Origin of the sequence: Thermus thalpophilus, assembly GCF_022760915.1 — a bacterium.
GTDB classification, from domain to species: Bacteria; Deinococcota; Deinococci; order Deinococcales; family Thermaceae; genus Thermus; species Thermus thalpophilus.
In genome coordinates this window covers 1-55,128 of record NZ_JAKTNS010000004.1, presented here as the reverse complement: position 1 = coordinate 55,128, position 55,128 = coordinate 1, and the positions used below count along the sequence as shown (strand labels likewise).

Here is a 55,128-nt window from a genome sequence, read left to right as displayed (position 1 = left end):
GAACTTTCCCTGGACGACCTGGCGGACGCCCTCCAGGCGGTGGAGGAGGAGGACCCCGAGCTTTACCGCAAGCTCAAGGAGGCCCTGGACCCCAAGACCCGGGCCGAGGTGGAAGAGCTCACCCAGTACGAGGAGGACGAGGCGGGCGGCCTCATGACCCCCGAGTACGTGGCGGTGCGGGAAGGGATGACGGTGGAGGAGGTCCTCCGCTTCCTGCGCCGGGCGGCCCCGGACGCGGAAACCATCTACTACCTCTACGTGGTGGACGAGGCGGGCCGGCTCAAAGGGGTGCTCTCCCTACGGGACCTCATCGTGGCCGACCCCAAAACCCGGGTGCGGGAGATCATGAACCCCAAGGTGGTCCACGTGCGCACGGACACCGACCAGGAAGAGGTGGCCCGCCTCATGGCGGACTACGACTTCACCGTCTTGCCGGTGGTGGACGAGGAAGGCCGCCTCGTGGGCATCGTCACGGTGGACGACGTCCTGGACGTTTTGGAGGAGGAAGCCACCGAAGACATCCACCGGCTCGCCGCCGTGGACGTGCCCGACCTGGTCTACAGCCAAGCCTCCCCCATCATCCTGTGGCTCGCCCGGGTGCGTTGGCTCGTCATCCTCATCCTCACGGGGATGGTGACGAGCTCCATCCTCCAGGGCTTTGAAAGCCTCCTGGAGGCGGTGACCGCCTTGGCCTTTTACGTGCCCGTGCTCCTGGGCACCGGGGGGAACACGGGCAACCAGTCCGCCACCCTCATCATCCGCGCCCTGGCCACCCGGGACCTGGACCTGAAGGACTGGCGGAGGGTGTTGCTAAAGGAGAGCGCGGTGGGAAGCCTCCTCGGCCTGACCCTCGCCCTGTTGCTCCTGGGCAAGGTGGTGCTGGACGGGCACGCCGCCTTGGCCCCGGTGGTGGGGCTCGCCCTCTTCCTTTTGGTCCTCTTCGCCAACCTGGTGGGGGCCATGCTCCCCGTGGTCCTGAGGCGGTTTGGGGTGGACCCCGCCTTGGTCTCCAACCCCTTGGTGGCCACCCTCTCCGATATCTCCGGGCTCCTCATCTACCTCACCGTGGCCCGGCTCCTTTTGAACCTGGCATGAAGCGGCTCCGCACGCTGGTGGAGTGGAGCAAGGGGAGCCCCTTGCGCTACGCCTTCAAGGGAGGAAGGCTCGTCCTTGTGGGCGAGGACGCTCCGGCCCCGGTGAACTACGGCTTCGTCCCCGGCCTCCTCAACCCCGCGGACGGGGAGGAGGTGGACGCCTGCTACCTGGGCCCGCCCCTCCCTCCAGGCACCGAGGCGGAAGGGTTCCTCATAGGCATGGTGGCCCTTTCCGACGGGGACCACAAGCTGGTCCTCTCGCCCGAGCCAAGCCCCCTGGACCCGGAAGCCTTAGCCCCCCTCCTCGCCTGGTTTGCCCCCGAGCGCAAGCCCACCCTCATCGAGGCCGAGGCCGCCTGGGCTTGGCTCATGCACCTTCAGGGCGGGGAAGGATGAGCATGGCATCCCCCAGGGAGTAAAAGCGGTACCCCTCCGCCACCGCCAGGTGGTAGGCCTCGAGGGTCCGCTCCCGCCCCAAGAAGGCAGCCACCAGCATGAGGAGGGTGGAGCGGGGCAGGTGGAAGTTGGTGAAGAGGGCGTCTATGGCCCGGAAGGTGTAGGGCGGGCGGATGAAGAGCCTGGTCTCCCCCGCCCCTGGCACCACCCCTTCCCCTTCGTGCCAAGCGCTCTCCAGGGCCCGCACCACCGTGGTCCCCACCGCCACCACCCTGCGCCCCTCGGCCCGGGCGCGGTTCACCGCTACGGCGGTGGCCTCGGGGATCTCAAAGGGCTCAGCGTGCATCTCGTGCTTCTCCACCTCCCCCTTGATGGGGCGGAAGGTGCCGGGGCCCACGTGGAGGGTGAGGAAGCAAAGCTCCACCCCCATGGCCGCCAAGCGGTCCAGAAGCTCGGGGGTGAAGTGGAGGCCGGCGGTGGGGGCGGCCACGGACCCCGGGCGCTTGGCGTACACGGTCTGGTAGCGCTCCAAAGGGATCTGGGCCTTGATGTAAGGGGGGAGGGGCACCTCCCCCACCGCTTCCAGGTGGGCGGCCAAATCCCCTTGAAAGCGGAGAAGCCGCACCCCATCGGGCTCCACCCCCACCACCTCCGCCTCAAGGCCCTCCACGGGCCCTAAGTCCTTGGGGGAAAGGAGCGCCAGCCTTGTGCCCACGGGCGCCCTCCGGGCCGGGCCCAAAAGGGCCTCCCAAAGCCCCGGGGCCTTCTCCCGCACCAAAAGGATCTCCACCCGGCCCCCCGTGGGCTTTTGGGCCAGGAGGCGGGCGGGGATCACCTTGCTCTCGTTGAAGACCAACACGTCCCCCGGGCGTAAAAAGGCGGGGAGGTCCCGCACCCGCCGGTGGTCCACCCTGAAGGGGCCTTCCCGGTAGACCACCATCATCCGGGCGGCGTCCCGGGGCTCCACCCCCGCCTGGGCGATCTGCTCGGGGGGCAGGTGGTAGTCGTAGAGGTCAAGCTCGCTCATCCGGCATTCTTCGGCTCCATGAAGGGGTTGGGGATGTCGGGGAGGTGGACGAAGCGGTCCACGGCGTCAATGAGCTTCTGGGCGGTGGTTTCGCGGAAGGCGATCACCTCCACCCGGATGCCCCGCTCCATGAGGACCTCGAGGATCTCCACGAAGTCCCCGTCCCCGCTTCCCAAAACCACCACGTCCAAATAGGGCATGAGCCGCACCATGTCCGCGGCGATGCCCATGTCCCAGTTCCCCTCGTAGATGGGCTTGCCGCCCTCCCCCACCTCCTTCACCGTGAGGTACATGCGCCGCACCCGGTAGCCGATGGTGGAGAGCTTGTAAATAAACGGCCAGGCGGAGGTGTCCCCCTCCTTCTCCACCACGTAGGCGGTGGCCCGCACCAGGCGCCTTCCCCCCACGGCATAGCGGAGGAGGCTTTCAAAGTTGACGTTGCGCTCGTAGTAGTCCCGGGCGGAATGGTACAGGTTCTGGGTGTCCACGAAAACGCCCACCCGCTGGTCCTGGTGGTGGCCAAGGGGTTCCATCGCCCCCATCATACCGGTCTAGCCGGCGTTCCTGAGCCCCGCCGCCACCCCCAGGAGGGAAAGGAGAAGGGCCCGCCGCAAGCCCTCGTCCTCCCGGCCCCCGGGGGCCCGGTAGCGGCGGAGGAGCTCCGCCTGAACGAAGTTGATGGGGTCCACGTAAGGGTTCCTGAGGCCGATTTGCCGCTCCAGGGTCTTTTGGTTGTGAAGCAAGGGGGCCTCAAAAATGGCCTGCAGAAGGTCCACGGTCTTCTGGTACTCCTCCGCCAGGTGCTGGAAGAAACCCCGAAGCCCCTCGGGCACCAGGCGCAGGTACAAGGCGGCGATCCCCAGGTCCGCCTTGGCCAAGGCCATGGCAGCGCTTTCCAAGGTGGTGGCGAAGAAGGGCCACTCCCGATACATGGCCTGGAGGAGGGAAAGGGGAAGGCTTTCCAAGGCGGAAAGCCCGTACCATCCCGGCAGGAGCAGGCGCACCTGGGTCCAGGCCATGACCCAAGGGATGGCCCGCAGGTCCCGGATGTCCCGCACCCGGCCGTGGCGGTAGACGGGGCGGCTGGCGATGGGAAGCTCGCCGATCTCCCGGATGGGGGTAAAGGCCTCAAAAAAGGGGAAAAACCCTTCCTGCTGAAGGAGCGCCCGGTAGCGCTCCATGCTCCTTTCCCCCGCCTCCCAAAGGGCCTGACGGAACTCGGGCCTGGGCTCCACCCCCTCCCCCAAGGCCGCCTGGGCGAAGTGGAAGAGGAGCTGTTCCAGATGGCGCACCGCCAGGTCCGGGTGGGCGTAGCGGTCCGCCAGGGCCTCCCCCTGCTCCGTGAGGCGGAGGCGGCGCCCCACGCTCCTTACGGGGAGGCTGGCGATGGCCCGGCCCGCCGGCCCCCCACCCCGGGCGGTGGAGGTGCCCCGGCCGTGGAAAAAGAAAACGGGAACACCCTCCGCCTCCCCCACGGCGTGGAGGGCCTCTTGGGCCTCGTAAAGGGCCAGGTTGGCCATGAGGAAGCCAGCGTCCTTGTTGGAGTCGGAGTAGCCGATCATCACCTCCACCCCGCCCCGCCCTTCGGCGTGGGCGCGGAAGACGGGGTTTTGCAGGAGGCGCTTTAGGATCCCAGGGGCCCGGTTCAGGTCCTCCAGGGTTTCAAAGAGGGGGACCACGTCAAAGGGAAGGGGCTTTCCCGGGCGGTAAAGCCCCACCTCCCGGGCCAGGAGGAAGACGGCGAGGAGGTCGGCGGGGTGGTGGGTCATGGAAACCACGTGGGCCCCCTTGTCCCCCCAGGCCCTAAGCGCCCCCAAGGCCACCCGCAAGGCCTCCCCTTGGGGCGACTCCCCCACGGGCAGAAGGGGGCGGGGGGTCTTGAGCTCCTCGGTGAGGAGGGCTTCTTGCTCCTCCGGGGCCAGGGAAAGGAAGGCGCCGTGGACACCCCCCAGGCGCAAAAGCTCCGCCGCCGCCTCCAATAGCTTCCCCGACTCCTCCCTAAGGTCCAAGGGGGCGAGTTCCAAGCCGAAGGCGGAAAGTCTCGCCTCCAAGGGTTTCAGGAAGACCTCCGCCACCTGGGCGAGCCCCACCCCCTCTAGCCCCTTTTCCGCCACCCTTAGGGCCCGGGCAAGGTCCTCGGTGGAGAGGGCTTCCCCCTCCAGGGCCCGGTAAAGGGCGGCGAAGTAGCGGCGGTAGGGCTCCCCGGGGAAGCGCTCCACGCCCTCCCCGCCTTCCCGCACCTCCTTGGGCACGGGCAGGCGGGCCTCGGAAAGGGAAAGGTCCCGCACCAGGCCCCCAAGCGCCTCCAGGAACTTTTCCCGCGCCGCTGTCCTGGCGTAGCGGCTGGCGAAGGCGGTGACCTCTGGGGTGACGTAGGGGTTCCCGTCCCGGTCGCCGCCGATCCAACTGCGGAAGCGCACCGGGCTTTGGAGGCGGGGGCGCCGGCCGTAAACCCGCTCCAAGGCGGCCTCGAGGCCCGCCACCACCTTGGGGATGGCCTCCCACAAGGTGGTGGGCAGGTAGTAGAGCCCCCCCTTGATCTCGTCCTCCACGCTGGGCCTCGCCTTGCGCACCTCCTCCGTGGCGTAGAGGAGGGCGACCCGGGCCGCAAGGCGCGCCCGGTCCTCGCCTTCCAGCTCCTCCTGCAACCTTTCCAAGTGGTGCCGCAAGGTGCGGCGGCGGGTTTCCGTGGGGTGGGCGGTGAAGGTGAGGACAAGCTCCAGGCGGTTCAGGTGCGCCTCCGCCTCCTCCAGGGAAAGCCCCCGGGCCTTCAGGGCCTGGGCCAGGGCCAAGAAGCCCTCGGGCCTGGGGTTTTCCGGGGTTTCCGCCTGGGCCCTTAGGCGGTTCACCCGCACCCGGTGCCGCTCCTCCGCCAGGTTCACCAGGTGGAAGTAGTGGGTAAAGGCCCGCACCAACGCCTCCGCCTCCTCCACGGAAAGGCCCTCCACCCGCCGCAACAGGGCCTCCCCCGTCCCCGCCTCCCCTTGGCGCCGCCCCTTGGCCAAGAGGCGCACCTCCTCCACCAAGGCGAAGAAGCGCTCCCCCGAAACCTTTCTGATGGCCTCCCCCAGCAGGCGGCCTAAGAGGTCCACCTCGGCTTTGAGGAGCTCAAAGGGGTCGCTCACGGCTCCTCCCACACGTACGGGCTTATGGAAACCGGCTTACCCCCTTCCAAAACGAGCTCCGTGGCGTGCAGCCGCGCCTTGCCCTGGGCGGCGCGGAAGGGCTGGGGCCGGCCGGTGAGGAAGCGGGCCAGGAAGGTCTCTACCTCGCCGCCGATGATGGACTGGTAGGTGCCGGTCATGCCCACGTCGGTCTGGTAAAGCGTTCCCTTGGGAAGCCGCATGGCGTCCAGGGTGGGCACGTGGGTGTGGGTGCCCAAAACGGCGGCCACGCGCCCATCCAGGTAGTGGGCCAGGGCCATCTTCTCGCTGGTGGCCTCGGCGTGGACCTCCACCAATACATAGTCCGCCTTCTCTTGGGCCAAAAGGGCGTCCAGGGCGCGGAAGGGGTCGTCCAGGGGGTCCATGAAGACCCGGCCCATCACCTGGACGAAGAGGAGGCTTTCCCCGTCGGCGCTAAGCCGCCACCAGCCCCGTCCCGGGGTGCCTGGGGGGTAGTTGAGGGCCCGCACCACGGGCTCCTTCTCCAAAAGCTCGTACACCTCCCTGTGGTCCCAAGCGTGGTTGCCCAAGGTGACGAGGTCCACCCCCGCCTCCCGCAAAAGGCGGTAGGAGCGCTTGTCTAGGCCTTTGCCCTTGGCGGCGTTTTCCCCGTTGGCGATGACCAGGTCGTACCGGTCCCGGATGTCCGGCAGGTGCAGGCTCACCGCCCGAAGACCGGGCTCGGCCATCACGTCCCCGATGAATAAAAGCCGCATGGGGGCATTATATGGCCCCCACGAGGCCCTCGAGGTCTAACCCACCTTGATGTAGGCGTACCCCTTCGCTTGCAGCTCTCCCAAGGCCCCAACCCCGGAGGGCACCCACTTTAAGAACTCGTCGGGCCGAAGCTTGTCTTTAGGAATGTTGTTGCGGGCGAAGGTGATTTCGCAAAGGTAGTACTCCACCCCCAGCTGGGCCAGCTGCTTCACGCGGCTAAAGATGGCCTCGCGGTCATACTGGGCGTTGGCCCAGGGCGTGCCCTCCAAGTCCTTGAGAAAGAACTGCACCCCCGCCCCGTGGGCGACCACCACGATTTTCACCTTGAAGGGGTCGTTGTCGTACACGGACAGGTGGTTGCTGATGTTGGTAAGCATCTGGCCGAAGCGGTTGGGATCGCCAAAGTCCGCGTGGTAGACCACGGAGATGGGCGCTTCCTTCTTGAAGTCTTTATACTCAACCCGCTCGTTGGCCTGAGCCCGCAACAAGGCTCCCGCCCCCAACCAAGCCCCCAGGCGAAGCAAAATCCTTCTATCCACGAAACATCACCTCCCCCTGGCGTTCAGGGGGAGGCTAACCCATGGGTGGAGTGCTGTCAAGAGCTCAGGCGCTTCGCTTTTGCAGGAAGTAAACCACGCCGTACCCGATGCCCGCCAGGATGAGGAGGGGAATGGCGTACACCAACAGGGTCCAGATAAGACCGGAAAGGGCGAGGAGGACCTTGCCCAAAAAGCTGAACACCCACCCCCCCACCCAGAGGGCGAGGAGGACCCCCACCACCACCAAAAGGCCCAAAACCACCCACTCCAGGATGTCCCTTAGGCTCCGTTCCATGCCTTCAGCATACACTGGGAACGTGGAGCGCTACCGGTTGGAAGAGGGCGTGGTGGTGGGGCGGAAGGCCCTGCCCCAGGGGGATCTTCTCCTCCGCTTCGTCACGCCCCAGGGGAGCCTCGAGGCCGTGGCCAAGAAGGGCCTGCGGCCCACGGGCCGCTCGGGGCGGCTTTCCCTCTTCCACCACGTGCGCTTCCAGGTCTATGCCAGAAAGGAAGGCCTCCCCACCCTGACCCAGGCGGAGCTTTTAGGGAGGCTTTTTGGCCTGGAAGAACCCCGCCGCTACCTTTACGCCTCCTTCTTGGCGGAGCTCGCCTACCGCCTGGCCTCCCCCGAGGCGGCGCCCAAGGTTTACCCCCTCTTCGTTTCGGGCCTCCGGGGCATCGCCAAGCACGCAAACCCCCTCCTCCCCCTGGTTTGGGCCGGGTGGCGGGTGGTGAAGGCGGGGGGGCTCGCCCCCAATCTCCTGGGCCCGGGGCTCCACCTCAAGGAGGGGCGGCTCGCCGAGGAGGGGGTGTACCTGGGGGAAAAGGGGGTGGAGGCCCTTCGCGCCGTCCTCCACCTCCCAGGGGGGGAGGCTCTGCCCTACCTGGAAGAAGCCCCCTTGGACCGGTTATTCCTTGCCCTCAAGCGCCACGTGGAGGAGGCCCTAGGCCCCTTGCGGAGCGCAAGCCTCCTATAGGGGCTTGATCTCCAAGATGGTGTAGACCTGGGCGCCCTTCTTGCCCCGGATCTCCACCACGTCCCCCACCTTCTTGCCCAAAAGGGCCTGGCCTAGGGGGGACTCGTCGGAGATTTTGCCGCTAAAGATGTCCGCCTCGTGGCTCCCCACGATGGCCAAGGAAAGCCTTTCACCCGCCTCCGTTTCCAGCTCCACCTGGCAGCCCAGGGCCACCTCCTCGTAGGTGCCGTTCCCCTCCACCACCACCGCCCGGGAGAGGAGGTCTTCCAGCTGGGCGATGCGGGCCTCGTTCTGCCACATGGCCCGCCGCGCCTCGTCGTATCCGGCGTTTTCCCTGAGGTCGCCCTCCTCCAGGGCCTGCTCAAAGTCGGCGGAGATCTCCTGCCGCTTGGTGGTCTTCAGGTGGTGCAGTTCCTCCTGAAGGCGCCTATAACCTTCGGGAGTGAGGTAAACCGGCTTCTTCATGCGCATCCCTCCGGGTAAAAAGGGGCACCAGCCCAAGGCCTTGGGCTGGCGGTACCGCTATTCAGTATAGCAGGCGGGAAGGAAAGCCTCCACAAGGGGAAGAAGGGCCTCCTCCGGCTTCCCCACGGGCAAAAGCCCCACCCCGCTTCCCGCAAGGAAGAGGGTGCCGGAAAGCTCCTGAGGGCGCAAGAAGGCCCGCGCCACGGGAAGGCCAAGCTCCTTGGCCTTCTTGGCCACCTCCTCCCGGGTGATGCCCTCGAGGCCCCCCTCCAGCACGTATAGGGTGCCTTCCCGGAAGAGCAGGGGGCTCGTGCGGCTTCCGTCCACCACGTGCCCCCAGGCGTCCAGGAGGAGGCCCTCAAAGGCCCCCCGCGCCTCGGCCCACCTTTGGGCCAGGCGGTAGGGCAGGTGGTTGCCCGTCTTGTAGGGGGCGAGGTCCGGGTGGACGCGGTAGGGGGTGAGGACCGCCTTCACCCCCTCCCGGTAGGCGCTTTGGGGAGGCGGGGTGTAGGGCCTGGCCTCCGCCAGCCGCACCCCTTCCCCCACAGTAAGCCGCACCCGCAGGCAGGAAGCGCCTGGGAAGTGGGCGAGGAGGGCTTGAAGGTCCTTTAGGAAAGCCCCGTCCCCCGGGTAGGGGAGGCCCAGGGCCTGGGCGTGGCGGCGGAGGCGGAAGAGGTGGGCCTCGAGCCAGAGGGGCTCACCCCTTTCCACCCGCAGGGTGGTGAAGACGCTTGCCCCGTGGTAGCAGAAGGCCTCGGGCCAGGGGCCGGCAAGGGGTTCGCCGTTTAGAAGCCTCATGCCACCTCCAAGAAGCGGGCCAAAAGCTCCATGCCCCAAGGGGAGAGGATGCTTTCGGGGTGGAACTGGACGCCAAAGGCCTTTTTCCCGTCCCAAAGGGCCATGGGCACGCCGTCTTCCGTCCAGGCCAGGAGGCGGAGGGAAGAGGGAAGGCGCCTTAGGGCCAGGGAGTGGTAGCGGGCGAAGGGCAAGGGGTTGGGAAAGCCCCTAAAGAGGGCCTCGCCCCTGTGGAAGACCAGGTGGGCCTCCCCGTGGACCGGGGCCTCGCGGTAGAGCTCCCCCCCCAAGGCCACCCCCAGGGCCTGGTGGCCCAGGCAGACGCCCAAGAGGGGGATGCCCTCCCTCAACGCCCTTTCCGTCCACGCCAGGACCTGGCCCGCCGTGTAGGGGTCCTTGGGCCCCGGGCCCACCACCAGGTGGGTAAAGCCGGAAAGGTCCGGGGCCTCCTCCTGGTCCACCACGTGGACCTCCGCCCCCAGGGCCCGGAGGTAGTCCACCAGGTTGTAGCTGAAGGAGTCCCGGTTCTCCAGGAAGAGCACCCGGGCGCGAAGCCGCCTCGGGGGAAGCGGGGGGCCCCAGGAGGCGGTGGCCTTAGGGGGATGGGGCCTGGCCCCCGGCCTGCCCCGCTCCAGGGCCAGGAGGAGGCTTTGCGCCTTGTGCAAGGTTTCCTCGTACTCCCGCTCGGGCAAAGAGGCGATGACGATCCCCGCCCCGGCGGAGAAGAGCACCTCCTCCCCCACCTTCTGGAAGGAGCGGATGAGGATATTAAAGTCCGCCCCCCGGCCCGAGACGTAGCCCAGGCTTCCCGTGTAGGCCCCCCGGGGCACGGGCTCCAAGTCCCGGATGGCCTCCATCACCGTGCCCTTGGGAGCCCCGGTGATGGTGCCCCCGGGGAAGAGGCTGCGGAAGACCGCCCCCAAGGGGGCACGGGTGTACCCCTCCACCTCGGAGACCAGGTGCATCACGTGGGCGTAGCGCTCCACGGTGAAAAGCTCCCGCACCCGCACCGTGCCCGGGAGGGCCACCCGGGCCAGGTCGTTGCGCAGGAGGTCCACCAGCATGGCGTGCTCCGCCCGCTCCTTGGGCGAGGAAAGGAGCTCCGCCTCCAAGGCCCGGTCCTCCGCCTCCGCCCTCCCCCGGGGCCGGGTGCCGGCGATGGGCCGGGCGAGGAGGTGGCCGCCCACCTTCTGGAAAAGCCGCTCTGGGCTTCCCGAGACCACGGCCCACCCTTCCCCCTCCAAGAGGCCCATGAAGGGGGAAGGGTTTAGCTCCCGGAGGCGGGCGTAGAGGAGAAGGGGGTCCACGGCGCCCAGGAGGCGGAAGCGGTGGGAGAGGTTCACCTGGTAAACCACCCCGGCCCGGATCCTTTCCTGGACCTCCGCCACCCCCTGCAGGAAGGCCTCCCGGGGAAAGTCGGAGACCAAGGGGTACGGGGGCAAGGGGGGCGGGGTGTAGGGGAGGGGCCGCAGGGCAAAAGAGGGGCGCGCCACCAGCCTTCCCTCCAGGAGGGCGTAGCCCTCGGGGTAGTAGAGGAAGGCCGCCTCGGGGAGGCCGGGGGGGGGAGCGTGGGTGGGAAGGCCCAGGTGGCGGGCGAACTCGTAGGCGAAAAAGCCGATCCAGGCGGGGAAAAAGCCCTTCCCCAAGCCCTTATTCAGGTAGCGGAAAAGGTCCAGGGCCTCCCCCACCCGCCTCCCGTCCAGGTAAAGCCGGCCCTCCAGGACCTCGAGGCGGTGCCTTGGCCTCACCCCCAGGAGGGAAAGGCGGGAAAAGGGGGTGCGGGGCCCCAAGGACTCCAAAAGGGCGGGCCTTAGGCCCAGGGCCCGGGCGGCGTGGTAAAGCCCCAGCACGGCCCCGAGTATACTCAGGGGAGATGGTCAAGCACCGCTTCACCGTGGAGGCCTACCACAAGGCCTACGAGGCGGGGGCGCTCCCCGAGCGGGTGGAGCTCTTGGAGGGGGAGGTTTACGCCGTGTCGCCCATGGGGAAGAACCACATCCGCTACCTCATCCACCTAACCAAGGTCTTTAGCGAGGCCTTCGGCGGGGAGGCACTGGTGGTCTCCCAGATACCTCTCCGGCTTTCCGAAACCTCGGAGCCGGAGCCCGATCTCGTCCTCCTGGCACCCCCGGAAAGCCGGTACGACGAACGGCCACCCACGGCGCAGGACGCCCTCCTCGTGGTGGAGATCGCCGACACCACCCTGGTCCAGGACCGCACGCTGAAGCTCCCCCTCTACCAGAAGGCGGGGGTGCCGGAGATCTGGCTCGTGAACCTGGTGGAGGAGGTCCTGGAGGTCTACGCCTTCCCCCACTACCAAGGGGAGCGCCACCCCAAGGGGGAGAAGGTGGCCCCCAAGGCCTTCCCCCAAAAGCCCCTCGCCTGGTGGGTCTAGCCCCGCACCCGCCTCAGGGGAAGCCCCTCCGCCTTGGCCCAGGCCTCGAGGGCGTGGGCGGGCCGTTCGGCGAAGAAGGCGAGGAGCTTGGCGTAGGCGGGGTTGTCTGGGGAAGCGGGGCTGAAGGCGGCCCCCAATAGTTCAGGAAGCCCCGCCCGCTGGCAGAACCGGGCCCAAAGGTGGGGCTCCAGGGCGGCCAGGGCCACCTCCCCTTCCTGGGCGGGGTAGACCCCGTAGCAGAGGACGGAGCCGTCCAAAAAGGGGATGGGCGGGTAGGCCACCGCCTTCACCGCCTCGGAGAGGGCCACTTCATACACCCCGCCCCCAAGGAGGAGACCCTTCAGGGCGGCGAGGGCCAAGGCGTAGGCCCCGGCCAGGTCGGCGAACTGGAAGGCCCGCCAGGGAAAGCGGCCCAAAAGCCCCGCCTCCGCCAGGTAGGTGAGGTCGTGCCCGGGGTCGTCCCCCTCGGGGTAGCCCCGAAGCCGGGCGTAGACCAGGCGGGGGTTATGCGCCAGGAGGACCTCTGGCCCCAGGCCGAGCCGCTCCATGACCCCCGGGCGGTTGGCCTCGAGGAGGATGGCCGCCTCCCCCACCAGCGCCAAAAGGGCCTCCCGCCCCTCCTCCGTCTTCAGGTCCAGGACCCGCACCTCCTTCCCGGCGTTTAGAAAGCGGTAAGCTTCCGGGGCCAACGCCTGCAAGGGGTCCCCGGCGGGGGGCTCCACCTTGAGGACGGAAAAGCCCAACTCCAAAAGGAGCTTCCCCGCCAAGGGCCCGGGCAGGAGGCGGGTGAGGTCCAAGACCTTACCGGGGGGCCATGCGCAAGGCGCCATCCAGCCGGATTACCTCCCCGTTCAGCATGGGGTTTTCCAGGACGTGGAGGACCAGAAGGGCGTACTCCTCCGGGCGGCCCAGGCGCTTGGGGAAGGGCACCTGCTCCGCCAGGGAGGCCCGCGCCTTCTCGGGAAGCCCCGCAAGAAGGGGGGTGTCAAAGAGGCCTGGGGCGATGGCCACCACCCGGATGCCCCACTCGGCGAGCTCCCGGGCGGCGGGGAGGGTGAGGGCCACCACGCCCCCCTTGCTGGCGGCGTAGGCCGCCTGGCCGACCTGCCCCTCGTAGGCCGCCACGCTGGCGGTGTTCACGATGACGCCCCGCTGCCCTTCGGCGTCGGGCGGGTTTTCCCGCATGGCGGAGGCCGCCAGGCGGAGGACGTTGAAGGTGCCCACCAGGTTCACCTCCAATACCTTGCGGAAGCTCCCCAGGTCATGGGGCCCATCCCGGCCCACAATTCTCTGGGCCAGGCCGATGCCCGCGGCGTTCACCACGGCGAAGAGGGACCCGCCTTCCCGCGCCAGGGCTAAAGCCCGGGCCACATCCCCCTCCTCCCGCACGTCCCCCTCCACGTAAAGGAGGTCCTCTTCCCCTCGCTTTAGGTCCAGGACCACCACCCGGTAGCCCCTGGCCTTCAGGGCCAAGGCGGCGGCCCGCCCGAGCCCCGAGGCCCCACCCGTCACCAACGCGCTCCTTTCCATACCCCTCCTATAGCCTTTGGATCACCGTGGCCGTGGCCTGGCCGTGGCCGATGCACATCACCTGCAGGCCGAACTCCCCGTCCCGCCTTTCCAGCTCGTGGAGGAGCTTGGTCATGAGGATGGCCCCCGTGGCCCCCAAGGGGTGGCCCAGGGCGATGGCCCCCCCGTTTGGGTTCACCCTTTCGGGGTCCGGCTGAAACTCCTTGAGGAAGGCCAGGACCACGCTGGCGAAAGCCTCGTTCACCTCAATGACGTCCAGGTCGCTTAGGGCAAGCCCGGCCCGCTCCAAGGCCTTCCGCGTGGCGGGAAGGATCTCCAGAAGCTGGAGGGTGGGGTCCCCCGCCACCACCACCCGGGCCAGGAAGCGGGCCCGGGGCCTCAAGCCCAGGGCCAAAGCCTTTTCCCGTTCGCCCAGGAGCAAGGCCGCCGCCCCGTCCGAGATCTGGCTGCTATTCCCCGCGGTGATGAGGCCGTCCTCCCGGAAGGCGGGCTTGAGGGCGGCGAGCTTTTCCAGGCTGGTGTCGGGGCGAATGCCTTCGTCGCGGGCTAGGAGAAAAGGCCTTTCCTCGGGGTCCAGGCCGGTGAGGGGGAGCATCTCCCGGGCGAAGCGGCCTTCCTCCGTGGCCCTTTGCGCCCGGCGGTGGGAAAGGAGGCTCCACTCGTCCAGGTCCCGCCGGGAAAACCCGTAAAGCCGGGCGATGCGCTCGGCGCTTTCCCCCTGGTGCACCAGCTCGTACTTGGCGAAGCGCTCGGGGTTCAGCGTGTGGAACCCGCCCCCGATGTCCGAGAACATGGGAACCCGGGTCATGCTCTCCACCCCCCCGGCGATGGCGAAGTCCAGGTCCCCGGCGGCGATGGCCTGGGCGGCGAAGTGCACCGCCTGCTGGCTCGAGCCGCACATGCGGTTCAGCGTCACCGCCGGCACCTCCTGGGGCAGGCGGGAAAGGAGGACGCCAAGCCGCCCCACGTTGGCCCCCTGCTCCCCCGCCTGGGTCACGCACCCGGTGACCACGTCCCCCACCCAGGTGGGGTCCAGGCCGCTTCGCGCCAAGAGGGCGTTCAAGACCTCGGCGTAAAGGGCGTCGGGCCGCCACGCCCTAAGGGCCCCGTTCCTTTTGCCGATGGGGGTGCGCACCGCCTCGAGGATCACCGCTTCCCTCATGCCCGCCTCCTTAGGAGCTCCCTGAGGACGATGAGCCTTTGGATCTCCGAAGTCCCCTCGTAGATCTGCAAAACCTTGGCGTCCCGGTAGAGCTTGGCCACGGGGTACTCCTCGCTGTAGCCGTTGCCGCCATAGACCTGGACCGCCTCCACCACCCCCCGCTGGGCGGCGTCGGCGGCGAAGGCCTTGGCCACCGCCGCTTCCAGGGCGTTCTCCTCTCCCCTTTCCGCCAGGTCCGCCGCCTTTTTCGCCAGGAGGCGGGCGGCCTCGAGGTCCATGTGCATCTCCGCCAGCTTGAACCCCACCCCCTCGTGCTCCACCAAGGGCTTGCCAAAGGCCTGCCGCAAGGCGGCGTAGGCCAAGGCCTCGTCCAAGGCCCGCCAAAGAAGCCCCGCCGCCAAACCCGCCACCATGGGCCGTGAGCGGTTGAAGACCCGCATGGCCAGCCGAAAGCCTTCCCGGGCGATCATGGCCTCCTCCGGCACATGGACCCCCTCCAGGTGGACCTCCCCCGCCACCGAGGCCTTCTGCCCCAGCTTGGGAAGGGGCGGCCCCACCTCCACCCCCCTTTCCCGCTCCACCACGAAGGCGGCGATTCCCTCCCGGCCCTCCTCCAGCTTGGCGAAAACCACAAAGAAGGCCGCTTCCGGGGCGTGGCTGATCCAGGTCTTGCGCCCAAAAAGGCGAAACCCCCCCGCCACCCGCTCGGCCCGGGTGCGGATGGCGGCCACGTCCGAACCGGCGTGGGGCTCGGTGAGGGCGTAAGCGCCCACCTCTTCCCTTAGCCTTGGCACGAAGGCCCGGGCATAGGGGCTTCCCGAAAGCAAAAGGGCGTCCGCCACCAGGTTGTTGAGGAGGATGGCGGCGGCGAGCCCGGTGCAGGCGTAGCCCAGCTCCTCCGCCACCTCCACCAAGGCCAGGGGGCCTAGCCCGGCCCCGCCCAGCTCCTCGGGGGCCACCAAAAGGGGAAAGCCCAAAGCCGCGGCCTCCCGGAATAGCGGCCAGGGGAAACGGGCTTCCCGGTCGTAGCGGGCCGCTTCGGGGAGGAGCCTTTCCCGAGCAAAGCGCCGGGCCAGCTCGCGCACGGGGGTTTCCAAGCTCAAGGGAACCTCCTGGCGAAATCTTACCGGGTCAAAAAAGACCGGGCAAGGCCCGGCTTGACTTCCTCCCGCCGACCCCGGACGATGGAAAGGATGGCAAGCCGCATCCGCAACTTCTCCATCATCGCCCACGTGGACCACGGGAAGTCCACCCTGGCCGACCGCATCCTGCAGATGACCCACGCCGTGAGCGAGAGGGAGATGCGGGAGCAGTTTCTGGACTCCTTGGAACTGGAACGGGAACGGGGCATCACCATTAAGGCCAGCGCGGTGCGGGTGAACTACCTGGCCAAGGAGGGGAACACCTACACCTTCCACCTCATTGACACCCCGGGGCACGTGGACTTCACCTACGAGGTGTCCCGGGCCTTGGCGGCGGTGGAAGGGGTGCTCCTGGTGGTGGACGCAACCCAAGGGGTGGAGGCCCAGACCATCGCCAACTTCTACCTGGCCCTGGAGCACAACCACGTGATCATCCCGGTCATCAACAAGATAGACCTGCCCAACGCCCGGCCCTTGGAGGTGGCCCTGGAGGTGGAGGAGGTCTTGGGCATCCCCGCCGACGAGGCCATCTTCGCCTCGGGCAAGACGGGGGAGGGGGTGGAGGAGATCCTCGAGGCCATCGTAAAGCGCATCCCCCCGCCCCAAGGGGACCCCGAGGCCCCCCTCAAGGCCCTCATCTTTGACTCCCTCTACGACGCCTACCAGGGCGTCATCCCCCACCTGCGGATCTTTGAGGGCACGGTGCGCCCCGGGGACCGGATCCGCATCTTCTCCACCGGCCAGGAGTTCACCGTGGACAAGGTGGGCGTCTTCACGCCCCAGGGCCTAGTACCCACGGAAAGCCTCTCCGCGGGGGAGGTGGGCTGGCTCACCGCCGCCATCCGCGACATCCACGACGTCCAGGTGGGGGACACCATCACCCTGGCGCAAAACCCCACCCCCACCCCCTACCCCGGGTTCCGCCCCGCCAAGCCCGTGGTCTTCGCCGGGCTCTACCCGGTGGACTCGGGGGACTACAACAAGCTCCGGGACGCCCTGGAGAAGCTCAAGCTGAACGACGCCGCCCTCTCCTTTGAGCCGGAGACCTCCACCGCCTTGGGCTTCGGCTTCCGCTGCGGCTTCCTGGGCCTCCTCCACGCCGAGATCGTGCAAGAACGGCTTGAGCGGGAGTTCGGCCTGGAGCTCATCGCCACCGCCCCCAGCGTGGTCTACAAGGTGCGGCTCAAGGGCGGCGAGGAGGTGGAGATCCACAACCCCGCCGACCTCCCCGACCCCACCAAGATAGAGGAGATCCTGGAGCCCTACGTCAAGCTCACCATCTTCACCCCGGAAGAGTACGTGGGTAACATCATGCAGCTGGCGCAGGAAAAGCGGGCCCGCCTTCAGAGCATGAACTACCTCCCGGGGGGGCAAAAGCGGGTGGAGCTCGTCTACGAGGCCCCCTTCGCCGAGATCCTCTACGACTTCCACGACCGCCTGAAAAGCCTCTCCCGGGGCTACGCCTCCATGGACTACGAGCAGGCGGGCTACCAACCGGGGGACCTGGTCAAGGTGAACGTGCTGGTCCACGGGGAGGTGGTGGACGCCCTCACCTTCATCGCCCACCGGGAAAAGGCCTACAGCATGGCCCGGGCCATCGTGGACAAGCTGGCCGAGGTCATCCCCCGCCAACTCTTTGAGGTGCCCATCCAGGCGGCCATCGGGGGCAAGATCATTGCCCGGGCCACGGTGAAGGCCCTCCGCAAGGACGTCTTGGCCAAGTGCTACGGCGGGGACGTGACCCGGAAGAAAAAGCTTCTGGAAAAGCAGAAGGAGGGCAAGAAGCGCCTCAAGGCCATCGGCAAGGTGGAGGTGCCGCAGGAGGCCTTCTTGGCGGTGCTCTCGGCGGGGAAGGATGAGCCTTAGGGCTAGGCTCGCCCTGGTCATCGGTCTTCTGGCCTTTTTGCCCAACCTGGTCCTGGCCCTCACCTTAGGCCTTTTGGGGGAGGGACCCTGGCTTCCCCTCCTCCTTTGGCTCCTCTTTTTGGCCGGGGTGTCCGCGGGGGTGGGCTACCTTCTGGCCCGGGGGCTTCTTAGACCCTTGGAGGAGCTCACCCGGGCCCTCGCCTACCTTTCCCTAAGAGGGGAGCTCCGGCTTCGCCTTCCCGCCCCCAAGGAGCCCCTCCCGGCGGAGATCGCCTTGCTCCGGGGGCGGTTTGAAGAGCTCTTGAAGCGCCTAAGCGAGCTTCTGGAAGCCCGGGAAGCCTTTTACGCCGCCTTGGCCCACGACCTGAAGACGCCCCTCATCTCTGCCATCCGCGCCCTGGAGTACTTGGAGAAGGCGGACGATTTGGGCAAGGAAAGGCGCCTCGCCCTGCTTAAAAACCTCCGGAAAGAGCTTTCCCGGGCCTTCCAGCTGGTGGAAAACCTCCTCGCCCTTACCCGCCTCGAGGCCCGCCCCCCCCAGGCGGAAACCCTGAACCTCAGGGCCCTGGCGGAAGACCTCCTCCTTCGCTACCAGGAGGAGGCCCAGGGCCGGGGCCTCCGGCTTTCCCTGGAAGGGGCGGGGCTTGGGCGGGGGGAGAGGCTCCTTGTGGAGCGGGCCCTCGCCAACCTCCTGGAAAACGCCCTCCGCCACGCCAGAAAGGAGGTGCGGGTGCGGGTGGAGGAAGGGGCCATCCATGTGGAGGACGACGGCCCCGGGCTTCCCCTTCCCCTCGAGGCCCTAGTCCAGCCCTTCCGCCAAGGCCCGGGCAGGCGGGGAAGCTCGGGGCTTGGCCTCTACACGGCCCAGAAGGTGGCGGAAGCCCACGGGGGCAAGCTCACCGCCGGGCCAAGCCCCTTAGGGGGCGCCTGCCTTCGCCTGGAACTGGGCCGGGCCTAGTCCATCACCGGGGGGATCTGCCGCACCCACAGGATGTAGGAGAGGTAGGCCAAATACTCCAGGGGCTTTTCCGAAAGGGAGCGGTCCATCTCCAGGCTCATCATGGCCTCACCCCCCCGCTTTTTGCGGCTCACGGTGAGGTGGGCGATGTTCACCTCGTCGTCCGCCAGGATCCGGGCCACCCGGGCCACCACCCCCGGGGTGTCCACGTTGCGGATCACCAGGGTGGGGGCGCTCCCCGTGATGCGCACCTCAAACCCGTCCAGGTCAAAGATGCGCACAAGCCCCCCGCCCAAGGAGCTTCCCGTGACCACAAGGCGCTCCTTCTCCCCCTCCAGGACCATGCGCACGGTGTTGGGGTGGACGTCCCCGAGCTCCACCTCCCTAAAGGCCACCTCCACCCCCTCCCTTTCCGCCAGGGCCAGGCTCTCCTTAAGGCGCTCGTCGTCCGGCCTCAGGCCCAACACCCCGGCGGCCAAGGCCAGGTGGGTGCCGTGGCCCCTCCCCGTCTTGGCGAAGGAGCCGTGAAGGCCGAACTCCACCCGCTTGGGCTTTTCCCCCAGGAGGTGGCGGGCGAGGAGGGCTAGGCGGCAGGCCCCGGCGGTGTGGCTGGAGGAGGGCCCCACCATCACCGGACCGATCATGTCCAAAAGACCCATGCCTGTAGAATAACGCCATGCGCCGCTGGCTCGCCGCTTTGGCCCTTCTTCCGTGGGTCTTGGCCCAAAGCCTCCTGGTCCCCCCGGAGGCCAAGGCGGGCACCCCCCTCACCCTGGAGGGGCGCGACCTGCCGGAGGGCCGCTACCCCTTGGTGGTGGAAAGCCCCACGGGCTCCAAGACCCTGGAGGTGGTGCCGGAAGGGGGGAGCTTTCGCCTTTCCTTCACCCCCGAGACCCCGGGGGAGTACCGGGTGCGCCTTTCCCTCCCCTCAGGGGCTTTGGAGGGGCGCTTCGTGGCCTTGGGGCAGGCCCCCACCCTCACCGAGGAGGGTCTCCTCCTCCCCTCGGGCCTTTACCCCTTGCCCAAGGGGCCCTGGGTGGGGCCTTTGGTCCAGGGAGAGCGGGTCTATCTGGCCCAGGGGCTTCTGGTCCTGGAGCTAAGCTTTAACGGCGAAGCGCGCTTCCACTTCGCCCCCGCCAAGGTGGTGGCCTTGAGGCCCGGCCCCGAGGCCCTTTTGGAGGGGGAACGGGTGCTTTCCATCCCCTTCCCGCCCCGCCCCTTTGAGGGAAGCGCGGAGGACCTCAGGGCGCTTAGGCCCCTCTTGGAGGCCCTTAACCCCCCCAAGCCCTGGCCTTACTTCGCCTACTGGGCCCTGGACCCCAAGGACCTTAGCCCCGAGGACCTCGAGGCCTACCGCCAGGACCTCCTGGCCCGGGGCCACCGCCCCGAGCTGCCCTTCGCCTTCGCCCCGGTGCTCGCCCTTGCGGAGGCGGCGAAGGGCCTTTCGGGCAAGGAACCGGAAAAGGCCCGCCTCCTCACGGAAACCCTCCTCCGCACAAGCCCCCTCTTCCCGGGCTCCCTGGCGTTTTTCCAGGAGCGGGCGGAGGCCCTCGAGGCCCAAGGCCTTCCCGCCCAGGCCCTGCGCCTGAGGGAGGCGGTGGCGGTCCTAAAGGGTTGGCTTCCCCCAAGCCTGGAGGGGCTTCCCGAGGCTTTGTGGGTCCTCGCCTTAACGTACCTGGCCCTCCTCGCCTACCTCGTCCTCTTCTACCTCCCCCCCCAGCTTCGGGACCTTAGGGCCCTCGGGGGGTTTTGGGGCGGCTTCCTCCGCCACCCCCTCCTGCGCCTGAGGCACCTCTCCCTGGCCTACGCCAGCTTCGGGGAACGGCTTCTCGCCCTTCTCCTCCTCGTCCTTTTGGGGGCCTCCTGGCTCCTCTATGGCCTGGACCAGCGGGCCCGAAGCCTCCTCTTCGCCCCGCCCCTGGACCGGGGCACCCTGCGCACCCAGGCGGCCCAGGACTGGCTTCGCTCCCTCCCCCCCACCCCGGAGACCAAGGCCCTCTTGGGCTACGCCCTCCTGCCGGAAGCGCCCAAGGAGGCCAAAACCCTCCTTGGGGAAAGCAGCCTCCCCTTCGCCCTGGCCCTCAGGGGGGAGGAGGAGGCCCTGGCGGAGGCCTACCGCAAGGCCCCCCTGGAGGGGCCCATCCGCACCACCTTGGGCCTGGGGACGGACCTCTGGGGAGCGCGGGAGGCGGGGCCCAGCGCCCGCACCCTGTACTCGGTCCTCCTCCGGGTGGAGTTCGGCCGCTTCCTGGAAGACCCCTGGCGCACCTTCCTCGCCCTTCCCCTCCCCTTGGCGGAGCGGCTTAAGCCCTGGGCCTTCCTGGGCTACGCGCTCCTCCTCCTCTACCACCTCCTCGCCTTCCTCCTCCCCCGGCGCAAGGGCAACGTGCCCCCCACCTACGCCCTGGCGGTGCGCCTCCTGGTTCCCGGGAGCACGGGCTTCGCCGCGGGGCTTGGCGTCTTCCTCCTCCTCCTCGCCGCTTGGGGCCTCCTCCGCCTCCTTCAGGGGGAAGGCCCCGGGCCTATCCTCCTCGCCTACACCCTCCACCTTTTGGGGTTAGGCTTAAGCTTGAGGAGGTCGTAGCGTGATCCTGCCCCCCATTCCCACCCCCTTTGACCGAAGGGGAAGGCTAGACCCGGAAGCCTTCCGCGACCTGTCCGAGGCCCTGGAGCCCTTGGTGGACGGGCTTTTGATCTACGGCTCCAACGGGGAAGGGGTCCACCTCACCCCAGAAGAGCGGGCCCAAGGGCTAAGGGCCTTAAGCCCCAAGAAGCCCTTCCTGGTGGGCCTCATGGACGAAACCCTGCCCCAGGCGGAAAGGGCTCTGGAAGAGGCCAAGGAGGCGGGGGCCATGGCCCTTTTGGCCACCCCGCCCCGCTACTACCACGCAAGCCTCGGGGAAGGGCTATTCCGCTACTACGAGGCCCTGGCGGAGCGGATGCCCCTTTTCCTCTACCACGTGCCCCAGAACACCAAGGTGGACCTTCCCCTAAGCGCGGTGGAGGCCCTGGCCCAACACCCCGGCGTCCAGGGCATCAAGGACTCCAGCGGCGACCTTTCCCGCTTCGCCTTCTACCAGGCGCGGCTAAAGGGCTTCCGCGCCTTCACCGGGCACGCCCCCACCTTCTTGGGCGCCTTGGCCCTGGGGGCGGAAGGGGGGATCCTGGCCGCGGCCAACCTGGCCCCCCGGGCCTACAGGGCGCTTTTGGCCCACTTCCGAGCCGGGCGGCTCGCCGAGGCGGAGGCGTTGCAACAAAAGCTCTTTCCCCTGGGGGACCTTTTGGCCAAGGGCGGGGTGCCCCTCCTCAAGCAAGCCCTGAGGCACCTGGGCCTCCCCGCGGGCTACCCCAGGCCCCCCTACCCGGCGGAAAGCCCCCTTTGGGGAAGCTTTCTCCCCGTCCTGGAAAACCTAAAGGAGGAGGGATGGCTTCTTTGAGGTTTTTCGTAGCCCTGGTCCTTGCCCTCGCCGCCTGCGCCCCCAGGCCCCTTCCCCCGGAGGCCCGGCTCCTTGGAGCGGAGCTCCTGGGTCTGGAGCTCACCCCAGAGCCCACCTTGGTCCTGGGCCTCCGGGTGGCTTTCCAAAACCCCAACCCCTTCCCCCTGCCCCTTTCCGCCTTCGGCGCAAGGCTCCGGGTGGGGGAGGTGGTGGTTCCCCTAGACCGGAACCTGCCCCCGGGGAGGAGGGAGGAAACCCTCACCGTGCGCCTCACCCCAAGCCAAGCCCTGGCCACGGGGCGGGCCCTCCTCACCCAGGAGGGGGTGGAGGTGGCCCTAGAGGGGAGCACCCTGGGGCAACGCCTCACCTTCTTCCAGACCCGCCTCGCCTTCCCCTTGGAGCCCCTACGGGTGCGCCGGGCGGGGGTGAACTTCTTTTTGGAAAACCCCAACCCCTTGCCCCTTCGGGTGGAGGGGCGGCTCGTCCTCCTGGGGCAAAGCCTAAGGGTGGAGGCGGACCTTCCCGCCCGGGGCGAGGGCCGGCTTCAGGTGGTGGGCTTCCGCCCGGGGTTGGAAAGGGGCGCGGGGCGGTTGGAGCTCACCCTCCAGGTGCCGGGCTTCCTCCAGACCACCCTGGTCCTTTCCCTTTAAAGCCGGAAGGCCCAGGGGAGGAGCTCCCCCAGGGTCCTTTCCACGTACCCCTCGGGGCCGTGGAGGAGGATGGGGGTATCCGGGGTGCCGAACTCCAGGAGCACCTGCCGGCACCCTCCGCAAGGGGGGATGGGGCCTTTGGGACTGTAGACGTGCACCCGGTCCAGGCGGTGCTTCCCCGCCAGGACCATGGCGGCCACGGCGTTGCGCTCGGCGCACTGGGAGAGGGGAAAGGAGGCGTTTTCCACGTTCACTCCCAGAAAGAACTCCCCCTCCGCCTCCACCAAGGCCACCACGGGGAAGCCCGAGTAGGGGGCGTAGGCCCGGGCCACGTGGGCCTTTAGAAGCTCCCTAACCCTCTCCATGCCCTCCATGCTCCACCAGCCTCTCCACCCGCACCCGATCTATGCGCCTTTGGTCGGCGTTCTCCACCACGAAGCGCAGGCCCCGCCATTCCACGCTCTCCCCCACCCCGGGGATGCGGCCAAAGAGCTCGTAGAGGAAGCCGGAAAGCGTATCGTACTCCCCCTCGGGGAGCTCCACCCCCAAGGCCTCGGAAACCTCGTCCACGGGGGTCTGGGCCTGGATGGAGTAGGCGCCGTTGGGCAGGCGGCGGATGGGGGCATCCTCGGGCTCATCGGTTTCATCGTAAATCTCGCCCACGATCTCCTCCATCACGTCCTCCAGGGTGACGAGGCCCGCCGTGCCCCCGAACTCGTCCACCACGATGGCCAGGTGCACCTTGCGGCGGCGGAGCTCCTTGAGGAGGGTCCAGGCGTCCATGTTCTCGGGGACAAAGTAGGGAGGGTGGGCGATGGAAGCCACGCTCCTCCCCTTCAGGTCCCCCTCGCAGTAGTAGTCCAAAAGGTCCTTGGCGTAGGCCACCCCCACGATGTGGTCCACGCTTTCCCGGTAGACGGGTATGCGGCTATAGCGGTGCTCGCGGAAAAGGTGGAGGAGGTCTTCCAAGGTGGCCTCGGCCTCTATGGCCACCATCTCCACCCGGGGGGTCATGATCTCCCGCACCGGGGTTTCCTCCAGCTCCAGGATGGAGTGGATCATCTCCTCCTCCTGGGCCTCAATGGTCCCCGACTCCTCCGCCCCCGCCAGGATGAGGCGAAGCTCCTCCTCCGAGACCAAGGGGGTGTTCCGGGGCTCGAGGCCAAGAAGCCGCAAAATGGCCCCCGAAACCCAGCTGAAGAACCGCCCCAGGGGGTAGAAGAGGATGGAGAGGAGGTAAATGGGCCAGGCCGCCACCCGGGCCAGGGCCTCGGCGTGGTGCACGGCGATGGACTTGGGGGTGATCTCGCCGAAGAAGAGGACCAAGAAGGTCATGACCCCGGTGGCGAGCCCCACGCCCAAGGAGCCGAAGGCCCGGGTGGCGAGGTCCGTCACCAAGGCGGTGGCGGCGATGTTCACCAGGTTGTTGCCCACCAAAATGGTGGTGAGGAAGCGGGTGATGTCCCGGGAAAGGAGGGTAAAGGGGCCGTTTTCCGCCTCGGCCAGCTCCTTGAGCTTCCAGGGGTAAAGGGTGGTGAAGGCGGTTTCGCTCGCAGAGAAGAAGGCGGAAAGGCCCAAGAAGAGGACCAAAAGAAAAAGGTCCCCGGGGCTTGGGGCTTGGGACTGGGCCAGGACTAGGGAACCGAAGGGAAGGAAGAAGAGCCACCGACTGGGAGGTCTGTCCATATCACCTGGGCCCATTGTACACCATGGGGGAATGTAGCCCCGCTTGCCCTCTTTACTTGATGGCCTTATATAGTTGAAGGGTATGAATGGTCCCCCGGCATCCCTGGTAGAGGAGCTTTCCCAACTGGGCTACACCCTGATGCGCCTCCTCTTTTCCCGGGCCAAGGAAGTCTTCGCCCAGGAAGGGCTTTCCCTCCTGCAGGCGGAGGTGCTCCGCCTGGTGAAGGAAGGGGTGCGCCTCCCCTCGCGCCTGGCGGAACACCTGGAGATCCTCCCCTCCCAGGTTTCCCACCTCCTGGCCTCCCTGGAGGAGACGGGCCTCCTCCGGCGCCATCCCGATCCCTTGGACCGGAGGCGGGTCCAGTTGGAACTCACCCCGGAAGGGGAAGAGGTGGCCTTGCGGCTTAAGGAGGCCTGGCTTCGCGTCTTCGGCCAGGCCTTGGCCCGGCTTAGCGAGGAAGAGCTATTCGCCTTCCGCTCCCTTTTGCGCAAGCTCACGGAGGTGGAGCGTGGCTAGGCGCTTGGCCCTCTTCCTCCTCCTCGTCCCCGCCCTTGCCCAAGGGGCCCTCGCGCCCCTGAAGGACCATCCCTTAAAACAGCAGGCAGAGGCCTACCTGGCGGCGGCAGCCAAGGCCCTCGAGGCCCAAAGCTCCCCCGTGGCCCTAAACCTCCAGGGGAACTACGGCCGCTTCGGCTACGAATGCACGCCCCAAGCCCTTTGCGCAAGCCTTCCCGGAGACGGCAAGGCCCTCACCTTAGCCTTGGTCCTTACCCCCTTCCCCTTCGGCGAGGGCGCCGACGGGATAGAGCGGGCTCGGATCGGCCTGAGGCGGGCGGAGCTCGCCTACCGCAAGACCCTCACCGCCCTCCAGGCCCAGGCGGTGTCCGCCCACGGCCGCTACCGGGAGGCCCGCCTGGGGGTAGCCCTCGCCGAAAAAGGCGTGGAGATCGCCGCCCTCGCCCTGGAGGCGGCCCGGAAGCGCCAAGCGAGCGCCAAGGACCTGAGGGAGGCGGAGCTCGCCCTCCAAGAGGCGCAAAACCGCTTGGCGGAAGCCCGGCTTGGCCTCACCCTCGCCGAGCAGGCGGCGGAAGGGCTTGTGGACCTGGAAGCCCCCCCACCGGAGATCCCCCCACCCCGGGGGACCATCCCCTTAAGCCTGGAGGAGGCCCGACTCGCCCTGGCCGAGGCGCGGATTGGCGAAGGGGCGGCCTGGCGCAACCTCCTTCCCACCCTCCAGGGAAGCCTCCTCCTCTACCCCTCGGGGAACGACGCCCTTTCCCTAAGCCTCTCCAGCAAGGACCTCCGCCCCACCCTGAGCTACACCCGCCAGGACCCAGCCAGGCCCCCCACCACCGTCCCAGGGGTCGGCCAGTATAGGAGCACGGAAGAGCTTAAGCTCACCCTCTCCCTCACCCTCTCCCCCGGCCTCTTCGCCGCCTATGAGGCGGCCAAGGCCCAGGTGCGGGGGGCGGAGGAGGCCCTCAAGGCGGCGGAGGTGCAGGCTAACCTGGAGAAGGCCCGCCTGGAAAATGCCCTGAAGAGCGCCGAAGCTAGCCTCGCCCTCGCCCGCCTGCGCCGGGATGCGGCCCAAAAGACCTTAGAGGAAGCGGAAAAGCGCCTGGCCCTGGGCCTGGAAAGCCCCTTGGGGGTCAAGCAGGCGGAGCTCGGCCTCTTGCAGGCGGAGCTCGGCCTCTTGCAGGCGGAAAACACCTTGAGGAACCGGCTTATGGAGCTTTACCAGTTCTACGGCGAAATCCTTCCGGAGGTAGCGCAATGAAGAGGTTGCTTTGGACCTTGGCCCTTTTGGTTCCCGCCCTGGCCCAGCCCCTCCCCGAGGCCCTGAAGAAGGCCCCGGAGGTGGCGGCGGTGGTCACCGCCCGCCTGGAGTACGAGATGCGGCAAAAAGACCTGGCCCGCACCCTGCAAGACCCCTTGCGCACGCCCCTAGCCGAGCTCCAAGCCCGCCAGGCGGAGGCCCTGGCCAAGGCCCGGCTGGAGCGGGCCCTGGCCCAGGCGGAAAGCGACATCGTCTCCGCCTACGCCCAGGCCCGGGAGGCGGGCCTCCAGGTGGCCCTGGCGGCCAAAGCCCTGGAGATCGCCGAGCTCGGGCTAAGGGCGGCGGAGGTGCGCCTTAAGGGAGGCGGGGCCACCAGCCTGGACCTCCTCGAGGCGCAAAACCGGGTCCTGGAGGCCCGCAAGAACCTGGAGGCGGCCAAGCGGGGGGAGGAAAGCGCCCTGGCCGCCTTGGCCAACCTGGTGGGCCCGTGGAAGCCGGAGGCGGTGGAGGTGCTTCCCCCCTTACCCCAAGAGGAGCTCGTGGAAACCCTCCTCCAGGCCCACGCCGACCTCCTAAACCTCCGGCAGTCCCTGGAGCTCCTCCGCTTCCAGCGGGGGCTTTTGGACGAGAGCTTCGCCCCCAGGAAGGATATAGAGGCCCTGGAGGACCAGGCCAAGACCCTGGAGGAAAACCTGAAGAACCTGGAGCGCTCCCTAAGGGTGGGCCTTAAGGCCCGCTTCGCCCAGCTATCCCCCCTCCTCCAAGGGGTAAAGACAGCGGAAGAGGCTTATCGGGCGGCCAAGGAGCGCTACCAGGCGGAGGAAAAGCGCTTCCAGGCGGGGCTCACGAGCCGCCTTAGCCTCCTGCAGCAGGAGCTCGCCCTCCTCCAAGCCGGGCTTTCCCTGGAACAGGCCAAGCACGCCTACCTGAAGGCCTATTACGGCCTTCTGGCCTCGAGGTGAGCATGAAGCGCCCTTGGCTTCTTCTCCTTCCCCTTCTCCTCGCCGCCTGCGCCCCCAAGAAGGCCGAGGCCCCCACCCCCGAGGCCCAAAGCCCCTTGCGGCTGGAGGCGCGGGTGGTCACGGCGGCGCGCGGGGTCTTGGAGCGGGAAAGCCGGGCCTCCGCCACCTTGCAGGCGGAGCGGGACAGCCTGGTGGCCGCCGGGGCTTCGGGACGGGTGGCGCGCGCCCTGCCGGCGGGAAGCCGGGTGAGGGCCGGGGAAGGCGTGGTCTTTTTGGACCCGGCGCCCTTCCAAGAGGCCCTGGAGGCGGCCAGGCTCAACCTGAAGCAGGCGGAGGCCAACCTGGAGCGGGCGAAAAACCAGCTTGAGGGAAACCGCCTCGCCCTAAAGGCCCAGCTTCAGGCGGCGGAGGCCCAACTCCAGGCGGCGAGGCGGCGCTACGAGGAAGGCAAGGCCCTCCTGGAGGCGGGCGCCCTCGCCCCCTTGGACCTCAAGGCCTTGGAGGCCAACCTCCACCAGGCCCAAAGCGCCTATGAGAACGCCAAGGAGGCCCTCGCCCGTCTGGAAAGAGCCGAGGACATCCGCCTCCTGGCGCTCCAGGTGGAGGCGGCCCGGCTCCAGGTGCGCCAGGCGGAGCGGAACCTTAGGGAAAGCGTGGTCCGGGCCCCCTTCGCCGGGGAAGTGGTGGAGGTTTTCGTGAAGGAGGGCGAGTTCGTGGGCACGGGAAGCCGGGCCTTCCGCCTGGCCACCACGGACCGGCTTTTGGCCAAGCTCTACCTACCCCCGGAAAAAGCCCAGGCCCTCACCCCGGAAACCCCCTTCACCCTCAGGCAAAACGGCAAGGTGGTGGAGGCGAGGCTTTTGCGCAAGACGGACCTTCCCGGCCAGACCCGGCTGGTGGAGGTGGTGCTAAAGCCCCTCACTCCCCTCCTCCCTGGGCCCGCGGAGGCCCGCTACCGGGAAAGGGTGGCGGAGGGCCTCCTCCTCCCCGCGGGGGCGGTGCGGGCCGAGGAAGGGCAGGGGGTGGTCTACGTCCTGGAAGGGGATAAGGCCAGGCGGCGCCCCGTGCGTCTCCTGGCCCAAGAAAGCGGGAAGGCCGTGGTGGAAGGCCTTCCCGAGGGGGCTCGGGTCATCTACCCCATCCCCGAAGGGCTAAGGGACGGGGACCCCGTGGAGGTGGTGCCGTGAAGGAAAACCCCTTGGTGGCCTTCTTCGTGGAGCGCTTCGTCTTCGCCACGGCCATCTTCGTGGGGCTCGTGCTGGTGGGGCTTCTTTTGGGCCTGGGCCTCGGGGTGGAGCTTCTGCCCCGCTTCAGCGTGCCGGTGGTAGCGGTGTCCACCAGCTACCCCGGGGCCGGCCCCGAGGAGGTGGCGGAGCAGGTATCCAAGCCCCTGGAGGACGCCCTTTCCACCCTGAGTGGGGTGGACACCATCGGTTCCAGCTCCACGGAAGGGTTTAGCCTGGTCTTCGTCCAGTTCCAGCAAGGGGTGGACGTGGACCGGGCAGCGGTGGAGGTGAGCCAAAAGGTGGCCGCCGCCCGGGGGCAACTCCCCCGGGACGCCTCCGCCCCCGTGGTGCAGAAGTTTGACCCTTCGGCGAGCCCCATCCTCTACATCGCCCTCGAGGCCCCCGGGGAGGACCTCTCCCAGGTCCTCCGCTACGCCGAGCGCACCCTGAAGCCCAAGCTCCAGCTGGTCCAAGGGGTGGCGGACATCCGCCTCACCGGGGCCCCAAAGCGGGCCGTCCGCGTCTACCTGGACCCCGACCGCCTCCAGGCCTTGGGCGTCTCCCCCCTCCAGGTGGTCCAAGCCCTCTCCCAGTCGGCCCTCAACCTCCCCTTGGGAAGCCTCACGGAAGGGGAGAGGCGCCTCGTCTATACCCTAAGGAACACCCCCGCCACGGCGGAGGAGGTGGCCAACCTCCTCCTGGACGCCAACCGGGGCCTACGGGTGAAGGACGTGGCCCGGGTGGCGGAGGAGAGCGAAAGCCCCACCACCCTAAACCGCCTAAACGGACGCCCCGCCGTCCTCCTCGCCGTGGTGAAAACCCCCGACGCCAACGCCGTGGCCGTGGCGGACGGCGTTAGGAAGGCCCTTCAGGAAATCCCCTTGCCCAAGGGGTACCGGGCGGAAATCGCCCTGGACACCACCCGCTTCATCCGGGCGGCGGTGCAGGACACGGTGCGGGAAGCCTTCTTGGCCGCCTTGGCCGTGTCCTTGGTGGTCCTCGTCTTCTTGGGGAAGCTCAACTCCGTCTTCTCCGTGATCCTCGCCATCCCCATCACCCTTTCGGGGGCCATCCTCCTCTACGGGGTCTTGGGCTTCACCTACAACCTCATCAGCCTCCTGGCCCTGACCGTGGCGGTGGGCATCGTGGTGGACGATTCCATCGTGGTGGCGGAGAACATTGACCGCTACCGCAGGATGGGCTATGGCCTGAAGGAAGCGGTGCTCAAGGGGGCGAGCGAGGTGAGCGTGGCCGTGGCCGCCGCTACCCTAAGCCTCCTCGCTGTCTTCCTCCCCATCAGCTTCCTCCCCGGGATCATCGGCCAGATCTTCCAGCAGTTCGGCCTGGGCATGGCGGCGGCCATCGCCGTGAGCTGGCTGGAAGCCCTCCTCTTCCTCACCGTGCGCCTGGCCTACTTCCCCGACCCCGACCCCCCGAGCGTAAAGGAAGCCCTCTTGGCCCTAAGGCGCTTCCCCTCGGACCTGCGCTTTGCCTACCGTAGGGGCTACCGGGGCCCCACGGGGCTCCTTCTGGGCCTCCTTTCCGCCTTTCTCCTTTACCGGCAAGGGCTTCCTTACCTCCTTCTCCTCCCCCTTTACCCGGCCCTTCTGGCCCTCCTACGCTACCTCGGCCGCCTCTTCTTGGACCTGGCGGGGGCCATGGCCCGAAGCCTCCACACCGCCGCCGAAAGCGGCCTAGAGCGCCTCACGGAGGCCTACGCCCAAAGCCTAAAGGGCGCCCTGGCCCGCCCCGGCCTGGTCCTGGGGATAGCCGCCTTGGCCTTCTTCTCCATCTTCCCCATCCTGCCCCGCATCCCCTTCAACTTCACCCCCCGCTCGGACACCGGGGTCCTCACCGCCACCCTCCTCCTCCCCAAGGACACCCCCCTCCCCATATCCGACCGGGCGGCCCGGACCCTGGAGGCTTACTTTCTCGCCCATCCCGCCGTGAGCCGCGTGGTGACCACCGTGGGGGCGAGCGCCACCGGGGGAGCCCAGGTGGGGGACCCCTCCCGGGTGCAGCTCCAGATCGTCCTCAAGCCCAAGCACGAGCGGGAGGACATCTTCACCCTCACGGAGGCCTTCAACCGGGAAGGGAAGGCCCTGCTTCGGGACTTCCCCGGGGCCGACCTCCGCGTCTTGGCCCAGACGGGCCCCGAGGCGGGGGACGCCGACCTCCAGTTCTTCCTGGTGAGCCCGGACCGCGCCCTGCTGGAAGCCCGCGCCCAGGCCATCGTGGACCTCATCGCCGAAAAACCTTACGTGCTGAACGTGAAGAGCACCCTCGAGGCCACCCAACGGGAACGGGTCTTCGTCCCCGATCCCGCCAGGCTTTCCGGCACCGGCCTCACCCCCCAGGACGTGGCCCAGGCCTTAAGGCTTTACCTCTCGGGCACCCAGGCGGCCACGGCCCGCCGGGGCGGGGAGGAGTTCCCCATCGTGGTCCAGGCCGATCCCTTGCGCCTGGGCAAGGAAGGTGACCTCCTTTCCCTGCCCATCTACGCCCCCAACCTTCAGGCCTTCCTGCCCCTTTCCAGTCTGGGCAGTTTCCAAGAACGTCCCGGCCCCACCCTTATCTCCCGCCGCAACCAAGCCTACGCCGCCGGAATCAACATCAACCTCCGCCCCGACGCCCCAGGAAGCTTCCAGATCCAGCAGGAACTCACCCAAGAGTTCCAGGAGAAGGGGCTTTTGGGGGACGGGGTGGAGCTTGTGGCCACGGGCCTTGGGAGCTTCACCGGGGAGCTCGCCCGCCTGGCCCCCCTGGCCTTCCTCCTGGCCCTGGTCCTCAACTACCTGGTCATCGCCAGCCAGTTCAACGCCTGGCGCTACCCCCTTTACCTCCTCCTCCCCGTACCCCTCGCCCTGGTGGGGGCTTTTTGGCTCACCTACCTCCTGGGCACGGGCCTGGACGTGATCAGCGTGCTGGGGGTGGTGATGCTCATCGGCCTCGTGACCAAAAACGCCATCCTCCTCCTGGACTTCGCCGTGAAGCGCATGCGGGAAATGCCCCTGAAAGAGGCCCTGGTGGAGGCGGCCCGGCTAAGGCTCAGGCCCATCCTCATGACCACCCTCACCGTGCTCATCATCAGCCTTCCCCTCCTTTTGGGCACCGGAGAGGGGGCGGAGTACCGGAGGCCTTTGGGGGTCATCATCCTGGGCGGGCTCCTCTCCTCCACCCTCCTCACCCTCTTCGTGGTGCCCGCCGCCTTCTATACCTTTGAGGGCAGAAGGGCCAAAGCCCCCGTCCTGAGGTGAAGCGTGGACGCCCGTAAGCTCCTCCTCCTTTTCCTCCTCGCCGCCACCCTCCTGGCCCTGGGGGTTGTGGGGGTGAGCTTCTACTTTTTGAGGCCCCTTAAGGCCGAGCCCTGGGTGGAAGGGGCCCTAAAGGGCACGGGCCTGGAGGTGAGGGAAGCCTCCTATGGCCTGGAGCTCTCTCCCAAGAACCCGAAGGCCCTCTTCGCCTTCTACCCCGGGGCCCGGGTGGAGCCCTTGGCCTACGCCCCGGTACTGGCCCCCGTGGCCCAGGCGGGGTACCAGGTGGTCCTCCTAAAGGTTCCCTCGGGCATCGCCCTTCTGGCCAAAGAGGAAGCCCTGAAGGCCAAGGCCGCCCACCCGAACCTCCCCCTGGTGGTGGGGGGGCATAGCCTGGGCGGGGTGGCGGCGGCGGACCTGGCCGCCCGGGAGAAGCTCCCCCTGATCCTCTTCGCCAGCTACCCCGAAGGGGACCTTTCCCGGGAAACCTTCCCCACCCTGGCCCTTTACGGCACGGAAGATGGCCTCCTTCCCCGAGAAGAAGCCCGGGAGAAGGCGAAACGGCTTCCCCGAAACGCCCGCATCGCCTTCATCCCTGGGCTCAACCATGCGGGCTTCGGCGCCTACGGCCCGCAAAAGGGCGACCGCCCGGCCCAAAGGCCCCGGGAAGAGCTTTGGCAAGAGGTCCAAGAGGAGGTGCTCCTCTTCCTGGAAAGCCTAGGCTGGGACACCCCTCCCCCACCCCAAGCACTACGCTAAGGCTATGGAGCGCACCCACGAAAAGGTGTTGCAAGCGATGCGGGACAATCTGGGCGAGGGCCTCCCCGAGGCCATTCCCCTCTTGGCGGAGAAGGCCCCGGGGCTTCTTCTGGAGCACGGCCGCAGCTGGACCTTTGCCATGCCGGAAAAGGGAGCCCTGGACGAGAAAACCCGCACCCTTATCCTTCTCGGCATCGCCCTGGCCACGGGCGCTCCCTCCTGCGTGAAGGCCATGGCCCACCGGGCCAAGCGCCTTGGCGTTTCCAAGGAGGAGCTCTTGGAAACCTTAAAAATCGCCCGTCAGGCCCAGGCCAACGCGGTCTTAGGACACGCCACGCCCCTTTTGGAGGTGTTATAGTGGGGAAAGCCGGGGCGGGCGCCCCCCCTCGGACACACTTCCCCCCACAAACCGAGGTTTCGTAGGCCCTTTGCCCCATGGGGGAAGGGAAAGGAGTCCGCATGAAGGACAGCTTCAAGACCCTGAAGACGCTTAAAACCGCAAGCGGCACCTACGGTTACTACGACCTGACCGAGCTGGAGAAGCAGGGCTTGGCGGAGGTGAGCCGCCTCCCCTTCTCCATACGGGTCATGTTGGAAAGCCTCCTGCGGAATGAGGATGGCTACCAGGTGACGCGGGAGGACATAGAGGCCCTGGCCCGCTGGCAACCCGAACCCGGGGAGATCAACGTGCCCCTCAAGCTTGCCCGGGTGATCCTCCAGGACTTCACCGGGGTGCCGGCGGTGGTGGACCTGGCGGCCATGCGGGACGCCGTGGCCAAGCGGGGCGGGGACCCCAAGCGCATCAACCCCGTGGTGCCCGCCGATCTGGTCATTGACCACTCGGTGCAGGTGGACGCCTTCGGCACCGCCTACGCCTTCTTCTACAACGTGGAGAAGGAGTACGAGAGGAACCGGGAGCGCTACCTCCTCCTCAAGTGGGCCCAGAACGCCCTGGAGAACTTCCGGGTGGTGCCCCCGGGCACGGGCATCGTCCACCAGGTGAACCTGGAGTACCTGGCCCAGGTGGTCATGACCGAGAAGCGGGACGGGCTCACCCTGGCCTTCCCCGACAGCCTCGTGGGCACCGACAGCCACACCACCATGGTGAACGGCCTGGGCGTCTTGGGCTGGGGAGTGGGGGGCATTGAGGCCGAGGCGGTGATGCTGGGGCAGCCTTACTACATGCTGGCCCCCAAGGTGGTGGGCTTCAAGCTCTACGGGGAGCTTCCCGAAGGGGCCACGGCCACGGACCTGGTCCTCACCGTCACCGAGATCCTGCGCAAGCACGGGGTGGTGGGCAAGTTCGTGGAGTTCTACGGCCCCGGGGTGGCCAAGCTCTCCCTGGCCGACCGGGCCACCATCGCCAACATGGCCCCCGAGTACGGGGCCACCATGGGCTTCTTCCCCGTGGACGAGGAGACCCTGAACTACCTCCGCCAGACGGGCCGCCCCGAGGAGCTCGTGGAACTGGTGGAGGCCTACACCAAGGCGGTGGGCCTCTTCCGCACCCCGGAGGCCGAGGAGAAGGTCCGGTACTCCGAGTACCTGGAGCTGGACCTAAGCGCGGTGGAGCCCTCCCTGGCGGGCCCCAAGCGCCCCCAGGACCGGGTGCCCCTGAAGGAGGTCAAGAAGAGCTTCCTCGCCCACCTCACCAAGCCCGTGAAGGAGCGGGGCTTCGGGCTCTCCGAGGACCAGCTCCAGAGGAAGGTCCTGGTCAAGCGCCGGGACGAGGAGTTTGAGCTCACCCACGGGTCCGTGGTCATCGCCGCCATCACGAGCTGCACCAACACCTCCAACCCCTCGGTGATGCTCGGGGCGGGGCTCCTCGCCAAGAAGGCGGTGGAGGCGGGCTTGGACACCAAGCCCTGGGTGAAGACCTCCTTGGCCCCCGGCTCCAAGGTGGTGACGGACTACCTGGAAAATAGCGGGCTTCTGCCCTTCCTCGAGGCCCTGGGCTTCCACCTGGTGGGCTACGGGTGCACCACCTGCATCGGCAACTCCGGCCCTCTCCCGGAGGACATCGCCAAGGCGGTGGAGGAGGGGGACTTGGTGGTGGCCGCCGTCCTCTCCGGCAACCGCAACTTTGAGGGGCGCATCAACCCCCACGTGAAGGCCAACTACCTGGCAAGCCCCATGCTGGTGGTGGCCTACGCTCTGGCGGGGCGCATGGACATTGACTTCACCACCGAGCCCCTGGGCTTTGACCCCAACGGCAAGCCCGTCTACCTCAAGGACATCTGGCCCTCCATGGAGGAAATCCGGGAGGCCATAAGGAAGACCCTGGACCCCGAGCTCTTCAAGAAGGAGTACAGCAAGGTATTTGAGGGGGACGAGCGCTGGCAGGCCCTCCCCGCCCCCACGGGGGAGCTCTACCGCTGGGACCCCGAGAGCACCTACATCCAAAACCCGCCCTTCTTTGAGGACCTAGGCCAAAGGAAGGTGGAGGATATCCGGGGGGCGCGGGTCCTCCTCGTCCTCGGCGACTCCGTGACCACGGACCACATCTCCCCCGCCGGCGCCATCCCCGTGAAAAGCCCCGCCGGCCAGTACCTCATCAGCAAGGGGGTGAAGCCCGAGGACTTCAACTCCTACGGCGCCCGCCGCGGCAACCACGAGGTGATGATGCGGGGCACCTTCGCCAACATCCGCATCAAAAACCTCATGCTGGATGGGATTGAAGGGGGTTACGCCAAGAAGCTCCCCGAAGGGGACGTGGACTTCGTCTACAACGTGGCCATGCGCTACAAGGCGGAGGGGACGCCCCTTCTGGTCATCGCCGGCAAGGAGTACGGCACCGGCTCCAGCCGCGACTGGGCCGCCAAGGGCACCTACCTCCTCGGGATCAAGGCGGTGCTGGCGGAAAGCTTTGAAAGGATCCACCGCTCCAACCTGGTGGGGATGGGCGTTTTGCCCTTGGAGTTCCTCCCCGGAGAGAACCGGGAGACTTTGGGCCTCACCGGGTACGAGGTCTACGACATCCTGGGCCTCGAGGACCTCAAGCCCAGGAAGCTGGTGGAGGTGGTGGCCCGCAGGGAGGACGGGAGCGAGGTTCGCTTCCAGGCCATCGCCCGCCTGGACACCCCCGTGGAGGTGGACTACTACAAGAATGGGGGCATCCTGCAGACGGTGCTCCTCCACCTCCTCCAGGAGGCCAAGGCGGAGTAGCCCACAAAGCGCCCCGGGGGGTAGCCCCCCCGGGGTTTTCCTTGGGCTAAAGGCCCGCCCCGCTTTCCAGCTGGGGGTTCGGGCGGCCGCCCTCCTCCGCCTCCCGGGCCTCAATCTTGCCCTTGATGCGCTTGAGGCGGAAGGTGTCCTCCCGTTCCCGCTGCTCCAGCACCTGCTGGATGAAGCGGATCTGGGAGCGGATGCCGGGGATCACCACCTGCTCCAGGGCGTTCACCCGCCGGGTGGTCTTCTTGATCTCCTCGCCGATCTTCTTCAGGCGGGTTTCCGTGTTGGCCACCTGGACCAAGGCCTCGGCGTAGCGGCGGAAGGCGCGGGCGGCCTCGAGGGTGTAGGCAGGGGTGCCCACGGGGGAAAGCACCGCCTTGTCGGCGAAAGTGGCCTTGAGCCTGGGCACCTTGCTCCCCCAGACGTTTTCCACCTCCGCCTCCACCCCCTCCAGGGGCGGAACCCCAAGGCTTGCGGCGGCCACGCTCTCTGGCCCGTCAAAGGCCTGGGCCAGGAGGAGGGCGGAGTAGGCCTCCTGGGCCGCCTGGTTCAAGGCCTTCCTGGCCTCCAGGGCCTCCCGCACCAGGCCGAAGAACTCCGCCACCAGGGCGTCCCGCTTCTTCTTGAGGAGGTCCACCCCCTTCTGCGCCAGCCGGAGCTGCCCCCGCCTTTGCAGAAGGTTCATCCGGGTGGGGCTGACCTGGCTCATGCCGCCTCCTTAGTCCAGGGCCTGCGGCGCGCCCCAGATCTCTTCCAGCTTCTGCCCGTAGTACTTGCCGATGTGGTCCTTGGAAATGCGCTTGAGCTCGCCCTGGGGCAGCATGGAAAGGAGGGCCCAGGCGATCTGGAGGCTCTCCTCAATGGAGCGGTTCTGCTGGCCCTGGTTGATGAAGTGCTTCTCAAAGGCGTCGGCGAACTGCAGGTAGCGGCGGTCGTTCTCCGTGAGGGCGTCCTCGCCGATGATGGCCACCAGCTTGCGGATGTCCACGCCGTTGGCGTAGGCGGAGTAGAGCTGGTCGGACACCTGCTTGTGGTCCTCCCGGGTCTTGCCCTTGCCCACCCCGTTGTTCATGAGCCGGGAGAGGGAGGGCAGGGGGTCAATGGGGGGGTAGATGCCCTTCCGGTGAAGCTCCCGGGAAAGCTGGATCTGCCCCTCGGTGATGTAGCCCGTGAGGTCGGGGATGGGGTGGGTGCGGTCGTCGTCGGGCATGGAGAGGATGGGGATCTGGGTCACGCTCCCCTTCTTCCCCACCACCACCCCAGCCCGCTCGTAGATGGTGGCCAGGTCCGTGTACATGTAGCCAGGGTAGCCGCGGCGCCCCGGGATCTCTTCCCGGCTCGCCCCGATCTCCCGCAGGGCCTCGCAGTAGTTGGTCATGTCCGTGAGGATGACCAGCACGTGGTAATCGTGCTCAAAGGCCAGGTACTCCGCCACGGTGAGGGCCATGCGGGGGGTCAGGATGCGCTCAATGGTGGGGTCGTCCGCCTTGTTGAGGAAGAGGACGGAGCGGCTCAGGGCCCCGGTGCGCTCAAACTCCTGGATGAAGTAGGAGAGCTCCCGCTGGGTGATGCCCATGGCGGCGAAGACCACGGCGAAGGGCTCCTCCTTCTCCCCTTCCCCGGAGAGGTCGGGGCGCACCGTGGCCTGGCGGGCGATCTGGGCGGCGATCTCGTTGGCGGGGAGGCCCGAGCCGGAGAAGATGGGAAGCTTCTGCCCCCGCACCAGGGTGTTCATCACGTCAATGGTGGAGATGCCGGTCTGGATGAACTCTTCCGGCTTCCTGCGGGCCACGGGGTTCAGGGGAAGGCCCACGATGGGAAGCCGCTTCTCCGGGGTGATGGGGGGCAGGCCGTCAATGGGCTTGCCGATGCCGTTGAAGCGGCGGCCCAGCATCTCCTTGGAAACCCCAAGCCGGGCCACGTCCTCCACCAGGCTCACCGTGGTGGTGGCCAGGTCCAGGCCCGTGGTCTCCTCAAACACCTGGATGACGGCGTACTCCTCGGAAACCTCAATCACCTGCCCGCCGCGCACCCGGCCCGAGCCGTCCTTGATGTCCACGATGGCGCCGTAGGCCAGGTCCTTGGCGTTCTCCACGAAGAGCAGGGGCCCGGAGATATAGGTGACGCCGGTGTACTCCTTCTTCAAGAGGTCCATCTTCCCTCCCTAGGCCAGGGCCTTGAAGGCCCCTTCAATCTCCTTCATGGCTTCCTCAAAGTAGCGGGGGAACTCCTCCTCGCTCACGTAGCGGGCGCGGCCGATGCGCTCAATGACGGGAAGCCCCAGGATCTCGTCCATGCTCACGCCCCGGCGGATGGCGGCCTCGGCCTCCTTGTAGAAGGTGAGGATCATCTTCATGATGCCGTAAGCTTTCCGCATGGAGCAGTAGGCGTCCACCTCGTGGTAGGCGTTTTGCTGCAGGAAGTCCTCGCGGATGATCCGACCCACCTCAATCACCAAACGCTCGGCGTCCTGCAGGGCGTCGGGCCCCACCAGCTGGACGATCTCCTGTAGCCCCGCTTCCCGTTGCAAGAGCTCGGAGATGGCGTCCCGGAGCTCGGGGTAGTCGGGGGCCACGTTCTCGCGGTACCAGGGGTCCAGGGCCGGGGTGAAAAGGGAGTAGGAACCATTCCAGTTAATCGCTGGGAAGTGACGCCGGAAGGCTAAGGAGGCATCCAGCCGCCAGAAGGCCCCCACGATGCGCAGGGTGGACTGGGTCACGGGCTCGGACATGTCGCCGCCCGGTGGGGAAACCGCCCCCACGATGGTGATGGCCCCCTCCTCCCCCGCCAGGGTGAGTACCTTACCGGAGCGCTCGTAGAAGGCGGCCAGACGGGCGGCCAGGTAAGGGGGGTAACCCTCTTCCGCGGGCATCTCCTCCAAGCGGCTGGAGATCTCCCGCAAGGCCTCCGCCCAGCGGCTGGTGGAGTCGGCCATGAGGGCCACGGAGAAGCCCTGGTCGCGGAAGTACTCGGCGATGGTCACCCCCACGTAGATGCTGGCCTCACGGGCGGCCACGGGCATGTTGGAGGTGTTGGCGATGAGCACCGTGCGGTGCATGAGGGGCCCACCCGTCTTGGGGTCGGTGAGCTCGGGGAACTCCACCAAGACGTCGGTCATCTCGTTGCCCCGCTCCCCGCAGCCCACGTAGACCACCACGTCGGCGTTGGACCACTTGGCCAGGGCCTGCTGGGTCACGGTTTTACCGCTGCCAAAGGGTCCGGGGATGGCCGCCGTGCCCCCCATGGCCACGGGGAAGAGCACGTCCAGGATGCGCATCCCCGTGAGGAAGGGGGTGTTGGGGTCCAGCTTCCGCTGCACGGGCCGGGCCCGGCGAACCGGCCAGGTGTGGTAGAGCTTGAGCTGGGTGCCATCCTCCAGGACCACCACCGGCTCCTCCACCGTGTACTCCCCGGCGGGCTTCACCTCCTTCACCCGGCCTTTCACGTCCGGGGGCACCAGGATCTTGTGGGTGAAGTTGAACTCGGGAACTGTGCCCAGGACCATCCCCCCCCTGACCTCATCCCCGGGCTTGACCCTAGGGGTCCAGGCCCACTTCTTCTCCCGGTCCAAGGGGTGGACCACCACCCCCCGGGTGATGTAGATCCCGGTTCTCTCCTGGATGCGCTCCAGGGGACGCTGGATGCCGTCGTAGATCCCGTTCAGCATCCCTGGGCCCAGCTCCACCGCCAAGGGAAGCCCGGTGGAAACCACGGGCTCCCCCACCTTGAGGCCCGAGGTGTCCTCATAGACCTGGACGAAGGCGGTGTCTCCATCCAGGCGGATGATCTCCCCCACCAGGCCCTCGTGGCCCACCTTGCAGATGTCGTACATGCGGGCCCCGAGCATCCCCTTGGCGATCACCGCCGGGCCCGCGATCTTTTCAATCACGCCTTGGATCATCTTCCCTCCATCCTACAACTTGATGTCAAAGCCGATGGTGCGCCGCACCAGCTCGCGCATGTAGCCTTCCACGTCGGGGTTTTGGAAAGCCTCCTTCAGGCCCGCCATGGGCAGGAGGACCGGGAGGTCCTTCCCCCGCATGAGGCGCTCCACCGCCTTTTCCGGCTCCGGCAAGAGGCCTTGGTCCACCGCCACCAGGGCGTAGCCCCCTTGCCCCACCAGCCTTTCCAAGAGGGCCTTGGCCTCCTCCGCGCTTTGGGCGGCGTAGGCCTCCAACCCCGCCAGCCGGAAGCCCTGGGCCGCCTCGGCGTCGGCGATCACGGCAATCCTCATGCGCAGGCCACCTCCTCCTCCACCTGGGCCCGGGGCAGGCCGAAGTAGGCCCGCCGGGCCAAGAGCCTAAGCCGCATGGCCTCCCACTCCCGCTCCTTCACGTAGGCCAGAACGAGCCCCGCCCCCAAGGGGTCAGAGGCCCCCTTCTTGGCCTCCTTAAGGAGGACGCACCTTAGGCGCTTCTCCACCTCCTTCAGGTTCCGCGCCCCGGCCAAGGGAGCGAAGGGAGTGCCGGCAAGCTCATCCAAAACGGCGTAATCCCCCTCCAAAAGGCGGGCGAAGCGAACACGGTCTAAAAAGCGCCCGCCCCGGATGAAAAGCCCCTCCGGGGCCACCCCCTGCCCCTGGAGCTTGAAGGCGGTGCGGAGGTTCTCGGCGTCCACCTCCAGGGCCAGGTAGTCCCGCAGGAAGGGCGCTTCCAGAGCCTTGGCGGTCTTGGCCACGTCCTCGTAAAAGCGCTTGGCCAAGAGGGCCTCCACCCGGGCCAGGTCCTGGGTTTCCCGCAGCACCGCCCGCAAGGCCCGGGCCAAGGGGTGGCCGGGGACGGAGAGGACCTGGGCCATGCCGGGAAGGTCCTGGGCCTCGTAGGCCTGGCGCCAAAGGGCCTCCCTGAGGGTGCCCGGCAGGAGGAGGACCTCCTCAAAGGGGCGGCCCGTGGCCTTGGCCCTCAAAATAGCCTGCAGGTTGGTGAGGTCGTTGCGCAGGAGGAGGAGGCGCACCGCCTCCCGGGCCTCTCCGGTGACCAGGCCCGGCAAGTCCCCCACGAGCCGGGCCAGGGTACGCCCCACCGCCCGGTCCACATCGGGGAGGCTCTGCCCCGTGAGCTCCGCCCCGTAGACGCTTTCGGAAAGGAGGCGGAGGAACTCGGGGTAGGCCAGGTCCAAGGCCTCCTGGAAGAAGCTCTCCTTGAGGAGGCTCTGCCGCCTGGCCCGCACCCGGGCGTTTAGGTAGGCGAAGTCGTCCGCCATGGCCTAGCCCCATAGCACCTCGGCCACCTTGGCGGAAAGGGCGTCCCATGCCCGCTCCAGGCGGCCTTCCAGGGTGTTTTCCACCTGGGTCTTGCCCTCTTTCCCAAGGGCCCGCACCCCAAGCGGCAAAGCGGGGTCGGCCCGAAGCTCCAGGCCCCGCTCCCGGGCTAGAGGCTCCAGGTGGGGCAGGTTGTCCGGGTGGGAGGCGAGGGCCGCAGGCTCTGTCAAGGCAGAAAGCGCCTCCAGGGCGAGCTTCCTCAGGACCTCCGGCCACTCGGGCTTTTCCGGCAGGCCCGCCAAGGCCTCCCGCACCTTGGCCTTCACCGCCTCCAGCACCTCCCCCTTGGCCTCGGCGCGGGCGGTGGCAAGGAGGAGCTCCCCGGCGCTTTCCGCCCGGCGCAAGGCGGCTTGGTACTGCGCCTCGAGGGCCCGCCGCCTTGCGGCCAAAAGGGCCTCCGCCTTGGCCTCCGCCTCCTTGCGCAGGGCCTCCGCCTTGGCCTTGGCCTCTTCCAAGAGGGTGCGGATCTCCGCCTCCACCTCCTGGCTCAAAATGGCTTCCAGTTTAGACATCTTCCCTCCTTGGGAAAAAGCCCTGCCCCCTTTGGGGCAGGGCCCAAGAAGCCCCTTAGAGCTTGCCGTTCAGGATGAAGGCGATGAGGAGGCCGAAGATCACCAGGGTTTCGGGCAGGAGCAGGAAGATCAGGGCGGTACCGAAGTTGCCCCGGTCCTCGGCGATGGCCCCCACGCCGGCGGCCCCGATGCGGGCCTGGGCCACGCCCGTGCCCAAGGCGGCTAGGCCCACGGCGAGCCCCATGCCCACGGCGATGAGGCCCCGGTCCAAGCCCCCGGAGGCCGCCGCCTCCTCCGCCGCCAAAGCCAACGCACCGAACACCGCCACCAGAACCAAAACGAGAAGCTTCTTCATCTCTTTCCCTCCCTTTACTGCGTCTCGCGGACGCTTTTGAACGGCCGGTAAGGCCTGCCGTTCTCCTCGTAGAAACCGAACTTGGTGAAGAACTCCACCCAGATGAGACGGATGGGCTGGAGCATGTGCCCCAGGGTGGTGAGGAGGAGGATTAAGAGGTGCAACACCCCCGCCACCGCGATGCCCAAAAGCGCCCCCACGAGGCCCATCCGCTCCGCCATGGCGAAGCCCACGTCGGTGAGGAGGCCCGCCAGGATGCCGCCCGCGGCCCCCACGGCGTAGATACGGATGTGGGAGAGGATATGCCCCGCCTGGGTGAAGATCTCCGGGATCATGAGCCAGATGCGGCTCATGAGGACGGCCAAGAAGAAGACGCCAAAACCGGCGTACATGAGGCCCGCAAGCCACCCCGCCTGCAGGTTGCCCAGGTAGGAGGCGGCCAGGGCGAGAATGCCCACAAGCCCGCCCAAATACCCCACCCCCTCCCAGAAGTGGGCCATGTGGCGGTGCTTGAGGCCCAGGTAGGCGCGGAGGATGAGCCCCCAGAAGACCATGAGCACGCCAAAGGCCACGGAGAGGAGGATGAGGAGGTTGGCGGTCTTGGCGGTGTCAATCCGGGGAATGAGGATGGGGATGAGGCCGGGGTGCTCCGGGGTGCCGAAGACCCCCAGGTGCTCCAGGAAGGTGCCGAAGAACTCCCCGTAAACCACGCCCCAAAGGACGGTCCAGAAGACCATCCAGTTCAAGATGTAGACCAGCTTGCCGATCACCTGGGGCTTGAGCCGAAGGGCGAAGAGGTCAATGACCAAGGGCTCGTTCCGCTTTACGAAGCCGGAAAGCCAGCGCCCCAGGAGGAGGAAGAGGAGGGCGTAGCCAATGTCCCCCACGATCATCCCAAACCAGAAGGGGAAAAAGATGGGGACCACGGGGGTGGGGTCAATGGAGCCGTACTTGGGCGTGTTGAGGAAGCTCACCAAAAGCTCAAAGGGCTTCACCCAAGGGGGGTTGTCCAGGGTCACGGGAACGCGGTCCGCCTCGTGGTGCTCGTCCACCGGTTCAAAGGCATAGACCACGCCCTCCTTGTGGCGGGCCAAAGCCTCCTCCACCTTGGGCTTGGCCTTCACCGGCACGTAGCCCAAAAGGGCGAAGCCAAAGCGACCCGAGGCCAGCTCCTCCAGGGCCTTGAGCCGGGCCACCTCGTCCTTGGCCCGGGTCCAGAGGCTTTGCAGGGTGGAGGTGGCCTCCTTGGCCAGCTTGGCCAGGCTCTGGCGCACCTCGGAAAGCTCCCTGGGGGCCGCCTCCGCCCGCTCCTTGAGCCGCTTGGCGGCCTGGGAAAGGGGAAGCTCCCCCAAGGCCCCGGGAAGGCGAAGCTCCGCCACCCCCGCCCGGGACAAGGCGGCCTTGGCCGCCTCCAGGTCCCGACGGTGAACCACAAGGAGGGCGGCAAGCCCCTTGGCGTAGGGCTCATGGGCCAGGAGGAAGCGGTCTTCCAGGGCCTTCTTAAGCGCCTCCTCCACCAGGGGAAGCTCCTTTCCCGTAAGGAGGAAGGGGACCACCCGGAGGAAGGGGCTTTGGTCCAGGCCCTGGGCCAAAGCGGCGAGCTTTTCCAAGGGCTCCAGGTAGGCCTGGGCCAGGGCGAGCTCCTCCTCCAACTCCTGCTTTTGCCGGGAAAGCCCCTCGGCGTGGCCCTGGATGGGGGCAAGGGCCTTCTCTGCCGCCTCGAGGCCCTCCGGAAAGGGCCTGGAAGGCGCCGCCTCCTGGCCCAGAAGGGTGAGGGTGTGCTCGGCCCCCGCCGCCACCCCTTCCCAGCGCCTTAGCTCCTCCCTTTCCTCGGGGGAGAGCTTGTACTCGCCAAGCTCCGCCACCCTCAGGGTTTCCAGGTGCACCACCCCCGCCTGCTGCAGGCTCTGGAGAAGCTCCTTGGCCCGGCCCTTAGGCCCGGCTAGGACCAGCTTCTCCATGGGGGCGATCACGGCAAGACCTCCCGGAGCACCAAGGCCACCGCCTCCTCCAGGCGGGCCTGTCCCTTTTCCTTCACCGCCCGTGCCTCGGCCTCGGCCTGCTTGCGGTACCGGGCCAGGAGGGCCTCGGTTTCCCTGGCCTCCTTCTCCTTAAACTCCCCTTCCAGGGCCTTGGCCTTGGCCTCCGCCTCCTCCAGGAGGGCCTTGGCCTCGCCCTCCGCCCGCTTCAGGAGGTCTTCCGCCTCCTTCTTGGCGGCCTCGAGGCGGGCAAGGAGCTCCCTCTCCTTTTCCGCTAGGGTCTTGATAAGTCCCAGGCCTCCCATCGCCCCTCCTTATGTGAAAAGATGCGCAAAGTGCGCCCGCCGGTCATGATACCGGCCGCGGGGGCAAGCGTCAACCAACCCCGCCTAAGTATACTGAAGCGGTGAGGATTCTCGTCAACGAACGCGGGGCCGCCCGCCTTCTTTCCCGCCACCTATGGGTCTTCCGCCGCGACGTGCTCTCGGGCCCGGATGCGCCGGGCCTTTATCCCGTCTACTGGGGCAAGCGCTTTTTGGCCCTAGCCCTCTACAACCCGCAAAGCGACCTCGCGATGCGGGCCTACCGCTTCCGCCCGGCGGAAGACCCGGTGAAGGCCCTCTTGGATAACCTGGACACCGCCCTCCGCCGCCGCCTGCCCCACCTAGAGGGCGAGCCCGAAGGCGGCTTCCGCCTGGCCCACGCCGAGGGGGACTTCCTGCCCGGGCTGGTGGTGGACTACTACGCCGGCCACGTCGTGGTCCAGGCCACGGCCCACGCCTGGGAAGGCCTTCTGCCCCAGGTGGCGGAAAGGCTTAAGCCCCTGGCAAAAAGCGTCCTGGCCAAGAACGACGCCAAGAGCCGGGAGCTAGAGGGGCTACCCCTTTACGTCCGCCCCCTCCTCGGCCCGGTACCCGAGCGGGTGGCGGTGCGGGAAGGAGGGGTGCGGTACCTGGTGGACCTCCTGGAGGGGCAGAAGACGGGGGCCTACCTGGACCAGCGGGAAAACCGCATCCTCATGGAGCGCTTCCGGGGAGAGCGGGCTTTGGACGTCTTCAGCTACGCCGGGGGCTTCGGCCTGCACCTGGCCTTGGGCTTCCAGGAGGTGATCAGCGTGGACAGCTCCAAGGACGCCCTGCAGCGGGCCGAGGAGAACGCCCGCCTCAACGGCCTAAACCTCAAGACGGTGGAGGCCAACGCCTTTGACTACCTAAGAAGCCTGGAAAGGGCGGGGGAGCGGTTTGACCTCATCGTCCTGGACCCCCCGGCCTTCGCCAAGGGCAAGAAGGACGTGGAGCGGGCCTACCGGGCCTACAAGGAGGTGAACCTCAGGGCCATCAAGCTCCTGAAGGAGGGGGGGATCTTGGCCACGGCGAGCTGCAGCCACCACCTCACCGAGCCCCTCTTTTACGAGATGCTCCGGGAAGCCGCCCAGGACGCCCACCGCAGCCTGCGGGTTTTGGAGAAGCGGGGCCAGGGCTTTGACCACCCCGTCCTCCTCAACCACCCGGAGACCCACTACCTGAAGTTCGCCCTTCTAGAAGTGCTCTAAGGCGCTCCGCCAGGGCCTCGGGCTCGGGTAGGGGCAAGGGAAGCCTCTCCCCGTTGGCCAAGAGGAGGAAAAGGGCACGTCTCCCCCTCGCCAAAGGCCCGGCGGGCCAAAAGCCCACCTCCACCCCCTCCACCTGCGCCAAGGGCACGGCCCGGGCCAAGCCCAAGGGTGGCTTCAGGATGAGGCGCCCCGGGTACAAGGAGGCCCGCCACCCAAGGCGAAGCCGCCACCAAGGGTAAAGGCAAAGCCAAACCCACCCCGGGGCCTCCCCCAGGGCCCAAAGCCCCGCCAGAAGCCCCACCCCTCCATAGAAGGCAAGGGGGGAAAGCTCGGCGAAGGCCGCTTCCCAAAGGGGCTTTTCCCCCACGGCCTAGCCCTCCTGGTGGAGCCTGGCGTAAAGCGGGGAAAGGTCTTCCGGGCGGAAGCGGGCGGTGTAGTTCTTGGGCGGCACCGGCTCCTCGTAGAAGAAGGCGGGCAGGCGGTCGTCCTCGTGGGTGAAGCCCGCTTGGTGGTTGAAGCGGTGTTCCAGGCGCAAAACCCCCTCCCCAAGCTCCCGCCAGAAGCCCGGGCCCAAGCGGGTGCCCAAGGCGGCGTTCACGCTCTCCACGATGAAGGCCACCTCCTTGTTGGTGACGCTCCCCCCGAAGACGCAAAGCCCCAGGCTGTCGTTGGCGGCGGCGTTGACCTGGGCTTGGTAGCTGGCCTCGAGGATCTCCTCGGGCTTCATGGCCCGGGTTTCCAGCCGGGGCGCGTTCCCGGCGGTGTGGTCCGCCCCTTGGGCGGTGACCATCATGGTGATGCCCGTGGCCTCCACCACCCTTGGGTCGTAAGCGCTGATGGCCTGGCGCTTAATCACGGGAACCCTTCGCACCCCCAAGGCCTCCCCAAGCCGGGCCGTGCCCTGGGCGAGAAGCCGCGCCTCCTCGCTTGGGGTGTAGAGGGACTTTAGTTTGGCTTCCATGAAGGCGTAGTCCCCCCAGTCCGCCAGGCCCTTTTCCATGTAAAGGGCGAGGCTCGCCCCCGTCTCAATGGTGTCAATCCCCAGGTCGTTGGCCAGGCGGTTGAGCCGGGCGAGCTGGTCCGGGTCGGTAAGGCCGCAGTTGGTGCCCAGGAGGCCGATGGTCTCGTACTCCAAGGGGGAAACCACCTCCTCCCCCTTCTCGTCCACGATGACGTTGGAGCACTGGATCACGCACCCCGGCATGCAGGCGTGGGTGTGCTTGCCCCCCCGGGACTTGTTCAGGGGGGCGATGTGCTGCCCGCCCATGCGGAATTCCTCCGGGGGAGCCAGGCGCCCCTGGCGGAAGTTCCTCACGGGAAGCCCGCCGAAGGCGTTTTGGAAGTCCGCCATGCCCATGGTGCCGATGGCGTTGTAAAACTGCATGACCAAGGGGTCTTCCCGCAGGAGCTGGGCGTAACGGCGCACCCCCTCCAGGACCTTGGGCTTGTCAAAGACCTCCACCTTCCCCGGCACCTCCACCACGATGGCCTTCACCCGCTTGGACCCCATCACCGCCCCCACACCCCCCCGGGCGGCGAGGCGGGAAGGACGCCCATCTGTGTCGGAAAAGGCGATGCCGGATAAGAGCCCTAAATACTCCCCCACCGGCCCCAGAAGGGCGAAGGCGATCTTCCGGCCGTAGGCGGCGAAAAGCCGCTTCGCCGCCTCAAAGTTTCCCAGGCCCAAAAGCCCCTCCGCCGGGTCAAAGAAGACCTCCCCTTCCTTGGTGAGGCGCACCACCACCCACTCGGGGCTTTGGCCCTCGAGGACCAGGTGGGCCACCCTCATCTGCCCCAAGGCGTAGCCGAAGGTCCCGCCCCCGTTGGCCTCCTTGATGCCCAGGGTGAGGGGGCTCCGGGTGCCCACGCTGGTGCGGTTGGCGTTGGAAAACCCCGTGCCCGCCAGGGGACCGATGGCGAAGACCAGGGGGTTTTCCGGAGATAAGGGGTCAAAGCGGTAGGCCTCCCGCTCCCAAAGGAGCTGGGCCGTGCGGTAGCGCCCGCCCCAGGCCACCGCTTCGGGTGGGATCTCTTCCCAATGGGCCTTTTTCGCCGCCAGGTCAAGCCGTATAGACCGCCACACCATCCACCTCCACGCGCACCACCCGCGCCTCCTGCGGGTGGAGAAAAGGATCGTGCGAAAACACCACCAGATCCGCACGGTGGCCAGGCCAGAGCCGGGATGGATCGAGGCCGCTCGCCTCAGGGCAAGTGTAATAAAAAAGCGCCCGCGCCACCGTGAGGCCCCTACCCATCAGGGGCTTTCCCGCCGCCAAAGCCCCCCGCAAGGGGGAAACCTCCCGCACCACGGGAGCGTCGGAGGAAAAGGCCATGGGTATCCCCGCCCGCTCCAGCCGCCCAAGGTGGTAGCACCAGGCCCGGTAGGGCTCGGGCAAATAACGCAGGAAATTCTCTCTCAACTCGTCTAAGAAGATGGGTTGGGGTACCACCCACACCCCCAGGGCGCGGGCCAAGGCCAGCTCTCTGGGCCCCGGCAGGCCGAAGTGTTCCACGCGGTGCCGAAGGGGCAGGGGAAGCTCCCGGTAAAGCCGGGCGTAGGCCTCCAGCACCTCCCGAATGGCCACGTCGCCGATGGCGTGGGTGGCCACGAAAAGCCCCTGTCGGTGCGCGGGCCAGGCCAGGTGGTACACCTCCTCCGCCGTAAGCCGCAAGACCCCCTTCCCTCCCACCTCCCGGTAGGGCCGCCTCACCGCCGCCGAGGCCCCGGAGAGCCCCCCGTCGGCAAACAGCTTGACCCCGGCGATGACGAGCCGCGGGGAGCGGTAGGGTTCGGGGAGGGGGTAAGGGGTCTTCTCGCCATCCGGGTGGCGGAGGGCTAGGACCGACACCCGGATGGGCAGCAAGCCCTCGGCGTCCAAAGAGCGGTAGGCCTGGAGGAGAAGGGGATCCGCCCCCGGCTCCAGGGCGGAGGTGATGCCGTGGGCAAGCAGGTGCCGGGCCCCGGCCAGGACATAGCGGCGGTAGTCCTCGAGGGTGCGCTGGGGCAGGACCTTGGCCACCAGACCATAGGCCCCTTCCAGCAGAAGCCCTTCCTGGTACCGGACCTCCCCCCCGGGGGGGCTCGGGGTATCGGGGCCGATCCCCGCCCGCCTAAGCGCCTCGGAGCTAGCGGCGTGGATGTGGGCACAGGTGCGGGTGAGGAGGACGGGCCGCCCTGGGGCCACCCGGTCCAGGAAGGCCCGGTTGGGCACCCCGCCCAAGACGGCCTCGTTCCAGCCGCGCCCAAGAAGCCAAACTCCCTGGGGCAAACGCCGATGCCGCTCTGCCAGGAGGCGCTCCAGCTCGGCCCACGAGCCCACGCTCCGGAGGTCCAAGAGGTCGGTGAGGAGTTGCCCCACCTTCCACACGTGAACGTGGGCGTCGTGAAAGCCAGGAAGGATCGCTTCCCCCTGGCCCCGCCCGGGCTCCAAGCCCGCCACCCTCCCCTCCCGCACCCAAAGGGCGCGGTGGGGGCGGAACCGGCCCTGGGCGTCCGGCACGTACACCCGGCCCAAAATCCGCCTCACCAGCCCACCTCCGGGTTGCGCCACACCACGAACACCCCGTAGTTCAGGCAGCTTTGGTCTTCCAAGTAATCGGGGATGATGCCGTACACCCGGTAGCCGCGCTTGAGCTGGACGGAAAGCACCGGGTCGCTCAGCTCCCCCCGCACCACCCGGTGCACGTACTCCTCAATGGGCATCTCCGCCGCAAAGCGGTGGTACCCCTTGGGCATGCTCCCCGCCACGTGCCCCTTCAGGCCCAGGCGGCGAACCAGGTCTTGCCGGGCTTGGTAGAGGAGCTTGGAAAGGCCCAAGCCCCGGTACTCCGGCAAAACCCCAATGTCGGCCCCGTAAAGCCAATCGCCCTCCGGGTCGTGCCGGGTGAGCCAGTTCCCCGCAACGGCCTCAATGTAGCGGTGCTGGTAATGGTGAAAGTCCACCCGGGTGCGGAAATCCGTGGAGCAGGCCACCACCTTGCCCGTGGCAACTTCTACCACGGCGTGCTGGCCCTCGGGGAAGATGCGCATGTGGGCCAGGTAGTGTTCCCGGGTCATGCGCTCTTCCCGCGCCAAGGTCGGAAAGCTCGCCTCCTGGATGGCCTCGAGGGCCTCCGCCATCCAAGGTGCCGATAAGACCACGGCAAAGCGGCCGTCCGGGGAAATAAGAAGCGGCTCAGGCCAGGGCGGCATACACCTCTCGCACGTTTTCCGCCACCACCCCAAGGGCCTCTTCCAGCATGTCCAAGGGGATGTCCAAGGGAGGCAAAAAGCGAAGGGCGTTGGAGTAAAGCCCCGCCCGGATGGTCAAAACCCCTTTGGCGGCGTTGCGCCGCACCAACTCCAGCACGAACTCGGGCCAGGGTTCCTTGGTGGTGGGGTCCTTGACGAACTCTAGGGCCATCATGGCGCCGATACCCCGGACATCCCCCAAGGCGGGCACCTCCTCCATAAGGGGCGTGAAGACCTCCCGCACCTTGGCTTCAATCAGCGCCGCCCGCTCCAGGAAGCCTGGGGACTGGAGGATTTTCAGGGCCTCCAAGGCCGCCACCGCTGCCAAAGGATTGCCCCCGTAGGTGCTTCCCACGCCGCCCACGTGAGGGGCATCCAACACCTCCGCCTTGCCCGTCACGGCGCTGATGGGCATCCCCGCCCCCAGGCTCTTGGCAGACACCAGGAGGTCCGGCACCACCCTGCTGTGCTCAATGGCCCACATCCGCCCAGTGCGCCCTGACCCCGACTGCACCTCGTCCGAGATCAAGAGGGCCCCGGTTCGGTCGGCGATTTCCCGGAGCTTGCGCAAGAAGGCGTGGGGCACCGGAATAAAGCCCCCTTCCCCCAGCACGGGCTCAATGACGATGGCCGCCAGGGCGGAGCCATCAATGTGGGCCACCAAGGCGTTTTCCACGTTCCACAAGGACCACTCCAGATATTCGGTTGGCGTCATGCCCTTCGGGGTCCTGTAGAGGTTGGGCACGGGCAGGCGGTACACCTCGGGGGCGAAGGGGCCAAACCCCTTCTTGAACAGGGCGTACTTGGAGGTCATGGCCATGGTGAGGTTGGTGCGCCCGTGGTACGCCCCCTCAAATACCATTACGGCAGCCCGCCCGGTGTAGGCCCGGGCCAGCTTCACGGCGTTTTCCACCGCCTCCGCCCCGCCGTTGGCCAGCAGGGTCTTGACCGGACCAGGACCCGGGTACAAGGCGTTGAGCGCCTCCGCCAAGGCCACGTAGGGCTCGTAATTTGCCACGATGGCGCACACGTGGATGAGGCGCTCCGCCTGCGCCTTCAGCGCATCCACCACCCCTTCGGGGGTGTGCCCCACCGCCAAGGCGCCGATGCCCCCGGCCAGGTCCACAAGGACGTTCCCGTCCACGTCCTCCACCAAGGCGCCGTGGGCCCGGGCCACGGCCACCGGGTTCGCTTGGGCCAGGGCGCGGGAAACCGCTTGCGCCCGCCGCTCCTGCAACGCCCGGCTCTTGGGCCCTGGGATCTCCGTCTTCAACTGAATGTACCCCATACGCCTCCTAGCGGCTTTTCACGGCGCTCCACACCTCGTCGTAGATGCGGTTGTCCTTGCCTAGGTCCAGGATGAACTCCAGGCGCTTCATGGCCTCCGGGCTCGGGTAAATGGCGGGGTTCTTGCGGTCTTCGGGCCGGATGTAGGGCAAGGCCGCCCGGTTAGGGGTGGCGTAGCGGTTGTAGTTGGAAAGCTGCGCCCCCACCCTGGGCTCTAGGATGAAGTTGATGAAGCGGTGGGCCGCTTCCGGGTTGGGGGCCCTGGCGGGAATCATCATGGAGTCCACCCACAGGGTAGCCCCCTCTTTGGGAATGGCGAAGGCCACTTTGCCGGGGTTTTCCTCCGCCGCCCGCACGGCATCGCCGTTGTAGACCACGGCGTACGCCGCTGCCCCCGCCACCACCCGGTTCTTTCCCCCCACACCCCCTTCAAAGCCCAGGAAGTAGCGGCTCCGCTTGGCTTGAAGGAGGAGCTGCCCCGCCTGCTGCACCTCTTTGGGGTCTTTGGTGTTCACCGAGTACCCCAGGTACTTTAAGGCGTTGCCCAGCATCTCCCGCGGGGAGTCCATAAGGATGAAAGGCGCCTTGGGCTCCTTGAAAAGTACCGCCCAGCTCGTTGGCTCCGGCACCCGGTCCTTGCGGTAGATAAGCCCGGTGGTGCCCCACTGGTAGGCGGCGGAATAGCGGTTTCCCGGATCAAAGGGCGGGCTTTTGAACTTCTCGTCCAGGTTTTTGAGGTTGGGGATTTGGGCGTGGTCCAAGGGTCGCACCAGTTTGAGATGGATGAGCGAGGGCACGTAGAAGTCCGAGGGGAAGATCACGTCGTACTGGCCCACACCTCCCGCCTGCAGCTTGGCGATCAACTCCTCGTTGGACTCATAAAGGTCCACCCGCACCTTGTAGCCAAACTTTTGGGTGAAGGCCTCGAGGATGGCGGGGTCAATGTACTCCGACCAGATGAATAGCCGCAGTTCCCCCTTCTGGGCCAAACCCAAGGCCAAACCGACCGCCAACAGGACCAAGGCTTTTCTCATGCCGTCCTCCTTGTAAAGCGCTCTGCGCTCAGCACCAAAACCAGGGTCAAGAGAAAAATCAGCGTGGAGAGAGCATGGATCTCCGGGGTAATGCCGCGCCGGGCGGAGGCGTAGATGAGGAGGGGAAGGGTTTGGCTGGTGGGCCCGGCGGTGAAGAAGCTGATGACGAAGTCGTCCAGGGAAAGGGTGAAGGCCAGCATGGCCCCAGCCACGATACCTGGGGCAAGCAAGGGGACAAGGACCCGTCGCAGGTAGTAGGGATAGGTGGCGTACAGGTCCCGCGCCGCCTCGTCCAGCTCTCTGGGCAAGGATTTGAGCCGGCTCACCACCACCAGGGCCACAAAAGCCACCTGGAAGGTCACGTGGCCCACCACCATGGCGGGCAAACCCGGCTCAAACAGGCTGAAGTAGCGGCGTAAGAAGCCGAAGGCCACCACTAAGGCCGCAGCCAGGATCAAATCCGGGGTGACCACGGGAAGGTACAGAAGGGTTTCCAAGAAGGCCCGGGCCCGACGGCCAAAGGGGTGGCGCTCCAAGCCCAGAGCCAAGAGGGTGCCGAGGACCGTGGCCAGGAGGGTGGAGCAAAAGGCGAGAAGAAACGTGTTGCGGGCGGCCTCCAGGACCGCCTCGTTCTGCAAAAGCCGCGCGTACCAGTCCCAGGTGAACCCTGTCCAGCTGAGGCCGTAGCGGGTCCGGTTCACGGAGAAAACGGCCACCGCCAGCATGGGCAGGTAGAGGAAGGCCAAAGCCCCCAAAGCCACTGTGCGGGTAGCCCAGGACACCCTCACGCCAGGTCCACCTCCTTGCCGAAGCGGCGGTAGACCTTCAAGCCCCAAAGGGTGAAAAGGATCAGGACCAAGCTCAAGGCCGCCCCGTACGGCCAGTCGCGCATGGTATAGAAGGCTTGCTGGACCAGGTTGCCCAGCAGGAAGTGCTTCGCACCACCCAGAAGGTCGGGGACCACGAACATCCCCAAGGCGGGAACAAAGGTGAGGATGACCCCCACGCTGAGGCCCGGAAGCACCTGAGGCAGCACCCCGTGCAGGAAAACCCTTAAAGGCCCCCCGTAAAGGTCCCGCACCGCCTCCACGAGGCTTTCGTCCATTCGCTCCACGCTGGCGTACAGGGGGAGGACCATGAAGGGCAAAAAGGCGCTCACCATGCCCACGTACACGGCAAAGGCGCCCGGGAACAGGGCCATACCCGGCTCCGCCAGGCCCAAAGCGGCCGCCAAGCGAGCGAAGGGCATTTCCGGGGCCAGCAAGAGCTGCCAGGCGTAGGTGCGAATGACCAGGTTGGTCCAGAAGGGAACCAAGACCAAAGAGAGCCAAAAATAGCGCCGCCTCGGTTCCTGGGCCCGGATGAAAAAGGCGATGGGAAACGCCAAGACCAAGCAAAGCAGGGTGGTTATGCCCGCCACCCCTAGGGTGCGCAAGAGGGCCAAAAGGTTGTCGGGGCTGAAGCCCAAGACGCCAAAGCCGAGAAGGCGGCGGTAGTTTTCCAGGCTGAACGTCCATACCACCTCGCCAAACGCCCCCCGCTCGGCCAAGGACAGGGGGAAGAGCAAAAGCCCAGGCAGGAGCAGGAACGCCAACAGCCACACGACCCCGGGCAGGACAAGCAAAACGCCCCGGAGAAGAAGGCGTCTTCCCGTGGTGAGTTCCCCGTACCAGACCAGCACCCTATTCACGCAGGACCACCAGCCCTTCCTCCGGAATGCGCACATACACGTCTTGTCCCGGGGAAAGCCGAAGCCACGACCGGACCCGAAGCTCGGGCTCCAAGAACGCCTCCACGTAGGCTCCCCGGTAGATCACCTGCCGCACACGGGCGGGAAAAGCACCGGGCACAGGCTCCCAAAGGAGCTCCACCCGCTCGGGCCGCAGGGCCAGGAAACCCTCTTCCCAAGGCACAAAAAGGCGGAAAAAGCCGTAGGGGGTGTCCACGCCCCCTGCCCGCCGGCGGGCGGGAATGAGGTTGGCAACCCCCAAAAACTCCGCCACAAACCGGGTTTCTGGCCGCTCGTAGACCTCTTCCGGGGTCCCCACCTGGAGCAACCGCCCCCCCTCCATCACCCCCAGGCGATCAGATACCGCCATGGCCTCTTCCTGGTCATGGGTCACCAGGATAAAGGTGGCCTGCAGGCGGCGCTGCAGGGCCTTGAGTTCCAGCTGCACCTCGGCCCGCAACTTGGCGTCAAGGGCGCTCATGGGCTCGTCCAGGAGGAGGACCTCGGGCTCGTTCACCAGGGCCCGGGCCAGGGCCACCCGCTGCTTCTGCCCCCCGGAAAGCTGATGCGGGTAGCGGTGGACAAGGCTTTCCAGGCGCAGCAAGCCCAGGCCGTACTCCACCTTGCTCCGGATCACCGCCTCGGGAAAGCGGCGGCTCCGGAGGCCGAAGGCCACGTTCTCGTACACGCTGAGGTGGGGAAAGAGGGCGTAGTTCTGGAACACGGTGTTCACGGGGCGCAGGTGGGCGGGCAGACCCGTGAGGTCCCGACCGGAAAGGATGACCCGGCCCTCATCCGGCACCTCAAAGCCCCCCACCAGCCGAAGCAAGGTGGTCTTGCCGCACCCCGAGGGACCGAGGAGGGTGAAAAACTCCCCCTTGCGCACCTCCAGGGAAACCCCCTTGAGGACCTCCACCTCGCCGAAGCGCTTGCGCAGGCCTTCAAGGCGCAGTCCCTCCACTTCCTTCCGGATTTCCACCGCGGTCATCTCGCCCCTACCTGGCCCAAGCCAAGCCGCCCGCCAGTCCGAAAGCCACAGGCACTTCCTGTCCCCTCACTCCTCACCTCCGGCCAAGGTGGCCTCGAGGGCCCCCCCGAGCCGGGAAAGCCCCTCCGCCACCTCCTCCTCCTTGGCCACCAAGGGCACCAGGATGCGCACCACGTTGCCGTACATACCCGCCCGCAGCAAAAGAAGCCCCCTGGCCCGGGCCTCTTCCAAGAGCCGGCCCACCAGCCCAGGAGCGGGCGCCTTGGTCCTGGGCTCCTGAACCAGCTCCATGGCCACCATGGGCCCCAGGCCCCGCACCTCCCCCACCTGCGGATGGCGCTCCTGCAAACGTAAAAGATCCCGCCACAGGAGCTCCCCCAACGCTTGAGCTCGCTCCAGGAGCCCTTCTTCTTGGAACACATCCAGCACCGCTAGCCCCGCGGCGCAGGCCAGAGGATTCCCGGCGTAGGTGCCCCCAAGCCCCCCGGGTTTGGGAGCGTCCATGACCTCCGCCCGCCCTACCACCCCCGACAGGGGAAGCCCGGCGGCCACGCTCTTGGCGAAAAGGAGAAGGTCCGGCACCACCCCGCTGTGCTCCACGGCCCACATCCGTCCCGTGCGGCCAAAACCGGACTGGATCTCGTCCACCACCAAGAGAATGCCGTGCCGCTCGGTGATCTCTCGTACCCGCTGCAAGTACGTGGGCGAAAGCGGGAGGAAGCCCCCCTCTCCCAGCACCGGCTCCAGGATCAACGCCGCCACCCGCTCCGGGTCCACCTGGGTGCGGAAAAGCTCTTCCAGGCCCTCCAAGGCCATCTCCTCCGAAACCCCCCGGTAGGGGTAAGGTACCGGGGCGTGGTAAACCTCGGGGACGAAAGGACCGAAGTTCTGCTTGTAATAGCCGGCCTTGCCGGTCAAGGACATCCCAAGCAGGGTCCGGCCGTGGAAGGCGTGCGTCAGGGCCACCACGCCAGGCCTTCCGGTGAAGGCCCGGGCCTCAGTACACGTCAAAACGTGGGACCACCCCTTTAGGATGGACCTGCGCCCACGT

Annotated in this window: 53 protein-coding genes (1 of these 53 only partly in view); 18 read left to right on the top strand and 35 right to left on the bottom strand. The window is 67.5% G+C overall.

All coding sequences use genetic code 11. The features are described from left to right. Both mgtE and L0D17_RS02850 read left to right on the top strand, forming a co-directional pair. A protein-coding gene (gene mgtE, locus L0D17_RS02855; protein ID WP_243093803.1) for a magnesium transporter crosses the window boundary here: on the top strand, positions 1-1,095 show its 3' portion. 255 nt of this gene lie to the left of the window's left edge; 1,095 of the gene's 1,350 nt are visible here — the last part of the coding sequence; its start codon lies off the left edge, out of view; its stop codon occupies positions 1,093-1,095. Continuing rightward, positions 1,092-1,490, top strand: a complete 399-nt coding sequence (locus tag L0D17_RS02850) for an ADP-ribosylglycohydrolase (protein ID WP_243093802.1) — start codon at positions 1,092-1,094, stop codon at positions 1,488-1,490. The genes mgtE and L0D17_RS02850 overlap by 4 nt, the downstream gene beginning before the upstream one ends. On the opposite strand, the gene queA is transcribed toward L0D17_RS02850, so the two are convergent. From queA to L0D17_RS02820, 6 genes are all read right to left on the bottom strand, one after another. Next, on the bottom strand, positions 1,462-2,517 hold the full coding sequence (gene queA / locus L0D17_RS02845) for a tRNA preQ1(34) S-adenosylmethionine ribosyltransferase-isomerase QueA (RefSeq protein ID WP_243093801.1): 1,056 nt from the start codon (positions 2,515-2,517) through the stop codon (positions 1,462-1,464). The two genes, L0D17_RS02850 and queA, sit on opposite strands and share 29 nt — an antisense overlap. Then, a complete protein-coding gene (locus tag L0D17_RS02840) occupies positions 2,514-3,050 on the bottom strand; it encodes a LabA-like NYN domain-containing protein (RefSeq protein ID WP_039456773.1) in 537 nt (178 codons plus the stop codon). The genes queA and L0D17_RS02840 overlap by 4 nt, the downstream gene beginning before the upstream one ends. An 18-nt stretch (positions 3,051-3,068) precedes the next feature. Next, on the bottom strand, positions 3,069-5,642 hold the full coding sequence (locus tag L0D17_RS02835) for a phosphoenolpyruvate carboxylase (RefSeq protein ID WP_243093800.1): 2,574 nt from the start codon (positions 5,640-5,642) through the stop codon (positions 3,069-3,071). Beyond that, complete coding sequence (locus L0D17_RS02830) at positions 5,639-6,397, bottom strand: TIGR00282 family metallophosphoesterase (protein ID WP_243093799.1); 759 nt, start codon at positions 6,395-6,397, stop codon at positions 5,639-5,641. The genes L0D17_RS02835 and L0D17_RS02830 overlap by 4 nt, the downstream gene beginning before the upstream one ends. Positions 6,398-6,433: 36 nt before the next feature. Continuing rightward, positions 6,434-6,937, bottom strand: a complete 504-nt coding sequence (locus L0D17_RS02825; RefSeq protein ID WP_243093798.1) for a DsrE family protein — start codon at positions 6,935-6,937, stop codon at positions 6,434-6,436. A 64-nt stretch (positions 6,938-7,001) separates the two neighbouring features. Next, positions 7,002-7,232 (bottom strand): hypothetical protein, encoded by a 231-nt coding sequence (locus L0D17_RS02820; RefSeq protein WP_039456760.1) that lies wholly within the window; start codon positions 7,230-7,232, stop codon positions 7,002-7,004. Between the two features lie 22 nt (positions 7,233-7,254). Here L0D17_RS02820 and recO point away from each other — a divergent pair, with 22 nt between their 5' ends. Continuing rightward, complete coding sequence (gene recO, locus L0D17_RS02815) at positions 7,255-7,914, top strand: DNA repair protein RecO (protein ID WP_039456757.1); 660 nt, start codon at positions 7,255-7,257, stop codon at positions 7,912-7,914. Here recO and greA read toward each other — a convergent pair. The 3 genes from greA to L0D17_RS02800 are packed head-to-tail and all read right to left on the bottom strand — an operon-like array spanning position 7,909 to position 11,024. Further along, complete coding sequence (gene greA / locus L0D17_RS02810) at positions 7,909-8,379, bottom strand: transcription elongation factor GreA (RefSeq protein WP_039457049.1); 471 nt, start codon at positions 8,377-8,379, stop codon at positions 7,909-7,911. The two genes, recO and greA, sit on opposite strands and share 6 nt — an antisense overlap. A 57-nt stretch (positions 8,380-8,436) precedes the next feature. Then, entirely contained in the window at positions 8,437-9,177 is a 741-nt protein-coding gene (locus tag L0D17_RS02805; protein ID WP_243093797.1) for an aminotransferase class IV, read from the bottom strand. Further along, positions 9,174-11,024, bottom strand: a complete 1,851-nt coding sequence (locus tag L0D17_RS02800) for a chorismate-binding protein (protein ID WP_243093796.1) — start codon at positions 11,022-11,024, stop codon at positions 9,174-9,176. The genes L0D17_RS02805 and L0D17_RS02800 overlap by 4 nt, the downstream gene beginning before the upstream one ends. A 23-nt stretch (positions 11,025-11,047) precedes the next feature. On the opposite strand from L0D17_RS02800, the gene L0D17_RS02795 reads away from it, so the two are divergent. Next, a complete protein-coding gene (locus L0D17_RS02795; RefSeq protein WP_243093795.1) occupies positions 11,048-11,569 on the top strand; it encodes a Uma2 family endonuclease in 522 nt (173 codons plus the stop codon). Here L0D17_RS02795 and L0D17_RS02790 read toward each other — a convergent pair. Genes L0D17_RS02790 through L0D17_RS02775 form a run of 4 tightly spaced genes read right to left on the bottom strand, consistent with a single transcriptional unit; the run spans position 11,566 to position 15,346 of the window. Next, on the bottom strand, positions 11,566-12,399 hold the full coding sequence (locus L0D17_RS02790) for a CoA transferase (protein WP_243093794.1): 834 nt from the start codon (positions 12,397-12,399) through the stop codon (positions 11,566-11,568). The genes L0D17_RS02795 and L0D17_RS02790 overlap by 4 nt on opposite strands. After that, positions 12,371-13,099, bottom strand: a complete 729-nt coding sequence (locus tag L0D17_RS02785) for an SDR family NAD(P)-dependent oxidoreductase (RefSeq protein ID WP_243093793.1) — start codon at positions 13,097-13,099, stop codon at positions 12,371-12,373. The genes L0D17_RS02790 and L0D17_RS02785 overlap by 29 nt, the downstream gene beginning before the upstream one ends. Before the next feature lie 7 nt (positions 13,100-13,106). Beyond that, positions 13,107-14,261, bottom strand: coding sequence for a thiolase family protein (locus L0D17_RS02780; protein WP_243093792.1), 1,155 nt, complete (start codon positions 14,259-14,261; stop codon positions 13,107-13,109). Beyond that, a complete protein-coding gene (locus L0D17_RS02775; protein WP_370533317.1) occupies positions 14,258-15,346 on the bottom strand; it encodes an acyl-CoA dehydrogenase family protein in 1,089 nt (362 codons plus the stop codon). The genes L0D17_RS02780 and L0D17_RS02775 overlap by 4 nt, the downstream gene beginning before the upstream one ends. 99 nt (positions 15,347-15,445) lie before the next feature. Between L0D17_RS02775 and lepA the strand changes: the two genes are divergently transcribed. Both lepA and L0D17_RS02765 read left to right on the top strand, forming a co-directional pair. Next, positions 15,446-17,269, top strand: coding sequence for a translation elongation factor 4 (gene lepA / locus L0D17_RS02770; RefSeq protein WP_243093790.1), 1,824 nt, complete (start codon positions 15,446-15,448; stop codon positions 17,267-17,269). Next, entirely contained in the window at positions 17,259-18,227 is a 969-nt protein-coding gene (locus L0D17_RS02765) for a sensor histidine kinase (protein ID WP_243093789.1), read from the top strand. Before lepA ends, L0D17_RS02765 begins: the two co-directional genes overlap by 11 nt. On the opposite strand, the gene sdaAB is transcribed toward L0D17_RS02765, so the two are convergent. Continuing rightward, positions 18,224-18,886, bottom strand: a complete 663-nt coding sequence (gene sdaAB, locus L0D17_RS02760; RefSeq protein WP_243093788.1) for an L-serine ammonia-lyase, iron-sulfur-dependent subunit beta — start codon at positions 18,884-18,886, stop codon at positions 18,224-18,226. The genes L0D17_RS02765 and sdaAB overlap by 4 nt on opposite strands. Positions 18,887-18,903: 17 nt before the next feature. On the opposite strand from sdaAB, the gene L0D17_RS02755 reads away from it, so the two are divergent. Genes L0D17_RS02755 through L0D17_RS02745 form a run of 3 tightly spaced genes read left to right on the top strand, consistent with a single transcriptional unit; the run spans position 18,904 to position 22,314 of the window. Further along, positions 18,904-20,811 (top strand): hypothetical protein, encoded by a 1,908-nt coding sequence (locus L0D17_RS02755; RefSeq protein WP_243093787.1) that lies wholly within the window; start codon positions 18,904-18,906, stop codon positions 20,809-20,811. Between the two features lies 1 nt (position 20,812). Next, a complete protein-coding gene (locus L0D17_RS02750; protein WP_243093786.1) occupies positions 20,813-21,664 on the top strand; it encodes a dihydrodipicolinate synthase family protein in 852 nt (283 codons plus the stop codon). After that, positions 21,652-22,314 carry an LEA/WHy family protein gene (locus L0D17_RS02745; protein ID WP_081995801.1) on the top strand — a complete coding sequence of 221 codons (663 nt, stop codon included), beginning with the start codon at positions 21,652-21,654 and terminating at the stop codon, positions 22,312-22,314. Before L0D17_RS02750 ends, L0D17_RS02745 begins: the two co-directional genes overlap by 13 nt. On the opposite strand, the gene cdd is transcribed toward L0D17_RS02745, so the two are convergent. Beyond that, positions 22,311-22,679 (bottom strand): cytidine deaminase, encoded by a 369-nt coding sequence (gene cdd, locus L0D17_RS02740; RefSeq protein WP_243093785.1) that lies wholly within the window; start codon positions 22,677-22,679, stop codon positions 22,311-22,313. The genes L0D17_RS02745 and cdd overlap by 4 nt on opposite strands. Then, complete coding sequence (locus L0D17_RS02735; protein WP_243093784.1) at positions 22,666-24,000, bottom strand: hemolysin family protein; 1,335 nt, start codon at positions 23,998-24,000, stop codon at positions 22,666-22,668. Before L0D17_RS02735 ends, cdd begins: the two co-directional genes overlap by 14 nt. A gap of 82 nt (positions 24,001-24,082) precedes the next feature. On the opposite strand from L0D17_RS02735, the gene L0D17_RS02725 reads away from it, so the two are divergent. The 8 genes from L0D17_RS02725 (at position 24,083) to acnA (ending at position 35,144) form a co-directional block, all read left to right on the top strand. Then, positions 24,083-24,517, top strand: coding sequence for a MarR family winged helix-turn-helix transcriptional regulator (locus L0D17_RS02725; RefSeq protein WP_039459030.1), 435 nt, complete (start codon positions 24,083-24,085; stop codon positions 24,515-24,517). After that, positions 24,510-25,778, top strand: a complete 1,269-nt coding sequence (locus L0D17_RS02720) for a TolC family protein (RefSeq protein WP_243093783.1) — start codon at positions 24,510-24,512, stop codon at positions 25,776-25,778. Before L0D17_RS02725 ends, L0D17_RS02720 begins: the two co-directional genes overlap by 8 nt. After that, on the top strand, positions 25,775-26,740 hold the full coding sequence (locus L0D17_RS02715; RefSeq protein ID WP_243093782.1) for a TolC family protein: 966 nt from the start codon (positions 25,775-25,777) through the stop codon (positions 26,738-26,740). The genes L0D17_RS02720 and L0D17_RS02715 overlap by 4 nt, the downstream gene beginning before the upstream one ends. A 2-nt stretch (positions 26,741-26,742) precedes the next feature. After that, a complete protein-coding gene (locus tag L0D17_RS02710) occupies positions 26,743-27,927 on the top strand; it encodes an efflux RND transporter periplasmic adaptor subunit (protein WP_243093781.1) in 1,185 nt (394 codons plus the stop codon). After that, positions 27,924-31,223: an efflux RND transporter permease subunit gene (locus L0D17_RS02705; protein WP_243093780.1), complete on the top strand. Its 3,300-nt coding sequence runs from the start codon at positions 27,924-27,926 to the stop codon at positions 31,221-31,223. Before L0D17_RS02710 ends, L0D17_RS02705 begins: the two co-directional genes overlap by 4 nt. Before the next feature lie 3 nt (positions 31,224-31,226). After that, a complete protein-coding gene (locus tag L0D17_RS02700; protein ID WP_071676375.1) occupies positions 31,227-31,979 on the top strand; it encodes an alpha/beta hydrolase in 753 nt (250 codons plus the stop codon). 4 nt (positions 31,980-31,983) lie between these two features. Further along, complete coding sequence (locus tag L0D17_RS02695; protein WP_071676376.1) at positions 31,984-32,337, top strand: carboxymuconolactone decarboxylase family protein; 354 nt, start codon at positions 31,984-31,986, stop codon at positions 32,335-32,337. 101 nt (positions 32,338-32,438) lie between these two features. After that, positions 32,439-35,144, top strand: coding sequence for an aconitate hydratase AcnA (gene acnA / locus L0D17_RS02690; RefSeq protein ID WP_243093779.1), 2,706 nt, complete (start codon positions 32,439-32,441; stop codon positions 35,142-35,144). Positions 35,145-35,190: 46 nt separating this feature from the next. Here acnA and atpD read toward each other — a convergent pair whose 3' ends face one another. Genes atpD through L0D17_RS02645 form a run of 9 tightly spaced genes read right to left on the bottom strand, consistent with a single transcriptional unit; the run spans position 35,191 to position 43,561 of the window. Beyond that, entirely contained in the window at positions 35,191-35,859 is a 669-nt protein-coding gene (atpD, locus tag L0D17_RS02685) for a V-type ATP synthase subunit D (protein WP_039459011.1), read from the bottom strand. 9 nt (positions 35,860-35,868) lie between these two features. Next, positions 35,869-37,305 carry a V-type ATP synthase subunit B gene (locus tag L0D17_RS02680; RefSeq protein WP_039459007.1) on the bottom strand — a complete coding sequence of 479 codons (1,437 nt, stop codon included), beginning with the start codon at positions 37,303-37,305 and terminating at the stop codon, positions 35,869-35,871. A 9-nt stretch (positions 37,306-37,314) separates the two neighbouring features. Beyond that, positions 37,315-39,051: a V-type ATP synthase subunit A gene (locus L0D17_RS02675; RefSeq protein WP_243093778.1), complete on the bottom strand. Its 1,737-nt coding sequence runs from the start codon at positions 39,049-39,051 to the stop codon at positions 37,315-37,317. 12 nt (positions 39,052-39,063) lie between these two features. After that, complete coding sequence (gene atpF, locus L0D17_RS02670; RefSeq protein WP_200883391.1) at positions 39,064-39,378, bottom strand: V-type ATP synthase subunit F; 315 nt, start codon at positions 39,376-39,378, stop codon at positions 39,064-39,066. Between the two features lie 2 nt (positions 39,379-39,380). Further along, positions 39,381-40,352 (bottom strand): V-type ATPase subunit, encoded by a 972-nt coding sequence (locus L0D17_RS02665; RefSeq protein WP_243093777.1) that lies wholly within the window; start codon positions 40,350-40,352, stop codon positions 39,381-39,383. 3 nt (positions 40,353-40,355) lie between these two features. Beyond that, complete coding sequence (locus L0D17_RS02660) at positions 40,356-40,922, bottom strand: V-type ATP synthase subunit E (protein ID WP_243093776.1); 567 nt, start codon at positions 40,920-40,922, stop codon at positions 40,356-40,358. Between the two features lie 55 nt (positions 40,923-40,977). Further along, complete coding sequence (locus tag L0D17_RS02655; protein ID WP_003046223.1) at positions 40,978-41,277, bottom strand: F0F1 ATP synthase subunit C; 300 nt, start codon at positions 41,275-41,277, stop codon at positions 40,978-40,980. Positions 41,278-41,291: 14 nt separating this feature from the next. Then, the gene (locus L0D17_RS02650; RefSeq protein WP_039458990.1) at positions 41,292-43,250 is read right to left on the bottom strand and encodes a V-type ATP synthase subunit I; all 1,959 of its coding nucleotides are present in this window, start codon (positions 43,248-43,250) and stop codon (positions 41,292-41,294) included. Further along, positions 43,247-43,561, bottom strand: coding sequence for a V-type ATPase subunit subunit G family protein (locus L0D17_RS02645; RefSeq protein WP_243093775.1), 315 nt, complete (start codon positions 43,559-43,561; stop codon positions 43,247-43,249). Before L0D17_RS02645 ends, L0D17_RS02650 begins: the two co-directional genes overlap by 4 nt. Positions 43,562-43,662: 101 nt before the next feature. On the opposite strand from L0D17_RS02645, the gene L0D17_RS02640 reads away from it, so the two are divergent. Beyond that, positions 43,663-44,808, top strand: coding sequence for a 23S rRNA (cytosine(1962)-C(5))-methyltransferase (locus tag L0D17_RS02640; RefSeq protein WP_243093774.1), 1,146 nt, complete (start codon positions 43,663-43,665; stop codon positions 44,806-44,808). Here the strand turns inward: L0D17_RS02640 and L0D17_RS02635 are convergent. From L0D17_RS02635 to L0D17_RS02590, 10 genes are all read right to left on the bottom strand, one after another. Next, the gene (locus L0D17_RS02635; protein WP_243093773.1) at positions 44,756-45,175 is read right to left on the bottom strand and encodes a hypothetical protein; all 420 of its coding nucleotides are present in this window, start codon (positions 45,173-45,175) and stop codon (positions 44,756-44,758) included. The genes L0D17_RS02640 and L0D17_RS02635 overlap by 53 nt on opposite strands. A 3-nt stretch (positions 45,176-45,178) precedes the next feature. Further along, on the bottom strand, positions 45,179-46,891 hold the full coding sequence (locus L0D17_RS02630; protein WP_341474672.1) for an aldehyde ferredoxin oxidoreductase C-terminal domain-containing protein: 1,713 nt from the start codon (positions 46,889-46,891) through the stop codon (positions 45,179-45,181). Beyond that, positions 46,869-48,335 carry an amidohydrolase gene (locus tag L0D17_RS02625; RefSeq protein WP_243093771.1) on the bottom strand — a complete coding sequence of 489 codons (1,467 nt, stop codon included), beginning with the start codon at positions 48,333-48,335 and terminating at the stop codon, positions 46,869-46,871. Before L0D17_RS02625 ends, L0D17_RS02630 begins: the two co-directional genes overlap by 23 nt. Further along, the gene (locus tag L0D17_RS02620) at positions 48,332-49,000 is read right to left on the bottom strand and encodes a GNAT family N-acetyltransferase (RefSeq protein ID WP_243093770.1); all 669 of its coding nucleotides are present in this window, start codon (positions 48,998-49,000) and stop codon (positions 48,332-48,334) included. Before L0D17_RS02620 ends, L0D17_RS02625 begins: the two co-directional genes overlap by 4 nt. Further along, positions 48,984-50,327 carry an aspartate aminotransferase family protein gene (locus L0D17_RS02615; RefSeq protein ID WP_243093769.1) on the bottom strand — a complete coding sequence of 448 codons (1,344 nt, stop codon included), beginning with the start codon at positions 50,325-50,327 and terminating at the stop codon, positions 48,984-48,986. Before L0D17_RS02615 ends, L0D17_RS02620 begins: the two co-directional genes overlap by 17 nt. Before the next feature lie 7 nt (positions 50,328-50,334). Next, on the bottom strand, positions 50,335-51,360 hold the full coding sequence (locus tag L0D17_RS02610) for a polyamine ABC transporter substrate-binding protein (RefSeq protein ID WP_243093768.1): 1,026 nt from the start codon (positions 51,358-51,360) through the stop codon (positions 50,335-50,337). After that, positions 51,357-52,085 carry an ABC transporter permease gene (locus L0D17_RS02605; protein WP_279231505.1) on the bottom strand — a complete coding sequence of 243 codons (729 nt, stop codon included), beginning with the start codon at positions 52,083-52,085 and terminating at the stop codon, positions 51,357-51,359. The genes L0D17_RS02610 and L0D17_RS02605 overlap by 4 nt, the downstream gene beginning before the upstream one ends. Positions 52,086-52,144: 59 nt before the next feature. Next, positions 52,145-53,050 carry an ABC transporter permease gene (locus L0D17_RS02600; RefSeq protein WP_243093766.1) on the bottom strand — a complete coding sequence of 302 codons (906 nt, stop codon included), beginning with the start codon at positions 53,048-53,050 and terminating at the stop codon, positions 52,145-52,147. Next, on the bottom strand, positions 53,043-54,077 hold the full coding sequence (locus tag L0D17_RS02595; protein ID WP_243093765.1) for an ABC transporter ATP-binding protein: 1,035 nt from the start codon (positions 54,075-54,077) through the stop codon (positions 53,043-53,045). Before L0D17_RS02595 ends, L0D17_RS02600 begins: the two co-directional genes overlap by 8 nt. 66 nt (positions 54,078-54,143) lie before the next feature. Continuing rightward, a partial coding sequence (locus tag L0D17_RS02590) for an aspartate aminotransferase family protein (protein WP_243093764.1) occupies positions 54,144-55,128 on the bottom strand: 985 nt, incomplete at its 5' end.

Excerpts from the sequence above, each read along its gene's own strand:
- cdd (WP_243093785.1), bottom strand. The coding sequence starts at position 22,679 with ATGGAGAGGGTTAGGGAGCTTCTAAAGGCCCACGTGGCCCGGGCCTAC.
- L0D17_RS02660 (WP_243093776.1), bottom strand. The coding sequence starts at position 40,922 with ATGTCTAAACTGGAAGCCATTTTGAGCCAGGAGGTGGAGGCGGAGATC.
- L0D17_RS02615 (WP_243093769.1), bottom strand. The coding sequence starts at position 50,327 with ATGGGGTACATTCAGTTGAAGACGGAGATCCCAGGGCCCAAGAGCCGG.
- greA (WP_039457049.1), bottom strand. The coding sequence starts at position 8,379 with ATGAAGAAGCCGGTTTACCTCACTCCCGAAGGTTATAGGCGCCTTCAG.
- L0D17_RS02715 (WP_243093782.1), top strand. The coding sequence starts at position 25,775 with ATGAAGAGGTTGCTTTGGACCTTGGCCCTTTTGGTTCCCGCCCTGGCC.
- L0D17_RS02710 (WP_243093781.1), top strand. The coding sequence starts at position 26,743 with ATGAAGCGCCCTTGGCTTCTTCTCCTTCCCCTTCTCCTCGCCGCCTGC.
- L0D17_RS02820 (WP_039456760.1), bottom strand. The coding sequence starts at position 7,232 with ATGGAACGGAGCCTAAGGGACATCCTGGAGTGGGTGGTTTTGGGCCTT.
- sdaAB (WP_243093788.1), bottom strand. The coding sequence starts at position 18,886 with ATGGGTCTTTTGGACATGATCGGTCCGGTGATGGTGGGGCCCTCCTCC.
- L0D17_RS02745 (WP_081995801.1), top strand. The coding sequence starts at position 21,652 with ATGGCTTCTTTGAGGTTTTTCGTAGCCCTGGTCCTTGCCCTCGCCGCC.
- L0D17_RS02605 (WP_279231505.1), bottom strand. The coding sequence starts at position 52,085 with ATGCTGGCGGTGGCCGTTTTCTCCGTGAACCGGACCCGCTACGGCCTC.
- L0D17_RS02840 (WP_039456773.1), bottom strand. The coding sequence starts at position 3,050 with ATGGAACCCCTTGGCCACCACCAGGACCAGCGGGTGGGCGTTTTCGTG.
- L0D17_RS02620 (WP_243093770.1), bottom strand. The coding sequence starts at position 49,000 with ATGCCGCCCTGGCCTGAGCCGCTTCTTATTTCCCCGGACGGCCGCTTT.
- L0D17_RS02655 (WP_003046223.1), bottom strand. The coding sequence starts at position 41,277 with ATGAAGAAGCTTCTCGTTTTGGTTCTGGTGGCGGTGTTCGGTGCGTTG.
- L0D17_RS02610 (WP_243093768.1), bottom strand. The coding sequence starts at position 51,360 with ATGAGAAAAGCCTTGGTCCTGTTGGCGGTCGGTTTGGCCTTGGGTTTG.
- L0D17_RS02830 (WP_243093799.1), bottom strand. The coding sequence starts at position 6,397 with ATGCGGCTTTTATTCATCGGGGACGTGATGGCCGAGCCCGGTCTTCGG.
- queA (WP_243093801.1), bottom strand. The coding sequence starts at position 2,517 with ATGAGCGAGCTTGACCTCTACGACTACCACCTGCCCCCCGAGCAGATC.
- L0D17_RS02795 (WP_243093795.1), top strand. The coding sequence starts at position 11,048 with ATGGTCAAGCACCGCTTCACCGTGGAGGCCTACCACAAGGCCTACGAG.
- L0D17_RS02790 (WP_243093794.1), bottom strand. The coding sequence starts at position 12,399 with ATGGCGCCTTGCGCATGGCCCCCCGGTAAGGTCTTGGACCTCACCCGC.
- L0D17_RS02695 (WP_071676376.1), top strand. The coding sequence starts at position 31,984 with ATGGAGCGCACCCACGAAAAGGTGTTGCAAGCGATGCGGGACAATCTG.
- L0D17_RS02765 (WP_243093789.1), top strand. The coding sequence starts at position 17,259 with ATGAGCCTTAGGGCTAGGCTCGCCCTGGTCATCGGTCTTCTGGCCTTT.
- L0D17_RS02850 (WP_243093802.1), top strand. The coding sequence starts at position 1,092 with ATGAAGCGGCTCCGCACGCTGGTGGAGTGGAGCAAGGGGAGCCCCTTG.
- acnA (WP_243093779.1), top strand. The coding sequence starts at position 32,439 with ATGAAGGACAGCTTCAAGACCCTGAAGACGCTTAAAACCGCAAGCGGC.
- L0D17_RS02785 (WP_243093793.1), bottom strand. The coding sequence starts at position 13,099 with ATGGAAAGGAGCGCGTTGGTGACGGGTGGGGCCTCGGGGCTCGGGCGG.
- L0D17_RS02755 (WP_243093787.1), top strand. The coding sequence starts at position 18,904 with ATGCGCCGCTGGCTCGCCGCTTTGGCCCTTCTTCCGTGGGTCTTGGCC.
- L0D17_RS02675 (WP_243093778.1), bottom strand. The coding sequence starts at position 39,051 with ATGATCCAAGGCGTGATTGAAAAGATCGCGGGCCCGGCGGTGATCGCC.
- L0D17_RS02725 (WP_039459030.1), top strand. The coding sequence starts at position 24,083 with ATGAATGGTCCCCCGGCATCCCTGGTAGAGGAGCTTTCCCAACTGGGC.
- atpD (WP_039459011.1), bottom strand. The coding sequence starts at position 35,859 with ATGAGCCAGGTCAGCCCCACCCGGATGAACCTTCTGCAAAGGCGGGGG.
- L0D17_RS02645 (WP_243093775.1), bottom strand. The coding sequence starts at position 43,561 with ATGGGAGGCCTGGGACTTATCAAGACCCTAGCGGAAAAGGAGAGGGAG.
- L0D17_RS02780 (WP_243093792.1), bottom strand. The coding sequence starts at position 14,261 with ATGAGGGAAGCGGTGATCCTCGAGGCGGTGCGCACCCCCATCGGCAAA.
- L0D17_RS02680 (WP_039459007.1), bottom strand. The coding sequence starts at position 37,305 with ATGGACCTCTTGAAGAAGGAGTACACCGGCGTCACCTATATCTCCGGG.
- L0D17_RS02595 (WP_243093765.1), bottom strand. The coding sequence starts at position 54,077 with ATGACCGCGGTGGAAATCCGGAAGGAAGTGGAGGGACTGCGCCTTGAA.
- L0D17_RS02735 (WP_243093784.1), bottom strand. The coding sequence starts at position 24,000 with ATGGACAGACCTCCCAGTCGGTGGCTCTTCTTCCTTCCCTTCGGTTCC.
- lepA (WP_243093790.1), top strand. The coding sequence starts at position 15,446 with ATGGAAAGGATGGCAAGCCGCATCCGCAACTTCTCCATCATCGCCCAC.
- L0D17_RS02665 (WP_243093777.1), bottom strand. The coding sequence starts at position 40,352 with ATGGCGGACGACTTCGCCTACCTAAACGCCCGGGTGCGGGCCAGGCGG.
- L0D17_RS02805 (WP_243093797.1), bottom strand. The coding sequence starts at position 9,177 with ATGAGGCTTCTAAACGGCGAACCCCTTGCCGGCCCCTGGCCCGAGGCC.